The sequence below is a fragment of the Sneathiella chinensis genome, assembly GCF_012720115.1.
Lineage (GTDB): Bacteria > Pseudomonadota > Alphaproteobacteria > Sneathiellales > Sneathiellaceae > Sneathiella > Sneathiella chinensis.
The window spans coordinates 1255572-1313242 of record NZ_VNWN01000002.1; the positions used below are offsets into that span (position 1 = coordinate 1255572).

The following is a 57671-nucleotide window of genomic DNA, read 5'->3' on the forward strand; positions in this document are numbered from 1 at the left end:
CGGCGGTTCTTGGCGGTGTGGTTGGCGGCATTGCCATTGTGTCATTGTGGCTGGTGCCTGCCTTGATCGCCGGGGGGCCGGTATATCAGGAAGCGGTCCTCTGGAAACAGTCGGCGGGCCGGATTACCAACTCGTTTTCCCATGGTCGTCCGTTCTGGTTCTATCTGGCGCTGGTGCCGGTTTTTCTGTGGCCGTGGGGGTGGCGCCTGTCCAGTTGGCGAAAGGGGACTTTGGGGCCGGTTTTGCGCGAGCCGGGGGCGCAGGTCAGTCTTCTTTGGATTGGCGGCAGTTTCCTGATTTTCAGCCTGATCAGTGGCAAGCAGATCCATTACCTGATGCCGGAAATGCCCGCGCTGGCGTTTCTGTTGGCGCGCCTGTTTGACAGCAAGGCCGATGGCCGAATGCAGACGGTTGCCGGTATCGCACCGTTTATTCTGGTGTGGGCAGCGTTGATCCTTGCCATGGTTGGTGTGATACCACTGGATGGGCTGGAGGGGGCTCTGTCCCGCCCCGCCATGCTGGCGGCGATTGCGGGAACGACCCTCTATATTGTCGTGGTCTGGTTGTGTCGGCGCAGCCAGTTGATTGTGCTGGCATCAATGGCGCCTGCCTTGCTTGGGATCGTCTATCTGGTGGCGGCCTCGCCGCTCAGCCGGATGTATGACGCGAACGAGATTGCCGGGGAACTGGCCAAGGGGGACCCGCCAGCCATTTTGTATATTGCCGGGAAGTATCATGGGGAATTCACATTTGCCGGACGGCTGACCAGACCGGTCGATGTGCTGATCGGCGATGATGTGGCGGTGTGGATAAAAAATAATCCGGGAGGGGTCATCGTTGGACGCCTCGACAAGCCCACGCCGAATTTCCCCTATGACAGGAAATTTGTCTACAGGAAGCGGCCCTATGCCATCTGGCGGGTCCCGCGGGAGAAAAGTTGATGGGAGTTGATGTGGGGAACGAAAACAGGGTGTCTGTGGTCGTTCCGGTTTTGAACGAAGCGGAAAATGTGGGAACTCTGGTTCGTGAAATCGGTGCGGCAATGGATGGATGGGATTTCGAGATGATCTTCGTGGATGACGGGTCCACGGACCGCACGGTTGAGGTGCTGCGGGATTTGGCAAAAGAGTTTCCCACCTTGCGGTGCCTGCATCACCTGAAGCGGTGCGGACAATCGGCGGCAATCCGCACCGGGGTGAAACATGCCAGCGGCGGCGTGATTGTAACGCTGGATGGGGATGGTCAGAACCCGCCTTCTGAAATTCCCCGCTTGGCCCGTCACCTGATCGAGGCGGACGCGGGGGTTGGTCTTGTGCAGGGGCAGCGGGCCAAGCGGCAGGATACCCTGTGGAAGAAGGTCGGTTCCCGTCTTGCCAACAAAATCCGGCAGGGCCTGCTGCAAGACGGTGTGAAGGATAGTGGCTGCGGCCTCAAGGCGTTTTATCGCTCGGCCTATCTGGAGCTGGCATATTTTGATCATTTGCACCGGTTCATGCCGGTAATGATGATCCGCGAGGGATACAGGGTCGCGGTGCTGGACGTATCCCATCGGGAGCGGCAGGCCGGGACCTCCAAATATGGCAATCTGCAACGGGCTCTTGTGGGGATTTATGATCTTCTGGGGGTGGTCTGGCTTCGCAAGCGCCGCGCTCTCAGTGCGGTGGAGGAGGTGGCGTTCGGCGCAGAACCGCAACCGGCGGCGATGGCGTCTTCCCTGACAGGCGGAGCAGCAACAAAACCATAACATTCCGGTCATGAAACTGACGGTCACGAACCCTAGAAACCCTGAAAGGGCATGAGATCCTTTCCTGTGTTTCAGGTTCTTGGGAGGTGTCGGTTTTGCAGTGCCAGAGTGATTTATTATGAATGCGCCGGTGGTCAAGGAACACTACCGGTCCATCTGGATATCGGATATCCATCTGGGAACGCCGGGATGCAAGGCATCCTATCTTCTGGAATTTCTTCGTCATACCAAAAGCGACAACCTGTATCTGGTCGGGGATATCATCGACGGGTGGAGCCTGAAACAGGGCTGGTACTGGCCGCAGGAACATAACGATGTTGTCCAGAAACTGCTGCGCAAGGCGCGGCAGGGCACCAATGTTGTTTTCATTCCCGGCAACCACGATGAATTTGCCCGCCCCTATGTGGATCATGAGTTCGGAGCCATCAAGGTCGTGCACGAAACCATCCATGAAACGGCGGACGGGCGGCAGTTTCTTGTCCTGCATGGGGACGAGTTTGATGTGGTGGTCCGGTACGCCAAGTGGCTGGCCTATCTTGGGGACTGGGCCTACGGGTTGTGCCTGAAACTGAACGATGTCCTGAACGGCATTCGCGAGCGGCTGGGATACCCTTACTGGTCGCTGTCCGCCTATCTGAAGCTGAAGGTCAAGAACGCGGTCCAGTTTATCGCCGATTTCGAGGCCGCCCTTGCCGATGTGGCACGGCAGCGGGGGGTGGATGGCGTCATATGCGGGCATATCCATCACGCGGAAATCCGCGATATCGACGGCGTGACCTATTGCAATGACGGGGATTGGGTCGAAAGTTGCTCCGCCCTTGTGGAGCATCAGGACGGGCGCCTTGAAATCCTCTACTGGATGGAAAAAAGAGCCCTGAAAAATACCGGAAAGGAAGTGACATCATGCGCGTCATCGTCGTCTCGGACGCCTGGCACCCGCAAGTCAACGGCGTTGTTCGAACGCTTTCGACCCTCCGGGAAAAGCTGATTGCTGCAGGGGACGAGGTGATCATGATCACCCCGGACTGTTTTTCATCCATCCCCTGTCCCACCTATCCGGAAATTCGGCTGGCCCTGTTTGCGGGGCGCAAGATGAAACGCCTGATTGAGGAGGCACGGCCAGCGGCCCTTCATATCGCGACCGAAGGCCCGCTGGGGTTGGCGGCCCGCCGTTATTGCCTGCAGAAGAACATTCCCTTCACAACCGCCTTTCACACCCGCTTCGCGGAATATGTGAATGCCCGGATCAGGGTTCCGTTGCGGTGGGGATACGCGGCCTTGAAATGGTTTCACAGGCCATCTTCCGCCCTGATGGTGGCAACACAAAGTCTGGAGCAGGAGCTGTCCCGGCGCGGCTTTGGCAACATGGTTCGCTGGACACGGGGGATCGATACGGACCTGTTCCGTCCCGACCGGCGAAGCGTACCCTCAACGCGGGGGGAGGGGCCGGTGTTCCTGTATGTGGGGCGGGTGTCGGTGGAAAAGAATATCGAGGCCTTTTTGTCACTGGACCTGCCCGGTCGTAAGATCGTGGTTGGCGACGGTCCGGCGCGTCAGGCCTTAACCACGAAATATCCCGATGTGGTGTTCGCAGGCGTGAAGGGCGGCGAGGAATTGGCGACCCTTTATGCGGATGCAGATGTTTTTGTCTTTCCCAGCAAGACGGACACCTTTGGCCTTGTCCTTCTGGAGGCGCTGGCGAGCGGCGTACCTGTCGCGGCCTATCCCGTTACCGGGCCGCTGGATGTGATCGGCGACAGTCCGGCGGGGGTGCTTCGCGAGAACCTGCAGGAAGCCGCGCTGGCCGCACTGAAAGTGGACCGAAACCTGTGCCGGGACCATGCGTTGCGGTTTTCATGGGAAATCAGCGCGGCCCAGTTCCGCGAAAACCTGTTCCCCTTCGATCCCGCCCGGCATCAGAAAAGCAGCCAATAGAAGACAATAAAAAAAAAGGAAGGCCGAAGCCTTCCTTTGGGATGGGGATGCGAGACGGGTTAGCCGTTTCGGACCTGTGTGAGGAAGCGTTCCACTTCGGTATCCAGTTCCGAGACTTCGCGGGCCAGTTTGGAGGCGACATCCTGAACACCAGCGGCAGACTGGCCGGTGGCGTTGGCCTTGTCGTTCACCACATTGATGTTCTGTGAAACCTCGTTGGCACCGTTTGCGGCCTGTTGGACGTTCCGGTTGATCTCGCCGGTGGCGGCGCCCTGTTCCTCCACCGCTGCGGAAATGGTGGTGGCGATCTCGTTGATTTTCGTGATCGTGCTGCCAATACCGCCGATGGCGGTCACGGCGTGGCCGGTCTCCTCCTGAACGGACTTGATCTGCTCCGAAATTTCCTCGGTTGCCCGGGCGGTCTGTGTCGCCAGGTTCTTCACCTCGCTGGCCACCACGGCAAAGCCTTTCCCGGCCTCGCCAGCGCGGGCGGCCTCGATGGTGGCGTTCAGGGCCAACAGGTTGGTCTGACCGGCGATGTCATTGATCAGGTCTACAACGTCCCCGATCTTCGAGGCCGCGGCATCAAGGCTTGTGATCATCTGGTTTGACCGCTCTGCCTCGCGGACGGCGTCGCCCGCAATGCTGGCGGCCTGTCCGGCCTGACGGCTGATCTCGTTGATGGAGGCAGCCAGTTGTTCCGCCGCCGCCGCAACAGAATTGATGCTGTTGCTGGACAGGTCAGAGGCGGAGGCAACCGTACCGGTGAGGGCGGTGGTTTCCTGCGCGGTTTCGGACATGGAGCCGGAAATTTGCGTCATTTCTGCGGTTGCAGCAGCGAAGCTGTCCACCAGATGCTTGACGCTTCCTTCAAATTCATCGGCCAGCTTGCGCATTTCGGCGCGGCGGGTTTCTTCCGCTTCGGCGGCAAGGCGTTCCTTTTCTTCCTGTGCGGCCTGTTCTGCTTCCAGCCGTTCCCTGGTCTGGCGCTCTTTTTCCTCCTCGCGCTGCTGGCGTTGACGCTCGGCCTCGGTCCGGGCGTTTTCGGCCTCGCGGGCGGTATCCCGGAAGCGGACAAGCGCATGGCCAAGACGGCTGATTTCGTCATTGCCTTCGCGGTAGATGCTGGATTGAAGATCGCCTTCAGACAGTTTCTGGGCAGACCCCACCATCATCATCAAACGCCGGATTACGTTGCGGGCGATATAGAGCCAGCCAATGGCAACCGCGATGACCACGGCGGCAATGGCCGCAATCAGAAGGCCAAGTTTGGTCTGTTCGGCCTTGTCATGGTTTGCCTGTGCCGTGCTTTGGACGGTCTGTTCAATGTCGGCAACAAAGGCGTTTGTGCTTGTGGCCAGTTCTTCTGACAGGGCCAGCCCTTGCAGAAGAATGTTTTCAATCATGGCACTGGTTTCAAGTTCGGCCTTGCGAAGAGAGAAGATCAATTCTTCCTTGTTGCCGCGGGCGCCGATCTGAAGCAGCTCATCGAACATGCCTTGCAGGTTCTCCTTGACCTTGGCGTTGACGGACCCCTCGATCTCGGACAGGGGAGTTGCCATGCTGGTCAGGGAGGACAGGAATTCTGATTCTAGGTCGTTTACGTCCTGAATGCTGTCGGCGAGCGCCCCTTCCGCCAGCAGGCTCAGCATCTGGTAGCCGTTGCTCTGGAAGGCGAAGATATTTTCCTGAAACCGCAATACGTCCCGCGCAGACTGTGACAGGGGGCTGGTGTCGTATTCCGGTTTGATCCCCGTCATGGCCGTCTCGATGGCGGTGTCGATCAGTTCGTCATAGGCATCCGCATTGTCGAACATCTTGATCCGGAGCGGGATCAGAAGCGGGCCTGTCTTGTCTTTCAAATCCATCCGAAGCACTTCAAGGCGGCTCATCTTTTCCTTGCGCAGCTTGGCCAGTTCATGACGTTCCGCCACCAGTTTGTCGAGTTCCTGGATCAGCGGGGTAATGGCCTGCAATTCCACCTCGATATTCTGAAGATCGGCATTGCTTTCCATATAGCCATAGAGGTCTTTCAACCGGGCTTCTGCGGTTGCCATATCCTTGTTCAGGGTTTCCACACTGGCAATGCGTTCCTCGTCGGTGCGGGCAGAGCCAAGCTGCGGGCCAACGGCGGCAATCTTGGCGGTATCATTGGCCAGCTTCAGCGCGAGGGAAATGACGGGAACCTGTTCCTCGGTCAGTTCGGTCTGGGTTTCGCTCAAGGTATCAAGGCTGACCCAGCCAACGGTGCTGATGAAGATGGTCAGGGCGGTGGCGATGGAGAAGGCACCAATGATCCGGTATCCGATGCCGAATCTGGTATATTGCTGTTCTTTCTTGACGCCCTTGCCTGCAGGCCTGATTTTCTTTTTTATCTTGCTAATCATTTCACCACACCGCTCCCACGGCTCCCAAGGCTAATACCCAATTTGCGGACAGGCTAGAACAGGGCGGGTTAAGAATTTGTTTAAAATCAGTGTAAAGTTGTTCATCCGCAGGTTTAAGATCCGAAACAGGGGAGTGTGAGGCCAGATGTCAGTTGAAGAAGGGCCGCCTTGGCAGTATAGACAGGCATGACTTTGACCCTTGCACCCATGGAAGGCGTTGTGGACGCCTATATGCGGGATATCCTGACCCGAATAGGGGGGATTGACCTGTGTGTTTCCGAATTTGTCCGGGTCAGCAATCATGTTTATCCCGCGTCCAAGTTCCTGGGCTATTGCCCCGAGCTGGAGCAGAACGCCTGCACCCCGGCGGGCATCCCGGTTCATGTGCAACTGATGGGCGGTGACCCCTTGGTCATTGCGGATAATGCGGCCTTTGTGGCAACCCTTGGGGCGCCGGGAATTGATATCAATTTCGGCTGCCCGGCCAAGACGGTGAACCGGCGCGATGCAGGCGCGACCCTGTTGCAGTGGCCGGATCGCCTGCACGCCATCGTGGCCGAGGTACGGCGGGCTGTCCCATCCCATATTCCGGTAAGTGCCAAGATGCGGCTCGGCTTTTCCGACAAGAGCCTGTATCTGGATAATGCCCTTGCCATTGAGGCGGGGGGCGCGGAAAAGCTAACCGTTCATGCCCGGACCAAGCTGGAAGGGTACCGGGCGCCTGCCCATTGGGAATTTCTGGCTCCCATCCGGGAGGCCCTGAAAATCCCGGTTGTGGCAAATGGGGAAATCTGGACCGTTGACGATTATCGCGCCTGCCGAGACATCAGCGGGTGCGACCATTTCATGGTGGGGCGGGGGATTATTGCCCGGCCCGGATTGGCCCTTGAAATTGCTGCGATGCTGCGGGCAGACGATCCGCTGGCACTGCTGTCGTGGGGGGAAATCCTCGACCTTCTGGAAACCTATGACCGCCTTCTGGTGAGCATGGACAACCCCAACCGTCAGGCTGGCCGCTTGAAGCAATGGATCAAGCTGTTGGGGCGCACCTATGAACAGGCGACGGAGCTGTTTCAGGAAATCCGCCGGTTGAAGGAGCCGTGCGAGATTGTTGACGTGGTCCGCGCCAACCGGGATCGGCACGCCTGATCGGGAAAAACCTCAATTTTGGGGGGAAATTGCAATCTGTTCCCCTATCTCTTTAAGGCAGGAAGACTAACAGCCGGACACCACAAGGAGAGGGGGGCGGTATGCGACAGGTCTTTTGCCAATTCATTGCCCTGTTGGGCGCAATCCTTTTATCAGGGATCGGGGCGGAACCCGCGCTTGCAAAAATTCACCATGTCAATCCTGCCGGGGCCACAAGCGCAAAGCCTGATGGCAGCAGCGCCAAGCCGTGGCCGGACCTTTCGGCGCTGGTGTCAGGCGATGCGTTGCAGGGGGGCGATACGGTCCTTCTGGGTAGCGGCTTTTACGGGGCCCTCTATATCCGGGGCCTGAATTTGCCGCAGCCGGTTTTAATCCAGCCGGAAGCGGGGGCAACGGCCCGTTTCTCGAACGTTCGGGTTCATCGCAGTTCGAATCTGCATCTGAAAGGGCTGACGGTCAGCCCGTCCTTTGCCACACCCCATTCCAACAGAAAAATCGTCGAGATAGACCAGAATGCCCACAATATCACCATCGAAGGGTTCGAGATTTTTTCGGTGCCGGACAGCACAGGCTGGACCGGACAGGACTGGAACGCGAAGGCCGGATACGGGATTTTCGGACGCGGCCACGATTTTGTCATCCTGAACAATTCGATCCGTAATGTCAGTTTCGGGATTTCCATGCATTCCAGCCGCACGCAGGTGATCGGCAATTCCGTGGTCAATTTTTCAGGGGATGGATTGCGGGGACTGGGCGACGATTCCCTGTTCGAGGGGAATACGGTCAAGAACTGCTATCAGGTGAACGGCAATCATGCAGACGGGTTCCAGTCCTGGTCGGTGGGGCCAACGGGAAAAATCGGCACCGGCGTTATCAAGAACGTGATTTTACGGGGAAACCTGTTCCTGAATTACGAGGACCCCAATCAACCCTTTCGCTGCAAGATGCAGGGCATTGGCCTGTTTGGCGGGGTGTACCAGAACTGGGTGATTGAAAATAATATCGTTCTTGCAGACAACTGGCACGGCATCACGGTTATGGGGGCGCGGAATGTGCGGATCGTGAATAACACGGTGCTGGACCCCAATAACCAGAAGCCCGGCCCGGCCTGGATCAGGATTGCGGAACAGCATCAAAGGCAGGCCCTGTCCGGGAATGTGGTGGCCAACAATATTGCGTCGGCCCTGAACAGCAGCAAATGGGGCGTTGTGCAGAAGAATAACCTGATCTTCAGAAGCCCGCGGCAGGTTTTCATTGATCCGGGCAGGCTTGATTTCCGGTTGCCCGAGGGCAGCGAGGCTATTGATGCGGGGCTTGGCGGAATTGCGGCCAAGACGGATTTTTATGGGAACAGGCGTCCGCAGGGGGCGGGCATCGATGTGGGGGCCGTTGAAAAATTGCAGGGCGGTCAGGCCCTGCAATAATGGGTTGGTCCGTCAATCCCGTGGTGGGATACGAGAGATCACACCGGTTCTGAAGAAGGCCGGGCGTTCCTTCAGTTTTGGAACCCCGTGCGGGGCGTTCGCCACGGCGGTAGCCGCTGTCAGGATATCGTCAATATCCCGCGCCGGGTCCGTATCCCCGATGACATAACTCCATTTCCCGGGGGCGGAAAAGGCAATGGTGACCTCGCGGGTGCAGACCGCGAAACAGTCGACGGCCTGCGTCTTGATATGGGCATGGGGCTTTGCCGCTTTGGTCAGGCGATCCAGCAGGATTTCCCCGCGAGAAGCCGGGCCGTTCGGATCGTTGCTTGTTTTCCCGCAGCTTGTACAGACGAAAACCGTCACCGAAGGGAGAGTGTCGGTGACGGTTGTCTCTGGCGTGTCAGACGCAGACGTCATGCGTCCGACGGCGTGTTTCGCTGCCAGAGAAGACCAACGGACGCTCCGACGAGGGCCCAGGTGATGGCATGAACAACCAGTGCACTGGCCGCAAAATGCGCTGCGATCTCAGAGGGAACGCCGCTGCTAAGCTCATCCGGGTGAGGGGCGCCAATCAGGTGGGGCAGTGCCAGCAGGACAATCCCGGCCACAATGGACCAGCCCTTTGAAGTCTGGAAAATCAACCAGAGCCCGGCACCGGTCGCAACCGCCGTCATTCCCCACCAGAGCTGGCGGGCCATCAGGTCCGCCGCAGCAGAGCCGGGCAGTTCCGGGCTGAGGCCAAGGGCGGGCGCGAGGCCAGCGACAGTGAAACCGGCAATACCCCAGATCAATCCGGTGCGTGGTGTGATCCTGCTTTTTGCAAGGAACATGACCGCCAACAGCATCAGGGCATATCCAATGGTGGTCACGACCGTCGAGACCGAGGTGAAGAAGGTTCGCTCCCACCCGTTTTCCGGTGCCCAGACGCTATCGTGGCTGTGGTCCCCGCCCGCATGGGCAAGAAGGATACCCTTGCCAAGCTCTGTCTGGACGGACATGCCGTTCAAATGCAGGCCCGCATGGCTTTCAGCGGGGGCATCGCCTTCGTAATTCTCGGCGGCGATGATCAGTGGTGTGGTTGTAAAATGCTGGATCGCTGCTGCCGGCAGGCCAGCAAGGATCCCGGCCATAATTCCGACCCATAAAAAACGTACAATCATGTGAACCCCCTGTTAGTGGCAGGGAAAGGACATGGAATGGCGGGAGTCGTGGGCGGCGTTATGCAGCGTCGTTGAATGGGCAAAGCCTGTCAGGAAGACAATACCGGCACCCAGGATAAACATTGTCAGGGCCAGAACGCGCGGATTGACGCTTGTCGATACCTGACTGCTGCTGCTTGCGATTGTGTTCATTTCATACTCCTACGCTGCTCCTTCGGCAGCTTGTTGGACATGGAGCTTTCCGGCAGGTCTCCTGGCTTACGGGTTACGGCTTCTGTTCCCCTTCCCAGTATGAAACCAGTGGCTAATGAACAGTCGCTATCCGTTTACAGTCGCGAGGCGGCCCTGGCATTGGCGTAGAATTGTTACGCCGCACCAGTGTTCCCTTTTCATTTCAATCCTTGAGCAGACTGAAAACCGAAAAACCTTTTAACGAAAATCACTATAGCGGATACCAGCTATGGAAGTAAGTTGTTTCACAATAAAAATAACCGCGCCTTCTTTTACTTCCTGAAAACAGGCTGAAAATGATACATCTTTATCTGAACGGCGGGTCGATAGGGGCCGGAATCTTTGGGTGTTTGTCCTGATTGAGGGAAAAGATGCTGGATAGTCTGATAGGATTTCTTGATTTGCTGGGGGTGGCGGTTTTTGCGGCGACGGGCAGTCTGGTCGCCAGCCGGAAGGAAATGGATATCATCGGTTTTGGCCTGATGGCCACCTTTACCGGTATTGGCGGCGGGACCCTTCGGGATGTCATTCTGGATCGGCCCGTTTTTTGGATGACCGACCCGCTATATTTGGTTGTGTGTCTGACGGTTGCTGTTCTGGTCTTCGTTTTCGCCCACCGGATCCAGAAACGGTTTATCTGGCTTTTGTGGGGGGATGCGATCGGTCTGGTGGCCTTCAGCGTGATGGGGGCCGAAATCGCCCTGAAAAGCGGGGCCGGGCCGTTGCAGGCGGTGACCCTTGGTATTATCACCGCAACATTTGGCGGTCTTGCCCGCGATCTGGTCGCAGGCGAGGTGCCGCTGCCTCTCCGTCAGGAAATCTACGTGACGGCGGCCCTGCTGGGCGGCGGCCTTTATGTGTCGTTGGCGGCGCTCGGGTATCCCAAAGTCTATATCGCCCTGATCAGTATTGCCGCAGGCTTTGCCCTTCGGGGCGGGGCCATCGCCTTTGGCTGGGTGTTGCCCCGCTACAAGAACCGGGCCGGCCGCCCCTATTAGCGCAAAAGCCCATTGGTGGGGCGAGCCGGGGTTGGGTTTTATCTATTCCAGATCGTTGAACGAGCCGTGCCGTCCCTGACCGTCTGAAAAACGGGCGGCGCCTTGCTGGGCCTCGTGCTGGATGGCCTGTTGTGCGCCCCGCCATTCTTCGGCAAGGGCTTCTTTTTCGTCCCGTCCTTCCTGATAGTAGAGGGCATGCCTGTCCGACAGCATGGCCAGCGGCGGATATCCGGCGATTTGCAGGGCCAGTTCCTCGGCGACCTGACGGGCGGTCCCTGTGGGAACCACGCGGGTTGCCAATCCCATGGCAAGGGCCTCTTCTGCGGAAACGGGCTTGCCTGTGATCATCATGTCGAGGGCATTGCCCATACCGATAAGGCGGGGCAGGCGGGTCGGGGTGCCGTCACTCATGGGGACGCCCCAGCGGCGACAGAAGACGCCAAACACGGCATCCTGTTCGGCAATTCGAATATCGCACCACAAGGCAACACCAAGCCCGCCAGCAACCGCATGTCCGGCGACCGCGGCGATCACCGGTTTCTTGCAGGGAGCGTGAAGGGGGCCATCCACATGGCCCGCCCACGCCTTGTAATCGGTGCGTTTGGAGGTTTCCTTCAGGTCCGCGCCTGCGCAGAAAGCCCCGCCAGCACCGGTCAGAACCGCGACCTTTTGCCGGTCGTCCTGCTCGAAGGTGCGAATGGCGTCTGTCAGCAGGGCGGTCGTTTCCTGATCAAGGGCATTTCTGGCGTGGGGCCTGTTCAGGATGATGGTCGTGACCGGACCTTTTGTCTCGGTCAGGATTTTATCGGTGCTCATTGGGGGCATTCTCCTTTTTTGAAAAGAGTATGCCGGGAGCGGTCCGCCATCAACAGGAAAGGGGTCATCAGGTTCTTTCGCAACAGAGGGCCAAAGAACCTGAACCGGTGTTTTATCAGGCGCCGTTCAGCATATAGATTTTTTTGTCGGCAACCCAATCCTTGGTTTTCTTGCCGTATTCCTTCATGTGGGGGGCCACCGCATGGGCCATGAGGGCATCCTTGCTTTCCCATTTCTCGATAACCGCAAAGGCGTCCTCTCCCAGTTTTGTCTGGAACGGGCCCATATCCGGGGCGTCGATAACTGCGCCATATTCAATGCACCCGTCTTCGGCCAGAACTGCAGGCACATTGGCGTTGAAGGCTTCCAGAACCTGAGAACGCATGCCGGGTTTTGCGGTGATGATTGCAACGATGTTCAGCATCGGATGCTCCTTTTCTTTTTCTTGTTTTTATACCCCTTCAGATTACACGAAATCGTCTGTTGGCAAAGGATTTTTCCAGATCAACAGACGGGGGGATTGAAGTGAGGCCGGGAATACACCACTTTGATTTATATCAATGATTGAGTTTATGCGTGTTTTACCTTTGAACTGATTTCCCACGGGATGGCCGGAACGGGTCCGCAGAAAGAAAGTCACGATCATGCAGTCACTTGAAAAAATTAAGAAAGAACTGGAGCAACGGCAGGAATTTCTGAAAGGCCGTGTCGCGGAATGCGAGGAGGAGCTTCGGGCCAGCCACAGCCAGAATTTTTCGGAACAGGCCGTGGAGCGGGAAAAGGAAGAAGTGACGGAAAATCTTGAGAATGCCTATCTACAGGAAATCGCCCAGATTGATCGTGCCCTTGTCCGTTTTGAGAAGGGCGAATACGGGTCCTGCGTGAGTTGCGGTGAGGAAATCCCGCAGGCCCGGCTGGAAATCCTGCCTTATACGTCTTTTTGCATTACCTGCGAGCGCGAGAAGGAAAAGCGAGCCTGATCTGAACAGCAGGAAGGCGGGGTCAGAAGGGCCGCGTCAAATGTGAAAAGTTAACATATCCGCAACCTTTTATTTCTAGCATTTCTTCACAGAGAGGGCTGGAGGGCGCATAAGGCCTGCTTTTTACCTCCAATTTTTCAGGTGTTGGCGGTGGAAGTTGGGTATGATGCATCCATGAGCGGGTCGAATTTTATTTCGGCCCGGACCAATCCAATTCGTCATTCGAGCTGTATAAAACGGTTTCGATTTTAATTACCGGGTGCTGTTCTCATGATTTTTGGCGAGTTTGCCTTGTTCCTTTGCCTGGCGGGATGCTTGGTTCATATTCTGCGTCAAAAGCGGGAACTCTCTCGTATCAGGTCAGCCTATCGGCTTCTGTGTGCGGGGCTTGCCCTGACCAGCCTCAACGCCCTGAATGATATTCTGTTAATTGGTCCCAACCGTCTTGCCACTTTTTCCCTGTATGGGGCTGAGGGCGAGCGGTACTGGGATATCTTTGGCTATCTGCCCGGTTTGGCGCTGGTATTCCTTGGTGTGGCCCGTTTCCTGCCGGCTGTTGCGCAACTGAACCGGGAAATCGAGGGTCGTAAATCCAGCGAGGAAATGATCAAGCGGCAGACCGCCGACTTGCGGATTGCCAAACAGCATGCGGAAAAAGCCGAACGCCTGCTGATGGAGGCTATCGAATCCATTTCCGATGCGTTTATCATCTTTGACAATGAAGACCGGGTTGTTGCGTTCAATCGTCAATATGCCGGTCTGTTCGAGCATGTTGACGATATCCTTCGGCCTGGGGTGACCTTCGAGGAACTGATCCGCCATCAGGCGACCATGTCTGGATATTTTCAGGATGAGGAGGCGTCGGAAGAGTGGATTCAGAAGCGCCTTGAGGAGCATCGCCAGCCGGGCGAGCCGAGGGAGCAGGTTTTCCCCAATGGGCGGATTTACCGTCTTTCCGAATTCAAAACCGTGTCCGGCGGTGTGGTGGCGCTCCGGACGGATATCACGGAACTGCGAGAGCGGGAGCAGTCCATCCGCCAGATCAACCAGCGGCTGGAAGAAGCCCAAAGTGTCGCCCATATCGGCAACTGGATTCATGATTATCGGACCGGGACCTATGAATGGTCGCAAGAGACAAACCGGATCATGGGGTATGATGGGGACAATCTTGAGACGACCTATGAAGTCTATCTGTCGCGGGTTCACCCGGACGATATGGAACGTATGAAATCAGTCGTTTCATGGGCCGCCGAGAAGGGCGAGAACTATCAGGTGGAATACCGCATGATCAAGCCGTCGGGGGACGTCGTCCATGTTCTGGAAATCGGCCAGATCCATCTGGATGAGAACGGCAAGCCCGCCTTTGTGAACGGAACCATTCAGGATGTGACAGCACAGCATCAGGTGGAAGCTGAACTGCTGGATGCAAAGGTAAGGGCGGAAGAGGGGACCAAGGCAAAATCCTTGTTCCTCGCCAATATGAGCCATGAGTTGCGTACCCCGCTGAATGCTGTCATCGGGTTTGCCGAGGTGATCCAGCAGGAAATGTTCGGGCCTGTGGGCAGCCCGCGATACAAACAATATGCGGAGAATATTCATTCATCCGGTCAGCATCTTCTGTCCCTGATCAATGATGTGCTGGATTTCTCCCGTCTGGAAGCCGGGCAGGAGGAGATTCGCAAAGAGCCGATCAAGATAGAGGAAATCATTTCCTGGACCAGCATGATGCTGGCCTCGAAGGCGGAGGAGAAGAAGATTTCCCTTGATGTGGCCGTGGACAAACGGCTGGTGATTCAGGGGGATTTGCGAAAACTTCGGCAGGTGATGATCAATCTGGTGAATAACGCTCTGAAATTTACGGCGGAGGGCGGACGAATCTCGATCCGGACGAATACGGATTCAGATAATTATTTCAGCATTCTGGTGCGAGACAATGGGTGCGGTATTTCCGAGGCCGAAATCCGTCAGGTCATGCGGCCGTTCGGGCGTACCTCCAGTTCGGTTTCAAAATCCATCGAAGGCACGGGATTGGGCCTGCCGCTGTCCAAATCAATCGTGGAAATGCATGACGGAGAGATGCGGATCGAGAGCGAAGTGGGCAAAGGAACAACCGTTGAAATCCGTCTGCCGAGGCGGCTGACGGAGGCGCCGGAAAAAATGTTGAAAAAAACTTCTTGATTTTAATCCAGAAAAACCGCATTTGTCGTTTCAAGACGTTAAAGCGCACGTGCCACGACGCTTGTATCCTTTTTCCAGGGTAGTACGGGCAACGACGCAAATCGTCCTTTGTTGGTGTGCTGATTTATGTCAGCATGATTGATTGAGGGGTTTGCTGGCATGGTCCGATGCTCTTGGCAGAAAAATCTGCACAAAAGAGACATAACTCTCGCTGAAGAGGGGTCTCAGAACAGTCTTCCGCCCGATATGCGGGACTATTTTTCGGTATTGATGGAATTAATCCATATGCCCGCGCATAATTGAATTATGCGCGCATTGCCAGGTATTGACCGGCACCTGATTTCCCCATTTACGGTTTAAAACCGATTTTCTGTTCTGTTTTTCGAATCAGGATTACCGAAATGCAGCTTGTTAACTCTGTAAAAGCTCAGGATGTTGCCGTTCAGCGCGCTCTTGAGGATGTCCCACACTACGTCAACGAATGTGAAGCCCTGATCGCTGAGAATTGCAACGACAGCGTTCACTTCCTGTATGCTGACAAGATCCGGGAAAAAGCGAGCCTGTTCCTGAATAATTTTCGGGGCAGCAGCCTGTATGCCATCAAGGCGAACCCGCATCCGGCCATCATGAACCTGCTGTGGCATTATGGCGTGCGCAAGTTCGAAATGGCGTCCCTCAGGGAAATCGAATATGTGGTCAACATGTTCCCCGAGGCAGAGCTTTATTTCATGCATCCGGTCAAAAGCCGGCAGGCCATTCGCGGCGCCTATGCGCTGGGGGTGCGGACCTTTGCGTTCGATTGTCTGGACGAATTGCGCAAGATCGAAGAAGAAACCGATCACGCATCCGATCTGTCCCTGTTTCTGCGGGTGCGCGTGGATCAGGTGAATGCGGCCTATCCGCTTAGCGACAAGTTCGGCGTTCCGGTACAGGAAGCCCCGCTGCTGATCCAGCGGGCGCAGCAGAATGCTCAAAAGGTTGGCCTGACCTTCCATGTGGGATCGCAATGCATGGACCCTGCCGCCTACAGCGAGGCGCTCAGCCAGATTGCGAACATGTTGTCCTCTTCCGGGGTGTCCATCGACAAGCTGGATATCGGCGGTGGTTTCCCGGTTTACTATCCGGGGATGGAACCGGGCTTGCTGGAAGGTTATTTTGATACCATTCATCGTGCCCTTGACGAACATGGTCTGGACACACTTGAATTGTACTGTGAGCCGGGCCGGGCACTGGTTGCCGAAGCCGGGGCGGTGGCCGTCCGCGTTGAAATGCGCAAGGGGCAGGCCCTGTATATGAATGACGGAACTTATGGCGCCCTGTTTGATGCCGGTGTTCCGGGATGGACCTATCCGCTTGAACTGCGCAAGATGGACGGGGCCGAGGTGAGCGACGGCGCATTGCCGTTCCGCCTCTATGGGCCCACCTGCGACAGTTGCGACAAGATGGAAGGCCCGTTCGAATTGCCAGATAACATTGCCGAAGGGGACTGGGTTATCTTCCGTCACCTGGGGGCATACGGATATGCCATGCAGACCCGGTTCAACGGATTTTATTCCGAAACCATGGTCGCCATTGGCTGAAACAACAAATTTTTGAAATCGAGAAGACTATGACAGACTCCAAACGCAGCAACGAGAAAGCAGACCTGCTTTCCAAGAAAGTTGAGCATATCGACATCAAGTCCTTTGATGCCCGCCCGATCGTCGAGGCTATGGACAAGATGGCTTTCACCTCACGCGATCTTGCGCGGGCCACAAAGATTTTCAACATGGCGGTCGAGGAACCCGACTGCGCCATCTTCCTGACGCTGGCTGGCTCCACGTCTGCTGGTGGCTGTATGCATGTGTATCGCGATCTGGTCGAGGCAGGCATGGTGGATGCGATTGTTTCCACCGGTGCCTCCATTGTTGACATGGACTTCTTCGAAGCCCTTGGATACAGCCACTATCAGGGCGATCCGTTCATGGATGACGGCAAGCTGCGCGATCTGTATATCGACCGGATTTACGATACCTATATCGACGAGGAAGAACTGCAGGCCTGTGACGAAAGCATCAAGATCATCGCCGATGGTCTGGAGCGCCGCCCCTATTCCTCCCGTGAGTTCATCTGGGAAATGGGCCGCTGGCTGAAAGAAAATTCCGTCAAGAAAGGCTCCCTGATCGAGACCTGCTACGACCATAATGTGCCGATCTTTGTGCCGGCCTTCTCTGACTGTTCCGCAGGCTTTGGTCTGGTCAAGCATCAGGTCGAGAATCCGGGCAACTATCTCAGCATCGACAGCGTTGCGGACTTCCGCGAACTGACCGACATCAAGATTGCTTCCGGCTCTTCCGGGCTGCTGATGGTGGGCGGCGGTGTGCCCAAGAACTTCGTTCAGGATACCGTTGTCTGTGCTGAAATCCTCGGCAAGGATGTCGAGATGCACAAATATGCCGTTCAGATCACGGTTGCGGACGTGCGCGATGGCGCCTGTTCCTCTTCCACCCTGAAAGAGGCATCAAGCTGGGGCAAGGTTGATACCGTCTGGGAACAGATGGTCTATGCCGAGGCTTCTTCCGTTATTCCGCTGTTGGCGTCTGACGCCTATCACCGCGGTGCGTGGAAGAACCGTCCTCGCCGTAACTTTGCGAACCTGTTCAAGTAAGGAATAACGGATCCATGTCGAACCGTTTTGATATCCTGCCTCCCGAGGAAGGCTTTCTTGGCCTTGCGGATGAGGATGCCGTTTCGTATGAGCAGGCTCGTGCGGTTGTGATCCCCTACGGCCTTGAGGCTTCCGTCAGCTATGGGGGCGGAACCGCCCTCGGCCCGGCGGCCATGATCGAGGCAAGCCATCAGGTGGAACTGTTCGATGAGGAGTTCTGGAAAGAGGCTTTCCGTGATTACGGCGTTGTCACCCTGGCCGAGAAAACCGTGGATGGAACCAATATTCCGGCGGCGCTTGATGAACTGGAAGCGCACACCACGGCGGTCCTGCAAGATGGAAAATTCCCCCTCGTTTTTGGGGGGGAACATTCCATCACACCTGGGGCGATCCGGCCTTTCCTGAAAAATTATGATGATCTGATCATCCTGCATTTTGATGCCCATGCCGATCTTCGGGACGGCTACGAAGGGGAGCATTACTCTCATGCTGCGGCCATTCGCCGGGTTCTGGATCATCCGACGGTGCCAATTGTCTCCATCGGGATCCGCAACATCTCTGCCGAGGAAATTCCCTTCCTTGACGAGAACCGGGACCGGATCACTATTCACTGGGGCAAGGATCGTGACCAGTGGGATGTGGCTGAGATTGTCAAATCCCTGAAGGGACGGAATATCTATCTGACCTTTGATCTGGATGGATTTGACAGTTCCCTGATGCCGGCAACCGGCACACCTGAGCCGGGCGGCGTTTTCTGGAGCGATGCCATGGCCATCATTCGGGCGGCGTCTGAAATCGGCACCATTGTGGGGGCCGATATCAACGAACTGGCCCCGATTGAAGGATATCACGCCCCGAATTTCTTGGCCGCCAAACTGGCCTATAAAATCCTGAATTTCTCGTTGGCCAGCAAGGCTTAACAAGGCATTCTTCAATTGAAAACCCCTTTCGCAGAGGCCACTGTGGAAGGGGTTTTTTTGCCTGAAGACAGTGTCAGAGGCAGGAAATAAAGGGGATGAAAAAGCCCCGCTGGGCAGGGCGCCCTGTGACCGGTGCCACAAATTGACCTTTATATTGCCTTTTTGAGGTGAAAGATCTGCCCGAATTCATTGTCATTCTGCAGCCTGGTAAAAATCAGGATCAGCACGATGATGATGGCAATGAAAACACAAAAAAAATATAAAAACTCCGCCGATTGGTTGGAAGGGATTGCGCATTACTTCTCTTTGCGGAATGGCTTTTCCAGTCTTCTGAAGGTGCTGATTGTCTTTAATCTGGTTGGCTTGCTTCTGATCGGTGTCGGGATCGGTTCCGCCCGCGCCGCTGATGATTTTTCCGAACTGGTGATGGTTCCCATGGACCGCCTGTATGTGGAGCAAGGGCAGACCCCTGCCGTTCCCGTTCAGGCTGATATTCTCTCCACCCGCATCCAGTCTGTTGTGACCGGGCCGATTGTTCGGACCGTTGTGTCGCAATCCTTTTCCAATTCAGGTCAGGACTGGATGGAGGGAATATACTATTTCCCGCTGCCGGATGGGGCGGCGGTTGATCGGATGGTCCTGCGGATCGGGGAGCGGATCATACAGTCGGAAATTCAGGAACGGGCCGAAGCCAAAAGAACCTATGAGAAGGCGGCCGCCGAAGGGCGTGTCGCCAGCCTGCTGACCCAGTATCGCCCCAACATGTTTTCAACGCGGGTGGCGAATATCGAGCCGGGCGCGACGATCAATGTGGAAATCGCCTTTCAGACATTGGCCGAACAGGACGGCGCCACGCTTTCATGGCGGATGCCACAGGCCATTACCCCGCGTTATCAGCCGGCAACCGCGCGCAGCTTCGAGGCAACGACCGTTTCAACTTCTGCCGAGGGCAGCCGTGTGGATGAGGCCGGGGCCATCAGCCGCGAGGAGAATTACAGCCGGGAAGGCGGCACAAACCCCACGGCCTTTTCGATCATTGTCAATGGCGGCAACCGCCTCGCCAGTCTGGGCAGCCCAACCCACCAGATTGTGGTGAAGGATGTGGACGGGGCCCGGAAACAGGTCACCCTGAAGGAAGGGGCCCTGCCTGCCGATCGGGATTTTGTCCTTAAATGGCGGTTGCCGGTGGGGAATGATCTGTCCTCTTTCCTGTTTCAGGAAGAGCAGGATGGTGTGTTCTATACGCTGGGATTGGTCGCGCCGCCGCAACTTGATGCCAGCCAGACAGTCTCTCCCCGGGATGTGACATTTGTTATGGATGTGTCCGGTTCCATGCACGGGCCTGCCATTGAACAGGGGAAAACCGCGCTTCTGAAAGCGCTGGACCTTCTGACGCCGCAGGATCGCTTCGAGATTATCGCGTTTGACAGTAATTTTTACCCCTTGTTCGGCAAGGTGCAATCGGCCACGCCTGAGGCATTGCAGGCGGGGCGGGATTTCGTCAGTGGTCTTGAAGCCGACAGCGGAACGGAAATGTATCCCGCCCTTGAGGCCGCGCTTGGATATGGTGCCGATCCGGCATTCAATCGCCAGATCATGTTCCTGACCGATGGCGCCGTTGGCAACGAGGAAGAGATGTTTTCCTTGGTCGAAAGGAAACTCGGTGATGCCCGCCTGTTTACGGTTGGCCTTGGCAGTGCACCCAATAGCTGGTTCATGCGAAAGGCCGCGGAGTTTGGCCGGGGCATCCATGTGCATATCGACAATATCGAAGCGGCTGGTATCACGCTTGAAAAACTGTTCGAGGACATGACCCGGCCCGGTTACCGGAATGTGGGGCTGGACGGAGCGGGTGAGGCCGCCGTCTATCCGCAGGCCTTGTCCGACATGTTTGGGGAACGGCCGTTGATTTTTGTGGCTGCCAGCGAGCAAGGGCCTTTGGCGCCGACACTGGTGGCAGAGGATGCAGATGGGCGCGCCGTCAGTTTTCCAATGAAGGATGCCGAGGCAACCCCGCAGGCCGGGATCGCCAAATACTGGGCCCGCAAGAAGATTGAGGGCCTGATGGATGCCCGGGCGCGGGGAATGGACCCGGCAATCGTCCGGGAGGCCGTTCTTGATGTGGCATTGAAGCATGAGATCATGAGTGAATTCACCAGTTTTGTCGCCGTTGACAAGACACCGGCACGGGTGCAGCAGGACTTTCTGAAGAAGGTCCGGCAATCCATGAATATGCCAGCAGGAACCAGCTGGGACAAAATTCATGGTCTGCAAACGGCGACGACAATGGAACTGAATTTGCTGGCAGGGTTGCTTGCCCTCGGCATGGCCGGAATTGGTATGTTTATGTATCGGCGGAGTAGGAAGACGACATGGTAAAAAGAGTACTGTTCTGTTTCTCGATTGTTGTGATGCTGGCCCTTGCGGCATGGCAGCTTGGACAGGCCGGATTGCTGGCCGCAAAGGCTTGGGCCGCCCCGATCCTGATCGAGCAGGCCTGGACACAGGGACAGTTGAGCGGACAGGCAGTAAAACCCTGGCGGTGGGGCGATAGCGCCCCCATTGCCCGGCTGGAGGAGCCGGGGCAGGGAGTGACCCGTTTCGTGATGGATGGCGGTAACATGCGGAACCTCGCGTTCGGACCGGTCCTGAGTGAGGACAAGGGGCGGACCATCCTGTACGGTCACCGGGACACCCATTTCCGTTTTTTGAAATCCGTTGAGGCGGGCGATGTGTTTTCCTTCCAGAAGCTGGGGGAAGAGGCGGAAAGCTGGACGGTATCGAAGCGTTTTATCGCCGATGCGGACAACCTTTACTTGCCCGTCGGACAAACGGATGGGTCTTTATTCCTGATTACCTGTTACCCCTTTGACAGCCTTGATCCGGATACGGATCAGCGTCTTGTGGTTGAACTGGTTCGCGAGGGGCCGGCGCCTGCAAGTCTTTCGCTGGCCGATCTTTAAGGTTCTTTTTGCCGCACAAGGGCCTTGGCAGGCGGTGTGCGCCGCTCTAGTTTCCTCATGACTTGTAAACATTTGCCCTGATGTTTCAAACCACGCTGGATTGGATAAACAAAGCCATGGTAGAAGCAGGGAATGAGTGAACAACCTGCGTGTTTGACTGTCTCTTTTCTGTAAGGCGCCTATGCCTGTGAAAGGGGCATTCGGCCCGCTCCAACAAGATGCCTGATCGGCAGGGGCTAGCCCTGTTTTACGCGGCGAACCAAGAAGAAGGGCCTTCAGTGCTTTTATTGCAGATTATCGTGTTGGCGGTTGTCCAGGGCGTGACAGAATTCCTCCCGATTTCCTCCAGTGGGCATCTGCTGCTGGTTCCCCTTCTGACAGACTGGCCCGATCAGGGGCTGGAGCTGGATATCGCAACCCATGTGGGCACCTTGCTGGCGGTTCTTCTGTTTTTCCGGTCGGACCTTTGGGGGATGACGCAAGCCCTGTTCAATCGGGGGGACAGTCCTGAACTCGGGCGGCGATTGATTGGCCATCTGATTTTGGGGTCCATCCCCGCAGTCATTGCAGGCGGGCTTCTGTTCTATCTGTTCATGATTGATTTCAGATCGCTTCTGGTGATCGCGGCCACGACCATTCTTTTCGGGGTCCTGCTGGGATTTGCGGACTGGCGCTTCAAGGGGACCAGAACGCTGGACCAGATGACCCGGTTTGATGCCCTGTTTATCGGTTTTTTTCAGGTTTTTGCCCTTATTCCGGGGTCCAGCCGGTCCGGTGTGACCATGACGGCGGCCCTGCTGAGCGGTTTTGAGCGCAAGGAAGCCGCCCGGTTTTCCATGCTGCTGTCCATTCCGGTCATTGTCGGGGCGGGGCTGGTGGCGGGGATCAAGCTGTATAGCCAGCAAAACCTGCAGATGGAGACAGATGCCCTTATTGTTGGCGGCATATCCTTTGCTGTCGCTTTTTGCGTGATCAGCCTGTTGATGCGCTGGATCCAGACGGTGGGGTTCATGCCGTTTGTGATCTATCGGTTGTTGTTGGGCGCGTATCTGCTGGCGGTCTATTTCGCCTGACATTGAAAAGCCTTCTTTCGCGCTCATATTAGAGACTATGTCAGTCGTTTTCAAAAACGCGGGAGGGGGAAAGACAATGCGCAAAGCCACTGGTGCCATCGTCATGATCGCTGGCGGTCTTCTTTTGGCAGCCATGCCGGTGCGGGCGGATGTGCCCGTTTCCCTGTCCCATTCGGTGTATCTTGGCGGCATTTATCTTGGCAGTGTGGATACGGAAATCCAAAGCACACAGGATGAATACCGGATTGAAAGCCATGCCATCACCAACCGCAAACTGGAATGGATGCTGGACTGGGTGGCCGAGGGGCGCACCGAGGGTGTGGTTGAGAAGGGGGGGCGATTGAAGCCGGTCGGGCATTTCCATGAAAGCGCATGGCGGGGCAAGAAGCGGGGGAACCTGATCTCCTATCAGGCAGATGGACAGGTTTCGGTAACACCGCTTGGAAAGCAGCCCGCCGACAAGACAAAGTATACGGCCCTGAACCCTGAAGATATTCATCACAGTATCGACCCCCTGTCGATGGTTCTGGAGGTTTCAAGACGGCTGGACCGGGGGGAGGAATGCCGGGGTAGCTATCCCGTTTTCGATGGCCGCCGCCGGTATGATGTTTCCCTGTCAGAAGTAAAGCCGCGCAGTTTCCCGCCTTCAAGCTATTCCGTGTTTCAGGGGCAGGCCCGGGGCTGCAAGCTGGAGATCGACAAGCGCGGCGGCTTTCGGAAAAACGCAGATTATAACCTGACGGAACAGGGGGACCTGATCGTCTGGGTCAGCGCCCCGGCCCAAGGGGCAAGAATGGTGCCCGTGCGCCTGCAGGTTGATACGCCGCTGGGGGGCATGGAAATGCATCTGGATAGATACCGGGAAGGGCCCACGGAACTGGTGATCGACCGAAACCGTTAGTGCGTTTCCGGGGGCGAGGCGGCGATCCCCTTTAGCGGCAACAACTGGGTGGACTTGATGTCCTTCAGGATAATGTTGGATCGGACATGGGCGATGCCCGGCAATCTGAACAGGAAATTGTCCAGAAAATCGTTATATTCGCCAATATCCCCGACAACGACCCGAAGATGATAATCCGCATCCCCCGTGGTGGCGAAGCAATCCAGAATTTCAGGCCGTTGCTCGACCGCGTGGACAAAGGCCTGAACCGTATTCTCAACCTGTCGGGACAGGCTGACATGCAGAATGGCGGAAAAGGAAAAGCCTGCCTTGCCCCGATCCAGTATGGCGCCATAGCCCTTGATCAGGCCGATAGTCTCAAGACTTTTGACACGACGCCAGCAGGACGAGGGGGAGATACCGGCTTCCGCCGCGATCTGGCTGTTGGTCAAGCGGCTGTCCCGCTGCAGAAGCGACAGGATGACAGTATCTGTTTCATCAATCATTTCTCCATACTCCCTGCAGCGAAATGTTGTTTCATATTTTTATAATTTATCGGTAATTTTATCCAAAAAACAAGCGTTTTCCGGGCTGCATTGAAAAGATCGTCCGGGTGGAAGTTGCTACACTATCTTTAATAATGTGTTTCTAATGTGGGGTGAGGCATATGGGTAGGGATGCAATAACGATCGGACCGGAGCTGGCGTCCTATAAGTTGGCGGACCGATACCTCAAAAGCACCGGACGGGTATTCCTGACCGGGACACAGGCATTGGTTCGGGTTGCCCTGCAGCAGAGCCTGCGAGATCAGGCCGCCGGGCTGGAAACCGCCGGTTTTATCAGCGGCTATCGCGGATCACCGCTTGGGGCGGTCGATCAGGAACTGTGGCGGATCAAGGACCTTCTTGCGGACAGGAAAATCGAGTTCGTTCCCGCCGTGAACGAGGAACTGGCCGCGACCGCCGTGCTGGGATCACAGCAGGTGGAAACGGATCCGCACCGGACCGTGGATGGGGTGTTCGGTCTTTGGTACGGGAAGGGACCGGGTGTGGACCGCGCCGGGGATGCCCTCAAACATGGGAATGCCTATGGTTCGTCTCCCCATGGGGGGGTACTTGTGGTGGCGGGGGATGATCATGGCAGCGTTTCCTCCTCCATGCCGTATCAGTCGGATGTGGCTTTTATCACCTTTTTCATGCCCATTTTGAACCCGTCCAACGTGGCGGAATATCTGTCCTTCGGGGAATACGGATATGCCCTGTCCCGCTATAGCGGCATGTGGGTCGGCTTCAAGGCGACGACAGAAACGGTTGAAAGCGGCATGAGCGTGGACCTGCCCGCCCCGCGCCAGTTCAAGGAGCCGGTTTTCACCATGCCCGAAACCGGGCTGCATTATCGCTGGCCGGACTTTCCGGGGCCACAGATCGAAGAACGGCTGGAGGCCAAGAAACACGCCGTCTTTGCCTTTGCCGAGGCCAACCCGATTGACCGTCATATCTATGATATTCCCCACGCCACCTATGGCATTGTCACCACAGGCAAGGCGCATCTGGACCTGATGGAGGCGTTGCGCCTTCTGGGGATCGGGGAGGAGGAAGCCCGCAGGATCGGGATTGATATTTACAAGATCGGTCTGGTCTGGCCGCTGGCCAAGGGGGCGGCCCTAGATTTCGTGCGCGGCAAGCGAGAAGTGCTGGTGATCGAGGAAAAACGCGCCATCATCGAAAGCCAATTCAAGGAATATTTCTATGATACGCCGGGGTCCAAACCCGCCTGCATGGTGGGCAAGCATGACGAGGCCGGTAACCGCCTGATCCCGTGGACGGGCGAGTTGTCACCGCGCCAGTTGGCCGGGATCGTCGCCCGGCGGCTGGATGGGGTCTTCCCGGACCTGAACATGACGGCCCGGGCCAAACAGTTGGAGCGGGAGGTTCCTGTTCCGATCACCGTGGCAGGGGCGACCCGAACGCCTTATTTCTGTTCCGGCTGCCCCCATAACCGGTCAACCCGTGTGCCAACGGGATCGCAGGCACTGGCCGGGATTGGCTGTCACTTCATGGCCAGTTGGATGAACCGGGAAACCGGGTTCCTGATCCAGATGGGCGGCGAGGGTGTGAACTGGATCGCCAAGTCCCGGTTCAATGGCAACCGGCATATTTTCCAGAACCTTGGGGATGGAACCTATTACCATTCGGGCCTTCTGGCCATTCGTCAGGCGGTCGCAGCCAAGGCGAATATCACCTACAAGATCCTGTACAATGATGCGACGGCCATGACCGGGGGGCAGCCGTTTGACGGACCGCTGAGTGTGCCGTCCATTACCCAGTCTCTGCGGGCGGAAGGGATAAGCCGGATTGCCGTGGTCTCGGATCATATCGAGAAATTCCGCAAATCCGATTTTCCGGAAGGGGTTACCTTCGATGATCGGGGGCGGCTGGATGCCGTCCAGCGGGAACTCAGGGACATTCCCGGCGTCACCGCCCTTGTGTATGAGCAGACCTGCGCCACCGAGAAGCGCCGTCGTCGCAAGCGCGGCAAGATGGAGGACCCGGCGCGGTTCGCCTATATCAACGCGGCGGTGTGCGAGGGGTGCGGTGATTGTTCGGTTGCCTCGAACTGCCTGTCGGTGGAACCGCGGGAAACGCCCCTTGGGCGCAAGCGGCAAATCAACCTGAATAGCTGTAACAAGGACTTTTCCTGTCTGGATGGATTTTGCCCCAGTTTCGTAACGATTGAAGGGGGCCGCCGCAGAAAGCCTGAGGGCAAAGAGGGGGCGGGCGAGGGGGAGGATGATTATCATCGCTTCCTGTCCCGGTTGCCATCGCCGCAGCCCCTGTCGTTGCAACAACCGTTCAACCTGATCATCACCGGGGTCGGGGGGACCGGCGTGATCACCGTGGGGCAGCTTGTCACCATGGCCGCCCATCTGGAAGGCAAGGGCGCGTCGGTTCTGGATTTTATGGGCTTTGCCCAGAAATTCGGGCCGGTGATCAGTTATGTGCGCCTTGGTGCCACACCGCAGCAGATCAATCAGGTCCGTATTGACCAGACAGAGGCTGACGCGTTGATCGGGTGTGATCTTGTGGTCAGTACCTCGCCAAAGGCATCGGTCACCTATGGGCGGGGGCGAACACGGGCCGCCCTTAATACGGCGATCATGCCGACGGGGGATTTTACGCTCAACCCCGATGCGGACCTGAAGGCCGGGCAGCGGCAGGGTATCCTGAAAGACCTGCTGGGCGCGGCCGAGGTTGGCATGGTGGATGCCAATTTCCTGTCGGAAAAGCTGTTGGGGGACAGCGTCTATGCCAATGTGTTGTTGCTGGGGTTTGCGTGGCAACGGGGATTGGTGCCGGTCACCGTCGAGGCCCTGATGCGGGCCATCGAACTGAATGGTGTGGCGGTGGACGCCAACAAGCGGGCTTTTAACTGGGGCCGTATCCTTGCCCATGACCCGGATATGGAAAACCGGCTGGAAGCCGGGGAGCATCCGGCGGGGCCGCAAGGTCTTGATGAATGGGTTGATTATTACGCTGCCTTCCTGACCGATTATCAGGATAAGGGCTGGGCCAACCGCTATCGTGCCTTCGTGCAGCAGGTTCGGGACCGGGAAAAGGCACTGGGCGGTGCGGGGGAGGAACTGACCCTTCGCACCGCGAAAAGCCTGTTCCGCCTGATGAGTTACAAGGATGAGTATGAGGTGGCGCGGCTGCATATGGGGGCGGCCTTTCAGGAAGAGATCAGGGCACATTTCGAGGGGGATTACCGGATCGTTCATCATCTGGCCCCGCCATTTCTGCCAAAGCGCCCGGATGAACGCGGACATCCCGGAAAACGCCGGTTCGGGCCGTGGATTCGGGGGCTGTTCCCCGGTCTTGCCGCGTTGAAAGGACTTCGTGGGACGCCTTTTGATCCGTTCGGCTATACGGCGGAACGCCGCATGGAACGGGGGCTGATTGACTGGTACCGGCAGGCAATGGAAACCGTACTGGATACCGTGACGCGGGAGACGGTGGATCAGGCGTGCAGCATTGCCAACATTCCCCTGTCCATCCGGGGGTTTGGCCCGGTGAAGGAAAAGAATGTTCAGGCGGCAAAAGCGCGGATGAAGGCTGAATTGGCTGCCTTTCTCAACCCACCGGAGGGGCGCGGGGAATAACATCCGGCTGCAATGCCCCTGAATTATTCTTGGTATAGACAGCCATAGATAATATATCTTCTGGCAACCGAGGGGAATTTGCCGTCTGCGGCACAGAGAACAGAAACCGGGAGGGACAATGACAGAAGCTTCGCTATCGGGAGCCCGGGAGAAAGTCCGTATCTTCGATGAAGAGGATATTCAGGGAAACCGCTTTCTGGATGCCGCCCTTGAGGAGAACAAGCGCGAGGGATTGTTTCTGGCCATCAAGGCCCGGACCGTGACGATGGTTGTCGTCGGGTTTTTCCTTGTCTATCTGATGCCGGACTGGTCGGTTCTTTATTACGAGGTTTTGCTGGGGGGCTTCATTGTAAACGGGTTCGCACAGTTGAAGGTGGGGCGCGTCGGGCGGTCAAAACTTGAACTGGCCCTGATGTTTCTGGATCTGGCGTTGCTGACCCTGATCATTGTGGTGCCCAACCCCTTCAAGGACGAAGTCTGGTCTGTGGCCCTGATGTATAAATATGGCAATTTTCCCTATTTTTTCATCTTTCTGGCGGCGGCGACGCTGGCCTATTCGTGGAAAACCCTGTTCGCCGTTGCGGGATACACGACAATATTGTGGCTGGGAGCCTTCTTCTGGGCGGCGTCCGTGGAGGACCCTATCCCCGAATTGACCGCAAAAGTTCGTCAGGTGCTTGATGGATATCCTGAAATCCTGCCCTTTGTGGACCTGAATTATATCGTGCCGGAAATCCGCTATCAGGAAGCGCTGGTATTCGTTCTGGTGGCGGGCATTCTGGCGTTGAACAGTTGGCGGTCCAAGCGCCTTCTGGTCCGGCAGGCCTCCGCCGCCCGTGAGCGGGCCAACCTTGCCCGTCACTTCGCCCCGACAATTGTGGACCATCTGGCCGAGCGCGACCAGCCCCTTGGCGAGGTGCGGGAGCAGGATGTGGTGGTCATGTTCGTGGATATTGTCGGCTTTACCAAAATGGCGGAAAATCAGGACCCGGAGCGTGTGGTAACCCTGCTGCGTCAGTTTCATGCCCGCATGGAAACCGCGGTCTTTGAATTTCACGGTACGCTGGACAAATTCCTTGGGGATGGGCTTATGGCGACCTTCGGCACCCCCGACCCATCACCGGAGGATGCAGACAATGCCATTGCCTGCGCCGTGCGGATGCAGACGTTAATGGATGAGTGGAATGCGGAACGGGCCGCCCGGGGCGAACAACCTGTTATCCTGTCCATCGGGCTGCATGCCGGGGTGGCAATCCTTGGGGATATCGGATCGGAACGGCGGCTGGAATATGCGGTGCTGGGGGATGTGGTCAATGTGGCCAGCCGTCTGGAAAGCCTGACACGCCAACTGGGGGCCTCGGTGGTGGTCAGTGACGACGTGATCCAAAAGGTCTCGCAGCCGGATATGCTGAAGACCTCCGGTTTGCAAAATCAGGGGGCGATGCCCCTCAGAGGGCGGGAAGAGCCGGTCTCCGTCTGGATGCGGCCCCGCCCGTGACGGGCGGGACAGGGACCCGTTAGCCGAAATTGAGGTCCGCGACAAAGGGGTTGGTCTGGCGTTCATGCCCAAAGGTGGACATGTTGCCGTGTCCCGGAATGAAATGAATGTCATCCCCCAGCGGCCAGAGCTTTTCCCGGATGGAATTGATCAGGTCGTCATGGTTCCCCATGGGGAAGTCCGTCCGACCGATGGAGCCCTGGAACAGCACATCGCCGACGATGGCAAGTTTGTGTTTCTTGCTGACAAAAACCACATGTCCCGGTGTGTGGCCGGGGCAATGGACAACGTCCAGCGTCTCGTTCCCGACGGTCACCACATCCCCGTCCTTCAGCCAGCGGTCGGGCGTAAAGGCGAAAGAGGGCGGAAAGCCGTAGCGGGCGCATTGTTCCGGTAACTGGTCGATCCAGAATTTATCCGCTTCGTGCGGGCCTTCGATGGGGACATCCAGCTTTTCCTGAAGCTGGACCGTGCCGCCCGCATGATCCAGATGCCCGTGGGTGATCAGGATTTTCTCGATGGTGACGCCCTGCTTTTCGGCGACATCAAGAATATGCGGCAGGTCTCCGCCGGGATCGACGACCGCGCCTTTCATGGTTTCCTCGCACCAGATGAGAGAGCAATTCTGGGCGAACGGGGTGACCGGAATAATGATGGCTTTCATGCATCTTCAGAAGAATTGGTTCTTCTGTCCTCAAACTGTTTGTTTGTTGCTTTGTTTGCTTTTCTGCCGGGCTACATATCAGAAATTTGTCGTGGGCGCTACTGTGATGCCCGGTTGGACTTTTCCCCTTCTGCCACCAGCCACGCCCGCAAGGCCCGCACAGTCGGGTCGTTGGCCGACCGGGCCGGGGAGACCAGCTGGAACGGAAAACGGGACCGGCGCGACACATCGAACAGGCGCACAAGATGGCCGGACCGAACCTCGCTTTGGACAAGGGCATCAATGGCAATGGCGACCCCAAGCCCCTCGCGGGCGGCATGCAGGGCCATGTCATTGCTTTCGAAATTGAGGCCCTGATTGGGGTTCAGGGTGGTGATGCCGGCTGTTTTCAGCCACCGGGGCCAGTCTGTCGGGCGCGGGCTTTCATGCAGCAGGGTCACGGCCTCAAGGTCCTGTGGTCCGCTAACCCTGTCCGCCAGTTCCGGGCTGCATACGGGATAGGTGATCACATCCAGCAGCTTGTCGATCACAAACCCTTTCTTGGTTTCGCCGTCCGGCAGAACCTGAATGGAAATGTCAAACCCGGCCTGTTCAAAATCCGCCGGGTTGAGCGAGGTGGTAAGCTGGATATCAAGGCCGGGGAAGGCCTTGTACAGGGCAGGCCAGTGCGGGATCAGCCAGCGGATAGCAAAGGTCGGATAGGCGCAGATGGAAATCTTGTCGCGCCTCGGCTCACTGCGAATGCGGTTGGAGGCGGCGGCGATTTTTTCAAGTGAGGTGGAAATCTCCGCGTAATATTGCCGCCCGACGGCCGTCAGTTCGATGCGCTTGTGATGCCGGTGGAACAAAGGCTTTCCCAGATAATGCTCAAGGCTTTGAATTTGGCGGCTGACCGCGCCCGGCGTAACGTTCAGTTCCTCCGCTGCTTGATTGAAGCTCAAATATCGGCAGGCCGCCTCAAAGGCCTTTAAGCCAGACATTGAAGGAATTTTAAGCATCTTGGAAGCTCACTTGATTGAGTTTTTCTCAATCATAAATGATCTATTATTCGTTTGTCCAGCGGGCCTGTCAGCGGCACACTCGTCTCATAATTTGGGAGGCGTGTATGGGCGCCAGCCCCGATCGGCGTTGAAGCCGACCCAGAAACGACGCACAGGTAATCAGGTAAAGGAAAACGAAACCGCTATGTTTATCTCCAATCAGTTGAAAAACCGGGAAGATCGCCAACTGGAAGACTGGATTGCTCCGGACTGCCACGGGCTGAACTTTTTCGATATTGATATCAACCTTCAGTCTTTGCTGGATGTTTATCTTCCAGATGCCCTGAAAAACCACATGACACCGGTTTATCGTGAGTTGGGCGAGGTTGCCGGGAACCGTCTTGATGATCTGTCCCGCACCTGCGACCGGCATATTCCGGTGTTGCATCCGCGGGATGCGCGGGGCCGGAACCGGGAATGGGTGGAATATCACCCGGCCTATCACGAGATGGAGAAAATCGCCTATGGGGACTTTGGCATTCATTGCATGTCCCACAAGGCAGGGGTTCACGGATGGCCTGAAAAAATGCCACCCATGGCGAAATATGTTTTCACCTATCTGTTCTGTCAGTCAGAATTCGGCATGATGTGCCCCATCTCGCTGACCGATACTTCTTACGGACTGCTGGCAAAACATGGCCCGAAAGAGGCGATGGACAAGTTCGGCTGGCAAATGCTGAGCCAGGACATGGACGAAATCCATATGGGCGCCCAGTTCATGACGGAAAAGGTTGGTGGGTCCGAGGTTGCCAATCTGGAAGTAACAGCCCGTCAGGAAGACGGCGTCTGGAAACTGTACGGGGATAAGTGGTTCTGTTCCTGCGCCGGTGCCGAGGTGGCGCTGGTTCTGGCCCGTCCGGAAGGCGCTCCAGCCGGAAACAAGGGGCTGGCGATTTTTGCTGTTCCCCGTCATCTGGAAGATGGCAGCCGCAACGGCTATCGCATCGTTCGCCTGAAGGACAAGCTGGGCACCAAGTCCATGCCGTCCGGCGAAATCATTTTTGAAGGGGCCGTTGGCTATGCGTTTGGCGATGTAGGGGCGAAACCGAACCCGGGCCTTCGCCAGATGATGGATCAGGTGATCATGTCCCGGCTGTCCCACGGTGTTCGCGCGGCGGGCATGATGCGTCGCTGTCTGAACGAGGCCCTTGTGGCCGCCCAGAACCGTGAAGTGTTCGGCGAAACCATTATGCAGAAACCCCTGTTGCGTCGTCAGCTTATGAAACTGATGGTCCCGACAGAGCAATCCCTGTCCATGTTCATGCATGTGGCGAGCCAGCTTTACGCGGCTGACAATGGGGATGCGGCCGCGGAACGTCAGAACCGTATCCTGACACCGCTTCTGAAATACCGCGCTTGCCGTGACAATATCGAGGTTGCCGGTGGCTCCCTTGAAATTCGCGGTGGTAACGGCTTTATCGAGGATTGGGTGAACCCGAAACTGGTCCGGGATGCCTATACCGGCCTGCTGTGGGAGGGGACATCCAACATCAACGCGCTGGATATCACCAACCGGGCCATCGCCAAGGCAGGTGCGCACAAGGACCTTGCCGAGGATCTGAAGGCGCGGCTGAAAAATACTTCTGACCTGCCGGGGCAGTATGCAGGTGAGTTGACCGGTCTTGTGGACCGTGCGACCGCCTTTGCTGAAGAGGTTGCGACCTCTGGCAATGAAACTTTGGCCCGTCAGGCGTCCAACGCGCTCTATCATGCAACCACAGCCACATTGATGGCCACAGAAGGGGCGACCCTTGGCGCCGAGGGCAAGGATGCCCGCCGTCTGCTGCTGTCCCGGATGGTTGTGGATACACGCCTGCGCCCCTCCGATCCGTTGAAGGTCTCGGATACGGCGTTCGAGGTCGAGGCTGGCAATCTTCTGTTGTCTGATAAGCCGGTCTCCCTGAATCAGGCGCGGGACGTTCTCGCTCTCTGATCGGATACCTGATTGCACACGCTCCGTTTTTGTTCCCGCAAGGGCTGAAACGGGGCGTGTGGCAAATTGTCGCGATCGAATTGGTTGCTCGATAAAACTATCTATAAAATATTGAAATATATAGAATATTTGTAATTGCTGCAGCGCAGCGAAAAGGGGTGCGCAGCCCTGCGACATCCGACCGCATTGCGATTGTAACCTTCCCGATCAATGATCCCGCCAGAAATTCATAGGAGCGGGGAAAAACCATGAGTCTGGACGCTTTGGTTACCAGTCAAAATCTTGTCCAACCGGGCGACGATATCATTGATGGAAGTCAATCTGCGAGGCGGAAGTTTTTTTGCGGCCGCGGTAACCGGCAGGCAACAGACTTCTGTTCATCCTGTGATGCACACGAAAAGGCGATTTGTTCCGAACTGGAAGGGGATGAGCTTCTGGAATTCGGCAAGTTCGTCACCCACAAGAAATTCAGCGCCGGGCAGAGCCTGTTCGCGGAATTCGATGATGCGAAGTATTTTTACACGGTTGTGTCCGGGGATGTCCGCCTGTCCCGCTTCATGGATGATGGACGTCGCCAGATTTTGGGTTTCAAGAGCACCGGTGATTTTATCGGCTTGAGCGCCAGCGGACATTATACCTGCGATGCCGAAGCCATCAGCGATACCCTGATCTGTCAGTTCAGTGTGGCCAATTTGGAAGCAACACTGGAAGAAAGCCACGCCATCAAGTCCCGCCTGCTGCAGATGATGGAAACCGAGGTTATCGCCCTTCAGAACCACATGCTGCTGTTGGGTCGCAAGACACCGCTTGAAAAAATCTCCAACTTCCTGATCGGCCGCATCGCGAAGGCCGAAGGGGAAGGCGAGGTGGATTACACAAAGCCGGTTGATCTTTCCCTGCCCATGAGCCGGACGGATATCGCCGATTATCTGGGCCTGACCATCGAGACCGTCAGCCGGACCTTCACCAAGCTTCGCAAGCAGGACGTGATTGCGCTGGAAACGGCGCAGAATGTAAGGGTTCTGGACTATTATCAGCTTGAGGCGCTGGCCAACGGCGAGAACTGATCCTTCTCACATGGGGATTGGAAAGGGGTGAGACATGACTGTCAGTCTTGCAAACAGACTGGAAGCTGCGGTTCCAAGATATACAAGCTATCCAACTGCGCCGCATTTCTCTGCGTTTCTTGACAAGGAAATCTATGGGGCATGGCTGCAGGAACTGGACCCGTCCGTGCCGGTGTCCCTGTACCTGCATGTGCCGTTTTGCCGGTCCATGTGCTGGTATTGCGGTTGCCATACCAAGATCAGCCAGAAATATGAGCCGATTGCCGGGTATGCGAGCGCGCTTCGCGCTGAAATTCGGCTTCTGGTGAAGGCGCTGCCCGCCCGGTTCAAGGTATCACATGTGCATTGGGGCGGGGGAACGCCTTCCATCCTGTCTTCTGATGATTTTGCCTCCGTCATGGAGCTGATCGGTTCTCATTTCGATTACACAGAAGGGGCCGAGCGGGCGATCGAGATTGACCCGCGGACGGCAGATGCCCCGAAAATAGCCGCGCTGGCCACCGCCGGTATCAACCGGGCCAGTCTGGGGGTTCAGGATTTCAACCCGTGTGTTCAGGAAGCCATCAATCGGGTCCAGAGTTTCGAGGTGACCCGCGATGCGGTGGAGGCGCTGCGCGCAAACGGGATTGAGGGCATCAATTTCGACCTGATGTATGGCCTGCCGCACCAAACCGTTGATCATGTGAAGGAAACCGTGCGGCTGTCCCATTCCCTGTCGCCGGATCGGGTGGCCCTGTTCGGCTATGCCCATGTGCCGTGGATGAAGACCCATATGAAGATGATCCGGGACGAGGACCTGCCGGGCACCGCAGAGCGGGTGGCACAGGCAGAGGCCGCCGCAGCCGAACTGTCCCGCCTTGGATATGTCCAGATCGGCCTTGATCACTTTGCGAAACCCGATGATGACATGGCGATGGCCCTGAAGGAAGGAACGCTGCAGCGGAACTTTCAGGGCTACACAACGGATGATGCGGAAACCCTGCTGGGGATTGGCGCGTCTTCCATTGGCCGGTTGCCGCAAGGGTATGTGCAGAACGCCGTTGGCATTCATGACTATGAGCGGTCGGTCCTGAATAACGGCTTCGCGACGGCAAAGGGCGTTGCCGTGACAACCGATGACCGGATGCGCCGCATGGTGATTGAGCGGTTGATGTGTGATCTGGTTGTCGATCTGGCCGAGATTGCAGGCACCTTCGGCCAGAAGACCGAGATATTCGATCCCGAACTTGAGGCGCTGCAAGAGTTCCGGGACGAAGGGCTGGTCACGCTTGAGGGGAAGAAGGTAACGGTGACCGAGACAGGCCGCCATCTGGTGCGAACAGTGTGCGCTGTCTTTGATGCCTATCTTGGAAATGGAAAAGGACGACATTCACGCGCCGTATAGCAAACTTATTCTCTTGATGTTTGTGTGACCGGTCAAAGTGAATTACCATAGAGACTGATACTGAACGGTTTTTTTTGACTGAAATCAATGAAGCTGCTCAGGTCACGGGAAATAGTCACCCTCGGGGTAATCCGGCTTGCTGACCAACAGTTTAGCTGGCTGGCGACGTTCCCGTATAATTGAAACTTATAATTAAACGGATGATGGGTATGTATCTGTTATGGATAGCCTTCGCGATCATCGGTTCCGTAGTTGGCGTTCTGGTGTCCGCCAAGGCGCAGGACCAGGGAATGATGATCCACGGCATGATATTCTTGGGGGCATCTGTCCTTGCTGCGTTCGCGCTCATTTCCCGGCACTATAGCTCACGGCCTGCCGTGGTCGTGGAGCCGGGTGGGGTCAACTACAACGTCGATATCGTCAAAGCCGGTGTTATTGCATCGACCTTATGGGGGGTTATCGGTTTTGTTGCTGGTCTTTTTATCGCCTTGCAACTTGCTTTTCCTGTATTGAACTTTGATCTTCCCTGGACAAGTTTCGGACGTCTGCGTCCGCTTCACACGTCTGCGGTGATCTTTGCCTTTGGTGGTAACGTCCTTCTGGCCACGTCTTTCCATGTGGTGCAGCGGACTTGCCGGACACGCCTTGCCGGTCACTATGCACCGTGGTTCGTGTTCTGGGGTTATCAGCTCTTTATCGTTCTGGCCGCAACCGGTTATGTTCTGGGGATCACCCAGTCCAAGGAATATGCAGAGCCGGAATGGTATGTGGATCTGTGGCTGGCGATTGTCTGGGTCACGTATCTGCTGGTCTTCCTGGCCACCTTGTGGAAGCGTCAGGAAAAGCACATCTATGTTGCCAACTGGTTCTATCTGGCCTTTATCGTAACGATTGCCATGCTGCATATCGTCAACAACCTGTCCATGCCGGTCAGCCTGACCGGGGCGAAGAGCTATTCTCTCTTCTCCGGTGTTCAGGATGCCCTGACACAGTGGTGGTACGGTCATAATGCTGTTGGCTTCTTCCTGACAGCCGGTTTCCTTGGCATCATGTATTACTTCATTCCGAAGCGTGCCAACCGTCCGGTTTACTCATACCGTCTGTCCATCATTCACTTCTGGGCCCTGATCTTCCTGTATATCTGGGCAGGTCCGCACCATCTGCACTATACGGCGCTGCCGGACTGGTCGCAGACACTGGGCATGACCTTCTCCATCATGCTGTGGATGCCGTCCTGGGGTGGCATGATCAACGGCCTGATGACCCTGTCCGGTGCCTGGGACAAGCTGCGGACCGATCCGGTCATCCGCTTCCTGGTAACCTCCGTTGCGTTCTATGGCATGAGCACCTTTGAAGGTCCGCTGATGTCCATCAAGGCTGTGAACTCTCTCAGCCACTATACGGACTGGACTGTTGGTCACGTGCATTCCGGTGCGCTTGGCTGGGTGGCTTATGTCAGCTTCGGTGCCCTGTACTTCCTGGTACCGGTCCTGTGGAACCGTAAATCACTCTATTCCGACAAGCTGGTGAACCTGCACTTCTGGATCTCAACACTGGGTATCCTGCTGTACATCACCTCCATGTGGGTGTCCGGTATCCTGCAGGGTCTGATGTGGCGCGCCTATGACTCTCTCGGTTTCCTTGAATATTCCTTCAGTGAAACTGTGGAAGCCATGCACCCGTTCTATGTCATCCGTGCGTTGGGTGGTGTGCTGTTCGTGATCGGCTCCCTCATCATGGCTTACAACATCTGGCGGACCATCCGCGGTGATGTTCGTCAGTCAGAGGCCGACAGTCTTGTTGTCAACGCCGAATATGCGATGGGGAAATAAGCCATGTTCAGTCATAAAGTCATTGAAAAGAACTCCATCCTCATGCTGGTCCTGACCTTGCTGACCGTGTCTATTGGTGGAATCGTGGAAATCGCGCCGCTTTTCTACCTTGAAAGCACGATCGAAAAGGTCAAGGGCATGCGCCCCTATACGCCGCTGGAGCTTGCGGGGCGGAATATCTACATCCGCGAGGGCTGTTACAACTGCCATAGCCAGATGATCCGTCCGCTTCGGGACGAGGCAGAACGCTATGGTCATTACAGCCTTGCTGCGGAAAGCATGTATGACCATCCGTTCCAGTGGGGCTCCAAGCGGACCGGGCCGGACCTGGCCCGCGTCGGTGGCCGTTATTCCGATGAATGGCATGTGACCCACATGCGCAATCCTCGGGAAGTGGTGCCGGAATCCGTTATGCCCGGTTATCCGTTCCTTGCGGAAACCGAACTTCGGGTGGCCGATATTGCCGCTGACCTGAAGGCCAACCGGGCCGTCGGTGTTCCCTATACGGACGAGATGATTGAGAAGGCAGCGGAAGACATGCTGACCCAGCTCAATCCCGATGCGGATGGTGTTGATGAGTTCATGGAACGCTATCCAAAGGCCATGGTCCGGGATTTCGACCTGAACCCAGACAAGGTGTCCGAGCTGGATGCGCTGATCGCGTATCTGCAGATGCTGGGAACCTTGGTGGACTTCACGTCTTATGACCCGGAAACCAGTAAACGGTAGGAGGAATTCATGAGTTATCAAGAAGTTTCCGCCTTCGCACAAACTTACGGTCTGCTCTATCTGTTTGGGTTGTTTGTGATCGTTGTAGCCTATGCCTTGTGGCCAAGAAACAAGGACAAGTTCAACGACGCAGCCAATATCCCGTTTGAAAAGGAGACAAACAATGGCCAACATTGAGAAAGATGAAGTATCGGGTGTCGATACGACCGGCCACGAATGGGATGGTATCAAGGAACTGGATACACCCATGCCCCGCTGGTGGCTGTGGACCTTCTATGCCACGATCGTCTGGGCGATCGGCTACTGGGTTCTGATGCCGGCGTGGCCGCTGGTCAGCGAGCACACAAAAGGCATGCTGGGATATTCCTCTCGCGGGAATCTGGAGCAGGAACTGAGTGCCGCGGAAGCGGCGCAGGCTGACAAGGTTGCCGCCCTGCTGGCAACTGAAATCACCGAGGTCAAGGACAATGCGGACCTGTATCAGTTCGCACTGGCCGGTGGCCGTTCCAACTTTGCGGTCAACTGCTCCCAGTGTCATGGTTCCGGTGCACAGGGCGGCCCCGGTTTCCCGAACCTGAACGATGACGACTGGCTGTGGGGTGGGTCCATTGAACAGATTTACCAGACTGTCCAGTTTGGTATCCGTTCTGACCATGAAGACACCCGGATCGGCAACATGCCTGCCTTCCAGACAGATGAAATTCTGGAACGTGGCCAGATCCTTGATGTGGCTGAATATGTCCTGTCCCTGTCTCAGGAAGGACGCGACATGGATGCTGCAGGCCGCGGCAAGGAAGTCTTTGCGGCGGAATGTTCATCCTGTCATGGCGATGATGCCAAAGGAAACACCGAGCTTGGTGCCCCGAACCTGACCGATGCCATCTGGTTCTACGGCGGGGACAAGGACACCATCGTTCGGACAATCTCAAAAGGCCGGGCCAATGTTATGCCGGCCTGGACCGACAGGCTTGACGATGCGGTAATCCGCCAGATCAGCCTCTATGTCCACTCTCTGGGCGGCGGTGAATAACACCGCCCTTTGAGGCCAAAACCCTTGTCTGAGTTTAACAGGCGGTGTGCCGCTTTGGGCCCACCGCCTGCGGAGAAAAGTCGTGAACCAGTCTTCCGTGGAAACAGTTGATGTAAAAGCCGTCAACAAGAAAGAAAACCGGAACCTTTTCGAGAAAAGAGAAAAGATTCAGCCCAAGCGGGCAACGGGAACCTTTCGGCGACTCAAATGGATCATCATGGGGATCACCCTTGCCATTTATTACGTGACGCCATGGATACGCTGGGATCGCGGCGCCGGCGCCCCCGATCAGGCGGTTCTGCTGGATATTGAACACAGACGCTTTTATTTCTTCTTCATCGAAATCTGGCCCCAGGAAGTCTATTATGTGACGGGCATCCTGATCGTGGCCGCCATTTCCCTGTTCCTTGTTACCGCCCTGTTCGGTCGTGCCTGGTGCGGATATTCCTGCCCGCAGACCGTCTGGACCGACCTGTTCATCTTTGTGGAACGGGCCGTGGAAGGGGACCGGAATGCGCGTTTGAAGCTGGACAAGGCCCCCATGAGCGTGGGCAAGTTCTCCAAACGCCTTGTAAAACACGTGATCTGGATTGTCATCGGACTGCTGACCGGTGGTGCCTGGGTCTTCTATTTCGCCGATGCGCCGACCCTGTTGCAGGATCTTCTGACCGCAGATGCCCGGCCCATCGCCTACAGCACCATCGCTGTTCTGACCGCGACCACCTATACCTTCGGTGGGTTCATGCGCGAGCAGGTCTGCACCTATATGTGTCCGTGGCCCCGTATTCAGGGCGCCATGGTGGACGAGGAAACCCTGACCGTGACCTATCACGGAAATCGGGGTGAGCCGCGCGGCCCGCACAAGAAAAACGAAAGCTGGGAAGGGCGCGGTCATTGTATCGACTGTAAGCAGTGCGTTGCTGTCTGCCCCATGGGGATTGATATTCGCGATGGCCTGCAGCTGGAATGTATCACCTGCGCCCTGTGTATCGATGCCTGTGACAGTGTGATGGATAAAATCGACCTGCCGCGGGGCCTGATCAGCTATGACACCCATGAGGGATCTCTGGAAAAAGCGGCCAACAAGAAGCTGAAGGTCAAGTTCATCCGTCCTCGGACGCTGGCCTATGTGGGGCTTCTGGCGCTGGTGGGCGGTATCATGCTCTATGCGCTGCTGACCCGTTCTGTTCTGGATGTGAACGTGATCCGCGACCGGAACCCGCTGTTCGTGACCCTGTCCGATGGTCATATCCGCAATGGGTATACGGTGAAAATTCTCAACAAAATTCATGAAACACGGCGTTTCGTTGTGACGGTTGAGGGACTGGAAGGGTCCGAGGCATGGCTTCAGATCGAAGGTCCCCGGCATCGTCAGATGATTGTGCCTGTACCGGGGGATAGCCTGTCCAGTGTCAAGCTGTTCGTCTCTGCCCCTGCAGAGGCGGTGGAAGATGGCAGCACGGATATCGTCATTGTCGTCAAGGATCTCTTCAACGGAGAAACGGAGCGGCAGGAAACCTCCTTCAAGGGACCGAAGTAATGTTTGGAAGTTTTAAGGTCAGGGAACTGACCGGCCGTCATGTGTTGTATATCCTGATCGCCTTTTTTGGTCTGATGTTTGTTGTAAACGGCGTGTTTGTGTATTTCGCCCTCAACAGCTTTTCCGGTCTGTCGGTCTCCGACTCCTATAACCGGGGACTGCACTACAACGAGGAAATCGCCCGTCTGGAGGACCAGCGGCGGCGCGACTGGCACGCCGGGTTTGTCTTTGAAAGCAAGGAGGGGGCTGTTGGAACATTCACCTTCAATGTTCTGAACAGTTCCGGCAGGCCCGTGACCTTTACCCGGGTTGATCTTGCCATCAGCCGTCCCGCACGGGAGGATCTGGATGTGTCCTTGCCTGTCGAACGCGTGAACGGGACCTATATTGTTGAGTATACCTTCCCGGCTGCAGGGCAGTGGGATGTGACCCTGATTGCTGAGGGCGGCGGATATGATACGCCTTATCGGCTGGAGAAACGGATATGGGTGAAATAGCTGGCCGGGACCAGCAGATTGCGAACCAGATGGATACCGGGGCATGGTCCCGTGACATGATGAGCAACTGTTGTGCTGGTGGGGCTGTTGCGCTGGCCCGGTCGCAAGGACCGGAAGCCGACTTTCAGACATTTGTGGCCGCCGATCCCGAAGCCTTTGTGTTTCAGGACGAGGAAGGAAACAACCTGCTGCATATGCTTGTGGAAAACATGCATTGCGCCAATTGTATCCGCTCTATCGAAAAGGCCCTTAAAAGTCTGGACGGAGTTCTGGATGCACGGGTCAACTTCTCGACCCGGCGCCTGCTGGTTCGCTGGCAGGCCGGAAGCGGGGCCGCGGCTGATCTTGTGCGCCCGGTGATTGATCTTGGATATTTCCTGACCCCGTATAATCCGGAAATGATGCGCTCTGCTGCCGCAGAAGAGGAGAAAAAACTCCTGCGTGCGCTGGGGGTCGCCGGTTTTGCCGCCACCAACGTCATGCTGCTGTCCGTTGCCGTTTGGGCCGGACTGTTCTCGGAGGATATGGGGCCGGCAACACGGGATTTGATGCACTGGTTCTCTGCCCTGATTGCGCTGCCGGCGGTGGCCTATGCGGGGCAACCGTTCTTCCGGTCTGCGCTGGCGGCCTTGAAAAACGGGCGTCTGAACATGGATGTCCCCATTTCGCTGGCGGTGGTTCTGGCATCGGGCATGAGCCTGTCCGAAACCATCCAAAGCGGTGAATATGCCTATTTTGATGCGTCGGTAACGCTGCTGTTCTTCCTGTTGATCGGGCGGTATCTGGACATGCGGGCACGGGGCAAGGCCCGCTCGGCGGCGGAACGCCTTCTGCTGCTGAAGGCCGTTGCCGCCACCGTTGTCCTGCCCGATGGGTCGCACAAGTCCATCCCGGTGGAAGCGGTCACACCTGGCACCATCGTGCATGTCCCGGCCGGGGAGCGTATCCCCGTGGACGGCGAGATCATCGAGGGCCGGACAGCGGTGGATAACAGTCTGGTCACGGGTGAAAGCCTGCCGGTCGAGGCTGCCAAGGGCGACGCGGTCTTTGCGGGGACACTGAACCTGAACGGTGCGGTGCGCTTGCGGGCAATCAAGACCGGTGACAATACCTTGCTGAGCGACATTGTCCGCCTGATGGAAAATGCCGAGCAGGGCCGGGCAAAATATGTGCGCATTGCCGACCGGGTCGCGGAATATTATGCCCCGGCCGTTCATCTTCTGGCGGCGGTGACCTTCGTTGGCTGGTGGATTTTGGGATTTGACTGGCAGGTCGCGCTGATCCAGGCTGTGGCCGTTCTGATCATCACTTGTCCTTGTGCGCTGGGGCTGGCCGTGCCGGTCGTGCAGGTGGTGGCCAGTGGCCGGCTACTGCAGCGGGGCGTGCTGGTGAAGGCCGCCGATGGTCTTGAGCGTCTTGCCAAGGTTGACACGGTGGTCTTTGACAAGACCGGAACCCTGACCGAGGGACGTTTGGACCTGATCAACGAGGAAAGCATTGACCGGGCCGATCTTGATTTTGCCGCCAGCATTGCCAGAAACAGCAAGCATCCTTTGGCCTTGGCGGTGGCGCGGCGGGGCCGTGCCGTCCATGCCATGGCGGATGTGACGGAACATCCGGGGCGGGGCCTGTCTGTGGTCCTGAAAGACGGCGAGGTCCGCCTTGGCAGCCGCGAATGGTGCGGGGTTCCCGCCGACTTCAAGGATGCCAATGACCCCCAAGAGGGGCCGGAGCTGTGGTTCGCCCAACCGGGGCGGCAACCGATCCGCTTCCTGTTCGAGGATTGCCTTCGCCATGATGCGGTGGAAACCATTGCGGCCCTGAAAAAAGCGGGTCTTCAGGTGGAACTGTTGTCCGGTGACCGGGCACCCGTGGCGGAAAAAGTGGCTGCCACCATCGGCATTGACGATTGGCAGGCCGGGGTGAAACCGGAACAGAAAACCGCCCGGCTTGAGGAACTGAAAGCCGCCGGACGAACCGTATTGATGGTCGGTGATGGCCTGAACGATGCCCCGGCGCTGGCCATGGCACATGTGTCCATGTCGCCGTCAACGGCAGCGGATGTCAGCCAGACAGCAGCGGATTTCGTCTTTCAGGGGCGGGGCCTTGGCGCCGTTCTGGAGGCGGTCCGGGTGGCCCGTTTCTCACATCGGCTGGTGATCCAGAATTTTGGATTGGCCTTTTTGTACAACGCCATTGCAGTGCCACTGGCCATCGCAGGCTTTGTCACCCCGCTGTTCGCAGCAATTGCCATGTCGGCGTCGTCTCTGGTGGTGTGTTTCAACTCCATGCGCCTGATCGAGCGTCGCAAGGGAGAGACCCAATGAGTGTCCTTGTTTTTCTGATCCCCATCGCCCTTTTTCTGGGTGCGCTTGGCCTTGCCGCCTTTTTGTGGAGCCTGCGGTCGGGTCAGTATGATGATCTGGACGGGGCGGCAAACCGTATCCTGATTGATGATGATGATTGAGCGGGACTGACGATAAGAAATAAAAAAGGGGGCAAGGCCCCCTTTTTTTGTTATGCGGCCCGGTTTATGCCGCCGGTTTGGCCAGCGTGTCATCTTCCGGGAAGGTCGGTCCCTTGACGGTTTCATTGCCGGGCTCGGGATGGCGGGGGATGTTGAAGGAACAGATCAGCGAACAGGCGGCCATGGCCGCCCCGGCCAGAAACACACTGGCGGGAGAGACCAGCCAGAGCAGGCCGAAGGTTACGGGGATCACTACCGCGGCAATGTGGTTGATGGTGAAACTGACGCTGGCGGTGGAGGCCATGTCCTTCGGATTGGCGATTTTCTGGAAATAGCTTTTGATGCCGATGGCAAAGGCAAAGAACAGATGGTCGATCACATACAGGGCCGCGGCCATCTCAGCGTTCTGGACGAAAGCGTAGCCCGTAAAGACGAAAATCAGCCCCACATATTCAAAGACAAGGGCCTTGCGCTCCCCCCAATGGGAAATCAGGCGGCCAATGCGCGGGGCAAGGAAGATATTGATGGCATGGTTCACAAGATACAGCGCCGTAATGGTGGACACCGCATACCCGAATTTTTCCACCATCATGAAACCGGCAAAGACCATGAAAATCTGGCGCCGCGCCCCGGACAGGAAAGTCAGGGCGTAATACAGCCAATAGCGTTTCCGCAGCACAATGGATTTGGTTTGCGCCACCTCGGTCTTGAACCGGGGGTAGGCCGCCCAGCAGACCAGTGCGGTAAAGATGGAAACCGCCCCGCCCGCCGCATAGATTGTGGCATATTCCATCCCGGCGAATTTTGTCGCCCCGTAAATCAGGCCATATACCACCAGCGAGGCGAAGGCCTGTGCCGACAGTTGCTGGCCCATCACATGGGGGGTGCGGTCTTTGGAAACCAGTTGCAGGGTCAGGGACTGGCGCAAGGTCTCGTGATAGTGAAAGCCGACGGACATCAGGATGGTGGTCAAGTAAAAACCGATTTCTGACGGGAACAGGCCGGTAATGGCAACGCCGATCCCGAACACCAGCAGGGAAATCATCAGAAGGCGCTGTTCCGAAATCAGCAACAGAACGAAAACTACGGTGAAGGCAAGCAGCCCCGGCACTTCACGTAAGGATTGCAGGATGCCGATCTCGCGGCCGGTGAACTGCACGGCATCGACCGCAAAGTTGTTCAGAAGGGCAAGCCAGGTGGCGAAACCGGCGCCCCATCCGGCAGCGGTAAGCATTAACAGGAATTCAGGTTGCTGCCATTTGCGGACATTCATCGGAAATACCTCTGACCAAATAAAGAAGAGGGACTGGTTGGTTGGATATGATACGAGGGCTATTCTCGGCAATCTCTCGCAGAAATGTCAAAATATATCGGAAAAGTGACAAAAGCCTTGTCCCGCCAATCCGGGAAATGGGGTGATTTGTCACAGCGATGAAGTCTGGTCGTTTCTGAAAGGCCCTGTTAGTATGACCGGAATATCTGTGAAAAAGAGAAGCTGTATGGCGATTTGGGGTAAAATTTTTGGGGGTGCGGCCGGGTTGATACTGGGCGGACCACTGGGTGCTTTGGTTGGGGGACTGGCCGGTCATGTGGTGGACAAGTACCGTCAGGATAACGAAGACACCACGGTCAATCCCGAGGATACAACCGGCCTGAAACAGGTCGCCTTTACCATTGCCGTCATTGCGCTTGGGGCCAAGCTGGCAAAGGCGGACGGCGTTGTGACGCGGGACGAGATCACCGCCTTCAAGCGGGTTTTCCGTATTCCCCCCAACGAGGAAAAGAATGTGGGGCGCGTGTTTAACATGGCGCGCCAGAACACCGCCGGTTACGAGGAATATGCCCGTCAGGTAGAGCGGATGTTTCGCGGCAGCCCCGAGGTTATGGAAGACCTGCTGCATGGCCTGTTCACCATTGCCATGGCGGATGGTGTCCTGCACCCGGATGAGGATATCTATCTGCAGAATATCGCCAGTATCTTCGGGTTCAATGAAAGCGACTTTGATCGGATCCGCAGTTATCACAGCGGCGAGGATGCGCGGGACCCGTACCGGATTTTGGGGGTTGAGAGAGGCATTTCCGATCAGGACCTGAAGAAAGCCTATCGGACCCTGATCCGTGAAAACCACCCCGACAAGGTTATTGCCGAAGGACTGCCGCAGGAATTTGTAGATGTGGCAAATGAAAAGCTGGCCAAAATCAATGCCGCCTATGACCAGATCGCCCGTCAAAGGGAAATTTGAGATCGGATACGGAGCAGATCATGATTGAATGGGACAGCCGTTTCAGGTCGCCAAACTTCAACGAAAGGCGGGACGGAAAGATCGCTTCCATGCTGGTGTTGCATTACACGGGCATGAAAACGATGGATCAGGCCCTGAAACGCTTGTGTGATCCCGCATCAGAGGTCAGTTCCCATTATCTGGTGGATGAAGCCGGTCATATTTATCAGCTTGTCCCGGAAACCTTTCGGGCATGGCATGCGGGGGTTGGCTTCTGGCGGGGCGAGCGGGATGTGAATTCCGCCTCCATCGGGATTGAAATTGTCAATCCGGGGCATGAATTTGGCTATACCCCTTTTCCTGAACAACAGATGGCCGCCGTCGAAAGACTGGCGGCGGATGTGGTGGACCGCCACGACATCAGGCCGGAAAATGTGATCGGTCATTCCGATCTGGCCCCGGACAGGAAACAGGATCCGGGCGAGCTTTTTGACTGGAAGCGTCTGGCCGCCAAGGGGGTCGGGCTGTGGCCGGACCGAAAGACGGGCGGTCTCTATCCGGTTTTGTCCCCGGGAGATCAGGGCAGTCATGTTGCGACCTTGTCTGCGGCCCTTGCCACCATTGGATATGATCTTCCGAAAACCGATCAGTATGATGAAAGCGTGCGGTCCGTTGTGATTGCGTTTCAGCGGCACTGGCGGCCGGGTGATCTTTCTGGGATCGCGGACAACGAAACCCAAAGACTGGTTTATGCGCTCCGCGACCACTTGACCTGACAGGCCGCGAGGCGTAAAGGAAGGGCTGTCAGATGGCTGGATGACCGCTGCGTGGCCTTTAGGGGCCGGGGAGAGGAAAGTCCGGGCTCCACGGAAATACGGTGCCGGTTAATGGCCGGCGGGGGCGACCCCAGGGAAAGTGCCACAGAGAGCAAACCGCCCGGCCTTCGAGCCGGGTAAGGGTGAAAGGGTGCGGTAAGAGCGCACCGCGCGTCTGGCAACAGAAGCGGCATGGTAAACCCCACCGGGAGCAAAACCAAATAGGGATGGCCGGTGCAGGCCCTTGGGTGCTGTACAGGCTGGTTTTCCGAGCCGCCGTCCGGGTTGGTTGCTTGAGGCGTCTGGTAACAGGCGTCCTAGACGAATGGTCATCCATCGAGTAATCGAGGACAGAACCCGGCTTACAGGCCATCTGGCACTTTCTCCGCAGAAAGCTCTTCTTCGTACCGAGGTCAGGTGCCTGTTGCGTTATGCGGTGGGGGGTGTGTATATGGCGAAGCTGCCATTAGCCTTGGCCACCAGTTTGCCGCCTGCCTGTATTTCCGATTCAATATTGGCAATGGATCGTCCCCGATTGACAATGCGGGAGTGGCAGGTCACTTCCCCTTCCAGAACGGGGCGGAAATAATTGATTTTGATTTCAATCGTTGCGCAGATTTGTCCGTCCGGTAGGGTCGGGTAGAGGGCGCTTCCCATGCCGGTATCCGCCATTGTAAACAGAACCCCACCGTGAACAACCTTATGTGGGTTGAAATGAGCCTCTGTCAGGCGCAGTTTGCAAAGGCTTTCTCCCGGATTGGCGGGGATGAATTCAAGGCCCACCTGATCGGAAAACGGGTTAAATGACATTGTTTTTCTCCTTTTTGTTGCCAAGTCTGCCCGAAATTTCAGGCGTTTCAAGGCTGAATATGGCGAAAAGGTTAAATTCATCCGCCATCCGATCCGGGGTTGTGGACAAATGGGATTGGGGCGCGTATCACTTTCCTAATGCATCAGAAAGGATGAACCGGCGTGTATGTCATTGGAAAAAATATTGTTCTTCAAATGATCCTGTGGGTGGGCCTGACAGGAAACGCCGCTGCTGCCGGGGGGGAATTGCCACCGCTGGTGTATGATATCGGTGTCAGCCTGTTCGCGGCCAGTATTCTCGCCATCCTTTTTGTGAAGATCAAAATTCCCAGTATCGCAGCCTTTCTGCTTGCCGGTATTCTGGTCGGCCCCGTTGGTTTTGGCCTGATTACGGAGCCGGATAATATTGATACCATCGCCGAGTTGGGCTTTTTGCTGCTTTTGTTCATGATCGGGCTGGAAATCGATATCCGCAAGACCTTCAAGAGCGGGCGGATGATCGTGATTTCCGGGATCCTGCAATATCCGCTCAGCGTTCTGTTCGGGTTTGCCTTTGTAAAGCTGTTGGTCTGGGGGGGATTGACCGTCACCCTGACCGGCCCGTTTGATGCCCTGTATTTCGGGATTTTCATTGCCGGCTCCTCGACCCTGTTGGTGATCAATCTTTTCCAGCAGAATTATGAACTGGATACGGAGCCGGGCCGGATCGCGCTGGGCATTTTGGTGTTTCAGGATATCTGGGCGATCATTGTGATCGTGATCCAGCCGAACTTCCAGTCGCCCGAAGTGCTGCCGATCTTTATCTCAATCGCCGGAATTATCGTGCTGTCCGCGATTTCCTACGGACTGGCAAAGCATCTGGTAGTCCATGCGTTCCGCTGGCTGTCGAAAGAGCCGCAACTGGTCTTTGTGGGGGCCATTGGCTGGTGTTTCAGCATCGTCTTTATCGGCAGTAGTCTCGATTATCTGGGCAGCATGGTTTTCGATTTTCCGACGCCCCTGTCCGTAGGGTCGGGGATGAGTGCCCTGATTGCCGGGATGACCATTGCGACCCTGCCATATAGCCGCGAAATCGTGGGCAAGGTCGGCGTGGTGCGGGACTTCTTCATCATCCTGTTCTTTGTCGGGCTTGGCATGAGTATTCCGCCCGTAACCGATTTCAGCGTCATCAAGATCGCGGTTGTTCTGGCCTTTATTGCCCTGCTGACCCGGCAGTTGATCTTTTTCCCGCTGTTTTACTTCACCGGGGGGGATCAGCGCCATTCACAGGTGGCGTCCATCCGTCTTGCCCAGATTTCCGAATTTGGTCTGGTGATCGCCTATCTGGGGGCGCAGAAGGGGCATTTGTCGGTCGAATTTTCAAGCGCCATCATTTTCGCCTTTGTGATTACCGCCCTGTTGACGCAGCCCCTGTATCGACATGCCTATAAAATTCATGCCCGCATGGCGCCGTGGTTGCAACGGCTGGGCTTTCGGGAGCCGTCCGCGCAAGGAGATGAGCGCGAAGGGACCTATGATATCGTGTTGCTGGGCTTCCATCGGGTGGCGTCGTCGCTGCTGCATGAGATTGCCATCAACCGGCCGGAAATCCTGCCGCGGGTTCTGGTGATTGATTTCAATGTCCAACTGCATCCGGCCATTCGCAAGACCGGTGTTACGGTGCGGTATGGGGATTTGTCCAATGAGGAAACGCTGCTGCATGCCGGTATTTCCAACGCCAAGATCATTATCGCCACCATTCCCGATGACATCCTGCGGGGAACCTCAAACCTGAAACTGGTGCAGACGGTGAAAAGGCTGAACACGGAGGCAATCGTGATCGCCAATGCGGAAAACCCCGCGACAGCGCGCGAGATTTACAGTTCCGGGGCGGATTATGTCTATATGGGGCGGGTCAGTACGGCGCGGGCGCTGGATGAACTGGTGGGGCAGGCCCTTGAGGGGGCTCTGCAGGACTTCCGCAAGGAACAGGAAGAAGTGCATGGTCATCACCATGACCGAAAGGAAATCCTGAGCTAAACCTTAGGCCCGGGATCGTGCGAGCGCGGTCTTGCAGGTGGGGCCGGGAAAGGCGGCAGCCGAAGCATATCGGCTGCCGGGTCTGTTTATACGAGAGAGCGCAGCATCCAGGCTGTTTTTTCATGAATGCGCATCCGGTCAGAGACAAGCGCAGCCGTTGACTCGTCATCCGCGCCTTGCGCGACGGACAGGACCTTGCGGCATGTCTTGACAACCTGTTCGTGGCCCTGTGTCAGGATTTTGATCATGTCGGTTGCAGCCGGAACGCCTTCCGCTTCCTTGATGGAGCTAAGCTCGTTGAATGCCTTGTAGGTGCCGGGGGCAGCAACGCCCAGTGTGCGAATGCGTTCGGCAATTTCGTCCACGGCGGTGGCAAGCTCGGTGTAATGCTCTTCAAACATCAGGTGCAATTCACGGAACTGCGGCCCGGTCACGTTCCAGTGAAAGTTATGGGTCTGAAGATAAAGGGTGTAGGAATCCGCAAGCAGGTTCTTGAGGCCTTCCGCAATGGTTTTCATGTCATCTGATCCGATGCCGATATCGATGCTGCTCATGATCTTTTCTCCTTTGAGTTGGTTGTTCCGCGCATGCCCTGCTCGAAATTGGAAGCATTAAAATATCTACTCTTTCCCGTTTGTCTTTTAAAGGGGCGGCATCAAAAAAGTGGTCCCGGCTCTTATCCTTGTGGCGACGGGGGTTTTCATCTTCGTTTTTTTAAAAAGAACAAATCAAGAACAAAGTAAAGGAGAAGGGGTTCAGGGGCGGTCTTTTCGACGGGAAATAGCCGAAAATAATGGTTAAGAAATCATGAAGAATAGAGGGTTGTTTTTCTATTAGGGACTACTTCAAAACCAAGGAAATCAGCTGTTTTTCCATTGACTCCCATAGAATTCCATGATATCCCAGAATATCCCATTTTTCTCCGGAGATAGCCAAAATCGGCTCCGGTTGGAGGGGGTGGGGATGACCATTTCTAGGGGGTTCGGGCTTTTATGGCTCTGTTTCTGTCAAAATTTGAAAACAAGGTGGACAAGAAGGGACGGGTCTCGGTACCGGCGCGCTTTCGGTCTGTCCTGGCAGAAAAGGGGTATGGGTCCGTCGTTCTGTTTCCGACTGTTGAAGGTGATGCCATCAATGCGTGTGGTATGGATGTGATGGAAGGGCTGCTGGAGCGTATCGGCGGCTTTGATCCTTTTTCCGAAGAACGGGATTCCGATGCGGATGTTCTGATGGCCGAGGCGGTCGAGCTTCCCATTGATGGGGATGGTCGGATCATGATCCCCCAGGAATTGCTGGATCAGGCCGGTATTGACGGGGCCTGTCTTTTTGCCGGGCGTGGCGACAGTTTTCAGATCTGGCGCCCCGAGGCTTTCGAGGAGCGGATGAAGCAGGCCAAGGAACGGGCGCGGGCGAAGCGGGCCCGGTCTGTCAAGGTGGGGGCAGAGTGATGGCAGTTGACAAGCCTCATGTCTCGGTCCTGCTGGCGGAAGTTCTGGATGTTCTTGCCCCGCAGGCAGGTGAAATTTTTGTGGATGGGACCTTCGGGGCCGGTGGGTATAGTCGGGCCTTGCTGGAAGCTGCGGATTGCCGGGTGTATGGCATTGATCGCGATCCGCGGGCCATTGCGTTCGGGCGTGAGATGGAAAAGGAATTCCCCGGTCGCCTGAAGGTGCTTGAAGGGTGCTATGCGGACATGGAGGGTCTGCTGGCGGCTGAGGGTGTTTCCCATGTGGATGGGGTGACGCTGGATATCGGTGTTTCCTCCATGCAGATTGACGAGGCGGACAGGGGGTTTTCGTTCATGCAGGACGGGCCGCTTGATATGCGCATGTCCGGCAGCGGGCCAACGGCGGCGGATGTGGTCAATGAAGAGGGTGAGGTTGAGCTTGCCCGGATTATCTTTGAATATGGCGAGGAGCGCCGGTCCCGTGCCGTTGCGCGCGCCATTGTCGAAAGGCGGTCGGTAAAGCCTTTCACGCGTACCCTTGAGTTGGCGGAAGTGGTGGCGTCGGTTGTTCGGACAAATGGTAAGGGTATCCATCCGGCGACGCGTACATTTCAGGCGTTGCGTATCTTTGTAAATGATGAGTTGGGACAGTTGACGGCGGGGTTGGCCGCGTCCGAACGGTTGCTTTCTCCCGGTGGCCGTTTGGCAGTTGTATCATTTCACAGTCTTGAAGACCGGCGCGTAAAGAATTTCCTGTCCAAAAGGTCGGCGGCGCGCGCCAATCCATCCCGTCATGTTCCTCTGGTTGAAGATCAGAAACCGGCTTCCTTCTCGCTGCTCAAGCGGGGGGCGATCAAGGCACGTGAGGATGAGATTGCGATCAATCCGCGGTCCCGTTCGGCGCGTCTGCGCGGCGGTATCCGAACCGATGCCCCGGCATGGGAGGAAGCGGAATGAGGTGGAACCTGACGGTCTTCTTTCTGGCCCTGTTCGCCTGTGTTTCCTATGGTCTTTACCAGTTGTCCTACGAGGTTCAGCAGCTTGAGGATGATCTGGCCGGTTTGCGGCGCGGTATTGAGAATAATCACGAGGCGGTGAAGGTATTGGAGGCCGAGTGGGCCTACCAGAACCGTCCGGATGTGCTGCAGGCGCTGGCAGCCCGGCACTTGCCGCTTCTGCTGATTGCGCCCTATCAGGTGGCAGCCCTTGATGACATTCCGGTTCGCGGCGCTGGCGGCGGGGCCCCTGAAATGCGTGTTCCTGTCCCAAGGTCTCGACCGGGCCGGGGTCTTCGGGATCGGCAGGCGCCGCCCGGTAGTCTCCATCTGGCTTCATTCTCGCATGGCACTGAAAGAGATGAGGGCGTGCAGTGACAGGGTGGAGCGGACAGAAAAGTGGTCAGGTGGACAGCGGGCTTGCAAATGGCAGGGTCGCTGTTTCGCAGTTTCGGGTGAAAGGCTCTGCCATCAAGCTTGAAGGGGTGGGCAAGGAAACCCTGGAGCAGGGCCGCAACCGGTTGGTGGTCGCGGGTGTCCTGTTTGCTTTCTGTTTCGTGGTTCTGGCGGGCCGTCTTGTTGGCTTGGCGCTGAGCGGTGACGGGTCCGTGGAAACATCGGGCGAGCATCTTCAGGCCTCCCGTCCGGCTTTGGAAAAAGACGTGGGTAGCCGCGGCGGAATTTATGATCGCAACGGGCAGCTGCTGGCCGTGACGCTGGATACGGTTTCCCTGTTTGCGGACCCGCGCAAGGTGCCGGATGCGGACGCTGCGGCGAAGAAAATAGTCCGGGTTCTGCCGGACCTGAGCGAGGCAACAGTGCGTTCGCTTCTGTCCGGTGACCGCAGTTTCGTCTGGTTGAAGCGGCACCTGACGCCGAAGCAACAGTATGACGTGAATGCGCTGGGTATTCCCGGCTTGTTTTTCCGCGACGAGGAGCGGCGCTTCTATCCGTTCGGGCCGCTGATTTCCCATATCACCGGCTATACGGATGTGGACAATAACGGGATCGCCGGCGTCGAGAAATACTTCGATGACCAGCTTTCCGGGCGGGACCGCGGGCAGGCGGAGCCTGTGGCCCTGTCGCTTGATGTGCGGGTCCAGCATGCCCTGCGCGATGAATTGTCCCGCTATATGTCAATTTTTCAGGCGATTGGCGCATCCGGCATGGTGATGGATGTGAAAACCGGTGAAATTCTGGGGATGGTTTCCCTGCCGGATTTCGATCCCAACCGGCCGTCTGATTTTTCCAGTGACAGCAAGTTCAATAAGGCGACCCTTGGTGTGTATGAAATGGGGTCAACCTTCAAGGTCTTTACCACGGCCATGGCGCTGGACATGCGATCTGTTGCCCTCAGCGACGGGTATGACGCGACGGAGCCGATCCGCATTGCCGGGTTCCGTATCCGCGATGACCACCCGAAAAAACGGTGGCTGTCCGTGCCGGAAATCTTTATGTATTCGTCCAATATCGGAACCGCCAAGATGGCCGATGCCATTGGCCCGAAAAAGCACAAGGCCTTTCTGGCAAAGCTGGGCCTGTTGGAGCGTCCGGCCATTGAATTGCCTGAGGTCGGCGCCCCAATTTTGCCACCGCGGTGGAATACGCTGGAAACCATGACGATTTCCTTCGGTCACGGTCTGTCGGTCAGTCCCTTGCAGCTGAGCACCGCAGTCGGGTCGATGGTCAATGGCGGAGTATATGTGAACCCGACGATTTTGAAGAAGACCGGCGAGACCGAAGTTGAAGGCAAGCGCGTTATCAGTACCAAAACATCCGGCGTTGTGCGCCGTCTGATGCGTCTTGTGGTGGACAAGGGAACCGGGCGCAAGGCTGCCGCCGAGGGATATCTGGTGGGCGGTAAGACCGGTACGGCGGAAAAGGCCGTAAACGGACGCTACAAGCGCAATGCCCTGATTACCTCCTTCGTCAGTGCCTTCCCCATGGATAACCCGCGCTATGTGGTTTTTGCCATGCTGGACGAGCCGAAAGGCAACGCCTCGACCCACGGGTTCCGGAGCGCCGGTTGGACCACAGCCCCTATTGTCAGCCGTCTGGTGTCCCGTATCGGTCCCATTCTGGGCATTGCCCCGAAGGATGAGCAGAGCGAGTCTGTACAGAAGGCCTTGCATATTCCCGTGTATTCGAGGGAGAAGAATGTTGCGTCTTTCTGATTTGACAGGACGGGAATTCGCCGGAGATAACCCGGAAGTCACAGGTCTGACCGCCGATAGCCGGGACGTAAAACCGGGCTTCATTTTTGCGGCTTTGCCGGGAACACTGACCGATGGGCGCAAGTTCATTGACGCCGCCCTTGAAAAAGGGGCGGTGGCCGTGATTGCAGACAACACACCCCTGCCTGCCGCATTGGCGGTACCCTGCCTGCAGGTAGAGGATCCCCGTCTCGAACTGGCAACCCTGTCGGCCCGGTTTTTCGGACGCCAGCCCGAGGTCATCGTGGCGGTGACAGGTACCAACGGTAAAACCTCCGTCGCGCATTTTACCCGGTCCCTGTGGCAGAATATGGGGCTTGAGGCGGCCAGCCTTGGGACCCTCGGGATTGTCACACGTCAGGGAACCGAGGATCTGGGATATACAACGCCCGAGCCGGTTCTGCTGCATCGCTGTCTTGCGGATATGGCGACGTCTGGCATTACCCATGTGGCGATTGAGGCGTCCAGCCATGGTCTGGACCAGCGGCGCCTTGATGCGGTCGAGGTTTGTGCGGGCGGTTTTACCAACCTGACGCGGGATCATCTGGATTATCACGCCACCGGCGATGTCTATCTTGAGGCCAAGCTGGGCTTGGTCAAGCGGGTGGTGAAACCCGGCGGTACAGCGGTTTTGAATGCTGATTCCGATGCCTTTGGCGCCTTTGCGGAAGCTGCCCGAAAGCGGGACCTGAAAGTTCTGACCTATGGCCGGGGGGAGTGCGATTTCCGCATTCTGGGGCTGGAAACCCGTCCGTCAGGGCAGATCATCGATGTTTCCCTTTTTGGCAAGCCACATGCCATTGCCCTTCCGCTGGTTGGGGAGTTTCAGGCCTATAACGCCCTTTGTGCGCTTGGATTGGTGGTCACGGCGGGCGGCGATCTGGAGGCGGCGGTCAAGGCACTGGAAGCTGTGGAAAATGTTCCCGGCCGGATGGAGCATATTGCCTCTCTCGCCAATGGGGCGGCGGCCTATGTGGATTATGCCCATACACCGGATGCCCTTGAAACGGTGCTGGTGGCTTTGCGCCCCCACACGGCAGGCCGGATCATTGCCGTAATTGGTTGCGGCGGGAACCGGGATACGGGCAAGCGCCCGCAAATGGGGCAAATCGCCGCCGATCATGCGGACCATGTGATTGTTACCGACGACAACCCCCGGAACGAAGACCCGGCCCTGATCCGTCAGGCCATCATGGCCGCCTGCCCGGATGCAACGGAAATCGGCGATCGCAAGGAAGCCATTCACGCGGCCCTGTCAATGGCAGGCCCCGGCGATATTGTTTTGGTCGCAGGCAAAGGGCACGAGACCGGGCAAGTCGTCGGGGGCCGTACCATTCCGTTCGATGACCGTCAGGTGGTTGCTGACAGAGTTGCCGTAATGACCGGGGAGGGCAGCCATGACTGATCATCCTTTGTGGCATGCCCGCGAAATTATTGAGGCCACCGGCGGGACTTGTGCCCAATCCGACTGGTTTGCGACAGGTGTGTCCATTGACAGTCGCACCGTTCAGGCCGGTGAGTTGTTTGTTGCCATTGCAGGGCCGAATTTTGACGGTCATGCCTTTGCCGGACGGGCACTTGAGGCAGGGGCCGCTGCGGTTCTTGTCAGTCATGTGCCGGAAGGAATGCCGGCCGGGGCAAATGTGGTACTGGTGGATGATCCGCTGAAAGCGCTGGAGCGTCTTGGCCGTGCGGCCCGGGATCGCTGCCGGGGGCGGATCATTGCGGTAACCGGCAGTGTTGGCAAAACCGGCACCAAAGAGGCGCTGGCCCATATCCTGAAAGAGCAGGGCAAGACCCATTACAGCATTGGCAGCTTCAACAATCACTGGGGTGTGCCGCTGTCCCTGTCGCGGATGCCGCGGGATACGGAATTTGGCATTTTCGAACTGGGGATGAACCATCCCGGCGAACTGGGGCCGTTGTCCCGCATGGTCCGGCCCCATGTGGCCATTGTGACAACCGTCGCCGCCGCGCATCTGGAATTTTTCACCAGTGTTGAGGAAATCGCCGAGGCCAAGGCCGAAATTTTCGAGGGATTGGTGCCAGACGGCATGGCCATCATCAACGGGGATAATGACCATGCCCCGGTTTTGAAACGTCAGGCCGAGGCTCATAAAATTGCAAATATCTGCACTTTCGGCGAGGCCGGTGATGCCGATTTTCGCCTTGAAAAGGCTGCATTAAATCCTGATTCCAGCGATATTGTTGCCGTCATTGGCGGGCATAGACTTGATTTTACCCTTGCCGTTGCCGGGCGTCACTGGGTCCAGAATATTCTGGCTGTCCTAGGCGCTGTTCAGGCGGTTGGCACCGATCTGGAAAAAGCGGCGGACAGTCTGTCCCGCATGGTCGCGCCATCAGGGCGGGGGGTACGGTTGGACCTGAACTGTAAGGCTGGCCGGTATCAGGTGATTGATGAAAGCTATAACGCCAGCCCGGTTGCCATGCGGGCGGCCTTTCAGGTGTTGGGGGCCATGACACCGCAGGGCGGCGGGCGAAAAATTGCGGTTCTGGGCGATATGCGGGAAATGGGGGAACAGTCCCCGGAAATCCATGCCGCCCTTGCAAATGATATTTCCGAATGCGGGATCGATATGGTATATGCCTGCGGCCCTAATATGCGGTATCTCGCAAATGCGCTGCCGCAAGGCGGGACAACTGTTTGGGCGGAGCAGTCCGAAGGACTGGTCCAGCCGTTGATCGGCGCACTTCACGCCGGGGATCTGGTCCTGATCAAGGGATCGCTCGGTAGTAAAATGAAAGTAGTTTTGGAAGCTCTTGTCGCTCAGTCCGCACAGGTGGAGAGTGAGAGGCAGGGCGGAGGTCAGTAATGTTATATAATCTTCTGTTCCCATTGGCGGATGATTACACGATTTTCAATCTTTTTCGGTATCTGACCTTCCGGACAGGCGGTGCCATCATGACGGCGCTGCTGATCAGTTTTGTGTTCGGCCCGCATGTGATCCGCTGGCTGAAAAGCAAGCAGCATCGGGGACAACCGATCCGCGATGACGGCCCGCAAAGTCATATCGTCAGCAAACAGGGAACCCCCACCATGGGCGGCTTCCTGATCCTGCTGGCACTGGGGATTGCGACCCTTCTGTGGGCCGACCTGACGAACCAGTTCGTCTGGGCGGTTCTTCTGGTGACGCTGGGCTTTGGCGGTATCGGGTTCGCCGATGACTATCTGAAAGTCAGTCGCCACAACACGCGGGGCGTTCCCGGCAAGCTGAAATTGTTGATGGAGGTTGTTGTGGCCTTGAGCGCAACCCTCTGGATTGTTTCCGTGACCAGCCCTGAAATTGCCACCGGCCTGACCATTCCCTTCCTGAAAAATGTACTGATTGATCTTGGCTGGTTCTATATCCCGTTTGGCATGCTGGTGATGATTGGCGCCGGCAACGCGGTGAACCTGACAGACGGTCTGGACGGGCTCGCCATTGTTCCGGTGATGATCGCAGGGGCATCTTTTGGCCTGATTGCCTATCTGGTCGGGAACACGGTTTTTTCTGAATATCTGCAAATCCAGGCGGTTCCGGGTTCCGGTGAACTGATGGTTTTCTGCGGTGCCCTGATCGGTGCCAGCCTTGGTTTTCTCTGGTTCAATGCACCGCCTGCCATGGTGTTCATGGGGGATACGGGATCGCTGGCCATGGGCGGCGCGCTTGGCTCCATCAGTGTGGTCACCCGGCATGAAATCGTTCTGGCTGTTATCGGCGGTCTGTTCGTGCTGGAAACCGTGTCCGTGATCGTTCAGGTGGCGTCATTCAAGCTGACCGGCAAGCGGGTCTTCCGCATGGCCCCCCTGCATCACCATTA

The 57671-nt window shown here is 56.8% G+C and carries 51 protein-coding genes, 1 other RNA gene and 1 riboswitch (2 of these 53 cut by a window edge); of the genes, 40 read left to right on the plus strand and 12 right to left on the minus strand.

Annotation, left to right across the window (positions count from 1 at the left end; translation table 11 throughout):
• The 4 genes from FQB27_RS05915 to FQB27_RS05930 form a co-directional block, all read left to right on the plus strand.
• Window positions 1–941, plus strand: partial view of an ArnT family glycosyltransferase gene (locus FQB27_RS05915; RefSeq protein ID WP_169559907.1) — the 3' portion only. Its footprint begins 661 nt before the window's first position; the window shows 941 of its 1602 coding nt (coding positions 662–1602); its start codon lies beyond the left edge, outside the window; the stop codon is at window positions 939–941.
• Window positions 941–1744, plus strand: a complete 804-nt coding sequence (locus tag FQB27_RS05920) for a glycosyltransferase family 2 protein (RefSeq protein WP_169559908.1) — start codon at window positions 941–943, stop codon at window positions 1742–1744. The genes FQB27_RS05915 and FQB27_RS05920 overlap by 1 nt, the downstream gene beginning before the upstream one ends.
• Before the next feature lie 118 nt (window positions 1745–1862).
• A complete protein-coding gene (locus tag FQB27_RS05925; protein WP_169559909.1) occupies window positions 1863–2732 on the plus strand; it encodes a UDP-2,3-diacylglucosamine diphosphatase in 870 nt (289 codons plus the stop codon).
• Window positions 2648–3679, plus strand: a complete 1032-nt coding sequence (locus FQB27_RS05930; protein ID WP_169559910.1) for a glycosyltransferase family 4 protein — start codon at window positions 2648–2650, stop codon at window positions 3677–3679. The genes FQB27_RS05925 and FQB27_RS05930 overlap by 85 nt, the downstream gene beginning before the upstream one ends.
• Before the next feature lie 59 nt (window positions 3680–3738).
• On the opposite strand, the gene FQB27_RS05935 is transcribed toward FQB27_RS05930, so the two are convergent.
• Complete coding sequence (locus FQB27_RS05935) at window positions 3739–6066, minus strand: methyl-accepting chemotaxis protein (RefSeq protein WP_169559911.1); 2328 nt, start codon at window positions 6064–6066, stop codon at window positions 3739–3741.
• A gap of 186 nt (window positions 6067–6252) precedes the next feature.
• On the opposite strand from FQB27_RS05935, the gene FQB27_RS05940 reads away from it, so the two are divergent.
• The gene (locus tag FQB27_RS05940; protein ID WP_169559912.1) at window positions 6253–7215 is read left to right on the plus strand and encodes a tRNA dihydrouridine synthase; all 963 of its coding nucleotides are present in this window, start codon (window positions 6253–6255) and stop codon (window positions 7213–7215) included.
• Between the two features lie 101 nt (window positions 7216–7316).
• Window positions 7317–8639 (plus strand): choice-of-anchor Q domain-containing protein, encoded by a 1323-nt coding sequence (locus FQB27_RS05945; RefSeq protein WP_169559913.1) that lies wholly within the window; start codon window positions 7317–7319, stop codon window positions 8637–8639.
• 12 nt (window positions 8640–8651) lie between these two features.
• Here the strand turns inward: FQB27_RS05945 and FQB27_RS05950 are convergent, their stop codons facing one another.
• The 3 genes from FQB27_RS05950 to FQB27_RS05960 are packed head-to-tail and all read right to left on the minus strand — an operon-like array spanning window position 8652 to window position 9994.
• A complete protein-coding gene (locus FQB27_RS05950) occupies window positions 8652–9059 on the minus strand; it encodes a DUF1636 family protein (RefSeq protein WP_169559914.1) in 408 nt (135 codons plus the stop codon).
• The gene (locus FQB27_RS05955; RefSeq protein ID WP_169559915.1) at window positions 9056–9802 is read right to left on the minus strand and encodes a CbtA family protein; all 747 of its coding nucleotides are present in this window, start codon (window positions 9800–9802) and stop codon (window positions 9056–9058) included. The genes FQB27_RS05950 and FQB27_RS05955 overlap by 4 nt, the downstream gene beginning before the upstream one ends.
• Window positions 9803–9814: 12 nt before the next feature.
• Window positions 9815–9994: a CbtB domain-containing protein gene (locus tag FQB27_RS05960; RefSeq protein WP_169559916.1), complete on the minus strand. Its 180-nt coding sequence runs from the start codon at window positions 9992–9994 to the stop codon at window positions 9815–9817.
• A gap of 34 nt (window positions 9995–10028) precedes the next feature.
• A riboswitch (cobalamin riboswitch) is annotated at window positions 10029–10239 on the minus strand.
• 165 nt (window positions 10240–10404) lie between these two features.
• Between FQB27_RS05960 and FQB27_RS05965 the strand changes: the two genes are divergently transcribed.
• A complete protein-coding gene (locus FQB27_RS05965) occupies window positions 10405–11031 on the plus strand; it encodes a trimeric intracellular cation channel family protein (RefSeq protein WP_169559917.1) in 627 nt (208 codons plus the stop codon).
• A 42-nt stretch (window positions 11032–11073) separates the two neighbouring features.
• Here the strand turns inward: FQB27_RS05965 and FQB27_RS05970 are convergent, their stop codons facing one another.
• Complete coding sequence (locus FQB27_RS05970) at window positions 11074–11847, minus strand: crotonase/enoyl-CoA hydratase family protein (RefSeq protein ID WP_169559918.1); 774 nt, start codon at window positions 11845–11847, stop codon at window positions 11074–11076.
• Between the two features lie 115 nt (window positions 11848–11962).
• On the minus strand, window positions 11963–12271 hold the full coding sequence (locus FQB27_RS05975; RefSeq protein ID WP_169559919.1) for a putative quinol monooxygenase: 309 nt from the start codon (window positions 12269–12271) through the stop codon (window positions 11963–11965).
• Window positions 12272–12491: 220 nt separating this feature from the next.
• Here FQB27_RS05975 and FQB27_RS05980 point away from each other — a divergent pair, with 220 nt between their 5' ends.
• The 9 genes from FQB27_RS05980 (at window position 12492) to FQB27_RS06020 (ending at window position 23509) form a co-directional block, all read left to right on the plus strand.
• Window positions 12492–12827 (plus strand): TraR/DksA family transcriptional regulator, encoded by a 336-nt coding sequence (locus FQB27_RS05980; RefSeq protein ID WP_169559920.1) that lies wholly within the window; start codon window positions 12492–12494, stop codon window positions 12825–12827.
• 315 nt (window positions 12828–13142) lie between these two features.
• Window positions 13143–15005, plus strand: a complete 1863-nt coding sequence (locus FQB27_RS05985; RefSeq protein ID WP_169559921.1) for a PAS domain-containing sensor histidine kinase — start codon at window positions 13143–13145, stop codon at window positions 15003–15005.
• A gap of 401 nt (window positions 15006–15406) precedes the next feature.
• Window positions 15407–16585, plus strand: a complete 1179-nt coding sequence (locus FQB27_RS05990; RefSeq protein WP_169559922.1) for a type III PLP-dependent enzyme — start codon at window positions 15407–15409, stop codon at window positions 16583–16585.
• A gap of 29 nt (window positions 16586–16614) precedes the next feature.
• Window positions 16615–17652: a 1,9-bis(guanidino)-5-aza-nonane synthase gene (locus FQB27_RS05995; RefSeq protein WP_169559923.1), complete on the plus strand. Its 1038-nt coding sequence runs from the start codon at window positions 16615–16617 to the stop codon at window positions 17650–17652.
• A 14-nt stretch (window positions 17653–17666) separates the two neighbouring features.
• Window positions 17667–18572 carry an agmatinase gene (speB, locus tag FQB27_RS06000; protein WP_169559924.1) on the plus strand — a complete coding sequence of 302 codons (906 nt, stop codon included), beginning with the start codon at window positions 17667–17669 and terminating at the stop codon, window positions 18570–18572.
• A gap of 240 nt (window positions 18573–18812) precedes the next feature.
• Window positions 18813–20951, plus strand: a complete 2139-nt coding sequence (locus FQB27_RS06005) for a marine proteobacterial sortase target protein (RefSeq protein ID WP_169559925.1) — start codon at window positions 18813–18815, stop codon at window positions 20949–20951.
• Entirely contained in the window at window positions 20945–21535 is a 591-nt protein-coding gene (locus tag FQB27_RS06010; RefSeq protein ID WP_169559926.1) for a sortase domain-containing protein, read from the plus strand. Before FQB27_RS06005 ends, FQB27_RS06010 begins: the two co-directional genes overlap by 7 nt.
• Before the next feature lie 278 nt (window positions 21536–21813).
• A complete protein-coding gene (locus FQB27_RS06015; protein WP_169559927.1) occupies window positions 21814–22608 on the plus strand; it encodes an undecaprenyl-diphosphate phosphatase in 795 nt (264 codons plus the stop codon).
• Between the two features lie 76 nt (window positions 22609–22684).
• Window positions 22685–23509: a DUF3108 domain-containing protein gene (locus tag FQB27_RS06020; protein ID WP_169559928.1), complete on the plus strand. Its 825-nt coding sequence runs from the start codon at window positions 22685–22687 to the stop codon at window positions 23507–23509.
• Here FQB27_RS06020 and FQB27_RS06025 read toward each other — a convergent pair.
• The gene (locus FQB27_RS06025; RefSeq protein ID WP_169559929.1) at window positions 23506–23994 is read right to left on the minus strand and encodes an Lrp/AsnC family transcriptional regulator; all 489 of its coding nucleotides are present in this window, start codon (window positions 23992–23994) and stop codon (window positions 23506–23508) included. The two genes, FQB27_RS06020 and FQB27_RS06025, sit on opposite strands and share 4 nt — an antisense overlap.
• A 161-nt stretch (window positions 23995–24155) precedes the next feature.
• Between FQB27_RS06025 and FQB27_RS06030 the strand changes: the two genes are divergently transcribed.
• Both FQB27_RS06030 and FQB27_RS06035 read left to right on the plus strand, forming a co-directional pair.
• Window positions 24156–27647, plus strand: a complete 3492-nt coding sequence (locus tag FQB27_RS06030) for an indolepyruvate ferredoxin oxidoreductase family protein (RefSeq protein WP_169559930.1) — start codon at window positions 24156–24158, stop codon at window positions 27645–27647.
• Window positions 27648–27765: 118 nt separating this feature from the next.
• A complete protein-coding gene (locus FQB27_RS06035) occupies window positions 27766–29145 on the plus strand; it encodes an adenylate/guanylate cyclase domain-containing protein (RefSeq protein ID WP_169559931.1) in 1380 nt (459 codons plus the stop codon).
• A 19-nt stretch (window positions 29146–29164) separates the two neighbouring features.
• On the opposite strand, the gene FQB27_RS06040 is transcribed toward FQB27_RS06035, so the two are convergent.
• Both FQB27_RS06040 and FQB27_RS06045 read right to left on the minus strand, forming a co-directional pair.
• Entirely contained in the window at window positions 29165–29809 is a 645-nt protein-coding gene (locus FQB27_RS06040) for an MBL fold metallo-hydrolase (protein ID WP_169559932.1), read from the minus strand.
• A 98-nt stretch (window positions 29810–29907) separates the two neighbouring features.
• The gene (locus FQB27_RS06045; protein ID WP_169559933.1) at window positions 29908–30789 is read right to left on the minus strand and encodes a LysR substrate-binding domain-containing protein; all 882 of its coding nucleotides are present in this window, start codon (window positions 30787–30789) and stop codon (window positions 29908–29910) included.
• A gap of 205 nt (window positions 30790–30994) precedes the next feature.
• Here FQB27_RS06045 and FQB27_RS06050 point away from each other — a divergent pair, with 205 nt between their 5' ends.
• The 11 genes from FQB27_RS06050 (at window position 30995) to ccoS (ending at window position 43328) form a co-directional block, all read left to right on the plus strand.
• Window positions 30995–32782, plus strand: a complete 1788-nt coding sequence (locus tag FQB27_RS06050; RefSeq protein WP_169559934.1) for an acyl-CoA dehydrogenase family protein — start codon at window positions 30995–30997, stop codon at window positions 32780–32782.
• 248 nt (window positions 32783–33030) lie between these two features.
• Complete coding sequence (locus FQB27_RS06055) at window positions 33031–33849, plus strand: cyclic nucleotide-binding domain-containing protein (RefSeq protein WP_169559935.1); 819 nt, start codon at window positions 33031–33033, stop codon at window positions 33847–33849.
• 34 nt (window positions 33850–33883) lie between these two features.
• Window positions 33884–35233, plus strand: a complete 1350-nt coding sequence (gene hemN / locus FQB27_RS06060) for an oxygen-independent coproporphyrinogen III oxidase (RefSeq protein ID WP_169559936.1) — start codon at window positions 33884–33886, stop codon at window positions 35231–35233.
• 209 nt (window positions 35234–35442) lie between these two features.
• On the plus strand, window positions 35443–37065 hold the full coding sequence (gene ccoN / locus FQB27_RS06065; RefSeq protein ID WP_240953341.1) for a cytochrome-c oxidase, cbb3-type subunit I: 1623 nt from the start codon (window positions 35443–35445) through the stop codon (window positions 37063–37065).
• A 3-nt stretch (window positions 37066–37068) separates the two neighbouring features.
• Window positions 37069–37794: a cytochrome-c oxidase, cbb3-type subunit II gene (gene ccoO, locus FQB27_RS06070; protein WP_169559938.1), complete on the plus strand. Its 726-nt coding sequence runs from the start codon at window positions 37069–37071 to the stop codon at window positions 37792–37794.
• Window positions 37795–37803: 9 nt separating this feature from the next.
• On the plus strand, window positions 37804–37971 hold the full coding sequence (locus tag FQB27_RS06075) for a cbb3-type cytochrome c oxidase subunit 3 (protein ID WP_169559939.1): 168 nt from the start codon (window positions 37804–37806) through the stop codon (window positions 37969–37971).
• Entirely contained in the window at window positions 37958–38824 is an 867-nt protein-coding gene (gene ccoP, locus FQB27_RS06080; RefSeq protein WP_169559940.1) for a cytochrome-c oxidase, cbb3-type subunit III, read from the plus strand. The genes FQB27_RS06075 and ccoP overlap by 14 nt, the downstream gene beginning before the upstream one ends.
• A gap of 82 nt (window positions 38825–38906) precedes the next feature.
• Window positions 38907–40364 (plus strand): cytochrome c oxidase accessory protein CcoG, encoded by a 1458-nt coding sequence (gene ccoG / locus FQB27_RS06085; protein WP_169559941.1) that lies wholly within the window; start codon window positions 38907–38909, stop codon window positions 40362–40364.
• Entirely contained in the window at window positions 40364–40861 is a 498-nt protein-coding gene (locus tag FQB27_RS06090) for a FixH family protein (RefSeq protein WP_169559942.1), read from the plus strand. The genes ccoG and FQB27_RS06090 overlap by 1 nt, the downstream gene beginning before the upstream one ends.
• Window positions 40849–43188, plus strand: a complete 2340-nt coding sequence (locus FQB27_RS06095; protein WP_206374352.1) for a cation-translocating P-type ATPase — start codon at window positions 40849–40851, stop codon at window positions 43186–43188. Before FQB27_RS06090 ends, FQB27_RS06095 begins: the two co-directional genes overlap by 13 nt.
• A complete protein-coding gene (gene ccoS, locus FQB27_RS06100; protein WP_169559943.1) occupies window positions 43185–43328 on the plus strand; it encodes a cbb3-type cytochrome oxidase assembly protein CcoS in 144 nt (47 codons plus the stop codon). The genes FQB27_RS06095 and ccoS overlap by 4 nt, the downstream gene beginning before the upstream one ends.
• Before the next feature lie 64 nt (window positions 43329–43392).
• On the opposite strand, the gene FQB27_RS06105 is transcribed toward ccoS, so the two are convergent.
• Entirely contained in the window at window positions 43393–44601 is a 1209-nt protein-coding gene (locus tag FQB27_RS06105) for an MFS transporter (RefSeq protein ID WP_169559944.1), read from the minus strand.
• A gap of 226 nt (window positions 44602–44827) precedes the next feature.
• On the opposite strand from FQB27_RS06105, the gene FQB27_RS06110 reads away from it, so the two are divergent.
• The 3 genes from FQB27_RS06110 to rnpB all read left to right on the plus strand — a co-directional run bounded on the left by FQB27_RS06110 (window position 44828) and on the right by rnpB (window position 46746).
• On the plus strand, window positions 44828–45571 hold the full coding sequence (locus FQB27_RS06110; RefSeq protein WP_169559945.1) for a TerB family tellurite resistance protein: 744 nt from the start codon (window positions 44828–44830) through the stop codon (window positions 45569–45571).
• Window positions 45572–45591: 20 nt separating this feature from the next.
• Window positions 45592–46326, plus strand: coding sequence for an N-acetylmuramoyl-L-alanine amidase (locus FQB27_RS06115; protein ID WP_169559946.1), 735 nt, complete (start codon window positions 45592–45594; stop codon window positions 46324–46326).
• 28 nt (window positions 46327–46354) lie between these two features.
• Window positions 46355–46746: RNase P RNA component class A (gene rnpB, locus FQB27_RS06120), an RNA gene on the plus strand.
• Window positions 46747–46794: 48 nt separating this feature from the next.
• Here rnpB and FQB27_RS06125 read toward each other — a convergent pair.
• On the minus strand, window positions 46795–47175 hold the full coding sequence (locus FQB27_RS06125; protein WP_169559947.1) for a PaaI family thioesterase: 381 nt from the start codon (window positions 47173–47175) through the stop codon (window positions 46795–46797).
• 195 nt (window positions 47176–47370) lie between these two features.
• On the opposite strand from FQB27_RS06125, the gene FQB27_RS06130 reads away from it, so the two are divergent.
• Complete coding sequence (locus FQB27_RS06130; RefSeq protein WP_169559948.1) at window positions 47371–49194, plus strand: cation:proton antiporter; 1824 nt, start codon at window positions 47371–47373, stop codon at window positions 49192–49194.
• Window positions 49195–49280: 86 nt separating this feature from the next.
• On the opposite strand, the gene FQB27_RS06135 is transcribed toward FQB27_RS06130, so the two are convergent.
• Window positions 49281–49748, minus strand: a complete 468-nt coding sequence (locus FQB27_RS06135) for a Dps family protein (protein ID WP_169559949.1) — start codon at window positions 49746–49748, stop codon at window positions 49281–49283.
• Window positions 49749–50186: 438 nt separating this feature from the next.
• On the opposite strand from FQB27_RS06135, the gene FQB27_RS06140 reads away from it, so the two are divergent.
• The 7 genes in view from FQB27_RS06140 to mraY are tightly spaced (each overlapping or abutting the next) and all read left to right on the plus strand, a layout consistent with a single transcriptional unit that may run on beyond the window.
• Complete coding sequence (locus FQB27_RS06140) at window positions 50187–50642, plus strand: division/cell wall cluster transcriptional repressor MraZ (protein WP_169559950.1); 456 nt, start codon at window positions 50187–50189, stop codon at window positions 50640–50642.
• Entirely contained in the window at window positions 50642–51598 is a 957-nt protein-coding gene (gene rsmH, locus FQB27_RS06145) for a 16S rRNA (cytosine(1402)-N(4))-methyltransferase RsmH (RefSeq protein WP_169560091.1), read from the plus strand. The genes FQB27_RS06140 and rsmH overlap by 1 nt, the downstream gene beginning before the upstream one ends.
• Window positions 51595–52014, plus strand: coding sequence for a cell division protein FtsL (gene ftsL / locus FQB27_RS06150; RefSeq protein WP_169559951.1), 420 nt, complete (start codon window positions 51595–51597; stop codon window positions 52012–52014). The genes rsmH and ftsL overlap by 4 nt, the downstream gene beginning before the upstream one ends.
• Complete coding sequence (locus FQB27_RS06155) at window positions 52011–53810, plus strand: peptidoglycan D,D-transpeptidase FtsI family protein (RefSeq protein ID WP_206374356.1); 1800 nt, start codon at window positions 52011–52013, stop codon at window positions 53808–53810. The genes ftsL and FQB27_RS06155 overlap by 4 nt, the downstream gene beginning before the upstream one ends.
• Entirely contained in the window at window positions 53794–55254 is a 1461-nt protein-coding gene (locus tag FQB27_RS06160) for a UDP-N-acetylmuramoyl-L-alanyl-D-glutamate--2,6-diaminopimelate ligase (protein WP_169559952.1), read from the plus strand. Before FQB27_RS06155 ends, FQB27_RS06160 begins: the two co-directional genes overlap by 17 nt.
• The gene (locus FQB27_RS06165) at window positions 55247–56683 is read left to right on the plus strand and encodes a UDP-N-acetylmuramoylalanyl-D-glutamyl-2,6-diaminopimelate--D-alanyl-D-alanine ligase (protein WP_169559953.1); all 1437 of its coding nucleotides are present in this window, start codon (window positions 55247–55249) and stop codon (window positions 56681–56683) included. The genes FQB27_RS06160 and FQB27_RS06165 overlap by 8 nt, the downstream gene beginning before the upstream one ends.
• Window positions 56683–57671, plus strand: the 5' portion of a protein-coding gene (gene mraY, locus FQB27_RS06170; RefSeq protein WP_169559954.1) for a phospho-N-acetylmuramoyl-pentapeptide-transferase. Its footprint extends 100 nt past the window's final position; only the first 989 of its 1089 coding nucleotides appear in the window; its start codon is at window positions 56683–56685; its stop codon lies beyond the right edge, outside the window. The genes FQB27_RS06165 and mraY overlap by 1 nt, the downstream gene beginning before the upstream one ends.

Bases quoted from the DNA above. Each gene is read 5' to 3' on its own strand.
- FQB27_RS05960 (WP_169559916.1), bottom strand. From the start codon at position 9,994: ATGAACACAATCGCAAGCAGCAGCAGTCAGGTATCGACAAGCGTCAAT.
- FQB27_RS06050 (WP_169559934.1), top strand. From the start codon at position 30,995: ATGTTTATCTCCAATCAGTTGAAAAACCGGGAAGATCGCCAACTGGAA.
- rsmH (WP_169560091.1), top strand. From the start codon at position 50,642: ATGGCAGTTGACAAGCCTCATGTCTCGGTCCTGCTGGCGGAAGTTCTG.
- FQB27_RS05995 (WP_169559923.1), top strand. From the start codon at position 16,615: ATGACAGACTCCAAACGCAGCAACGAGAAAGCAGACCTGCTTTCCAAG.
- FQB27_RS05925 (WP_169559909.1), top strand. From the start codon at position 1,863: ATGAATGCGCCGGTGGTCAAGGAACACTACCGGTCCATCTGGATATCG.
- FQB27_RS06045 (WP_169559933.1), bottom strand. From the start codon at position 30,789: ATGTCTGGCTTAAAGGCCTTTGAGGCGGCCTGCCGATATTTGAGCTTC.
- ccoO (WP_169559938.1), top strand. From the start codon at position 37,069: ATGTTCAGTCATAAAGTCATTGAAAAGAACTCCATCCTCATGCTGGTC.
- FQB27_RS05950 (WP_169559914.1), bottom strand. From the start codon at position 9,059: ATGACGTCTGCGTCTGACACGCCAGAGACAACCGTCACCGACACTCTC.
- ccoN (WP_240953341.1), top strand. From the start codon at position 35,443: ATGTATCTGTTATGGATAGCCTTCGCGATCATCGGTTCCGTAGTTGGC.
- FQB27_RS06110 (WP_169559945.1), top strand. From the start codon at position 44,828: ATGGCGATTTGGGGTAAAATTTTTGGGGGTGCGGCCGGGTTGATACTG.
- FQB27_RS05955 (WP_169559915.1), bottom strand. From the start codon at position 9,802: ATGATTGTACGTTTTTTATGGGTCGGAATTATGGCCGGGATCCTTGCT.
- FQB27_RS06130 (WP_169559948.1), top strand. From the start codon at position 47,371: ATGATCCTGTGGGTGGGCCTGACAGGAAACGCCGCTGCTGCCGGGGGG.
- FQB27_RS05930 (WP_169559910.1), top strand. From the start codon at position 2,648: ATGCGCGTCATCGTCGTCTCGGACGCCTGGCACCCGCAAGTCAACGGC.
- FQB27_RS06135 (WP_169559949.1), bottom strand. From the start codon at position 49,748: ATGAGCAGCATCGATATCGGCATCGGATCAGATGACATGAAAACCATT.
- FQB27_RS06020 (WP_169559928.1), top strand. From the start codon at position 22,685: ATGCGCAAAGCCACTGGTGCCATCGTCATGATCGCTGGCGGTCTTCTT.
- hemN (WP_169559936.1), top strand. From the start codon at position 33,884: ATGACTGTCAGTCTTGCAAACAGACTGGAAGCTGCGGTTCCAAGATAT.
- FQB27_RS06055 (WP_169559935.1), top strand. From the start codon at position 33,031: ATGAGTCTGGACGCTTTGGTTACCAGTCAAAATCTTGTCCAACCGGGC.
- FQB27_RS05935 (WP_169559911.1), bottom strand. From the start codon at position 6,066: ATGATTAGCAAGATAAAAAAGAAAATCAGGCCTGCAGGCAAGGGCGTC.
- ccoS (WP_169559943.1), top strand. From the start codon at position 43,185: ATGAGTGTCCTTGTTTTTCTGATCCCCATCGCCCTTTTTCTGGGTGCG.
- FQB27_RS06095 (WP_206374352.1), top strand. From the start codon at position 40,849: ATGGGTGAAATAGCTGGCCGGGACCAGCAGATTGCGAACCAGATGGAT.
- FQB27_RS06125 (WP_169559947.1), bottom strand. From the start codon at position 47,175: ATGTCATTTAACCCGTTTTCCGATCAGGTGGGCCTTGAATTCATCCCC.
- FQB27_RS05920 (WP_169559908.1), top strand. From the start codon at position 941: ATGGGAGTTGATGTGGGGAACGAAAACAGGGTGTCTGTGGTCGTTCCG.
- FQB27_RS06165 (WP_169559953.1), top strand. From the start codon at position 55,247: ATGACTGATCATCCTTTGTGGCATGCCCGCGAAATTATTGAGGCCACC.
- FQB27_RS06090 (WP_169559942.1), top strand. From the start codon at position 40,364: ATGTTTGGAAGTTTTAAGGTCAGGGAACTGACCGGCCGTCATGTGTTG.
- FQB27_RS05940 (WP_169559912.1), top strand. From the start codon at position 6,253: ATGACTTTGACCCTTGCACCCATGGAAGGCGTTGTGGACGCCTATATG.
- ftsL (WP_169559951.1), top strand. From the start codon at position 51,595: ATGAGGTGGAACCTGACGGTCTTCTTTCTGGCCCTGTTCGCCTGTGTT.
- speB (WP_169559924.1), top strand. From the start codon at position 17,667: ATGTCGAACCGTTTTGATATCCTGCCTCCCGAGGAAGGCTTTCTTGGC.
- FQB27_RS05970 (WP_169559918.1), bottom strand. From the start codon at position 11,847: ATGAGCACCGATAAAATCCTGACCGAGACAAAAGGTCCGGTCACGACC.
- FQB27_RS06035 (WP_169559931.1), top strand. From the start codon at position 27,766: ATGACAGAAGCTTCGCTATCGGGAGCCCGGGAGAAAGTCCGTATCTTC.
- FQB27_RS06105 (WP_169559944.1), bottom strand. From the start codon at position 44,601: ATGAATGTCCGCAAATGGCAGCAACCTGAATTCCTGTTAATGCTTACC.
- FQB27_RS05980 (WP_169559920.1), top strand. From the start codon at position 12,492: ATGCAGTCACTTGAAAAAATTAAGAAAGAACTGGAGCAACGGCAGGAA.
- FQB27_RS05965 (WP_169559917.1), top strand. From the start codon at position 10,405: ATGCTGGATAGTCTGATAGGATTTCTTGATTTGCTGGGGGTGGCGGTT.
- FQB27_RS06160 (WP_169559952.1), top strand. From the start codon at position 53,794: ATGTTGCGTCTTTCTGATTTGACAGGACGGGAATTCGCCGGAGATAAC.
- FQB27_RS06115 (WP_169559946.1), top strand. From the start codon at position 45,592: ATGATTGAATGGGACAGCCGTTTCAGGTCGCCAAACTTCAACGAAAGG.
- FQB27_RS06025 (WP_169559929.1), bottom strand. From the start codon at position 23,994: ATGATTGATGAAACAGATACTGTCATCCTGTCGCTTCTGCAGCGGGAC.
- FQB27_RS06075 (WP_169559939.1), top strand. From the start codon at position 37,804: ATGAGTTATCAAGAAGTTTCCGCCTTCGCACAAACTTACGGTCTGCTC.
- FQB27_RS05945 (WP_169559913.1), top strand. From the start codon at position 7,317: ATGCGACAGGTCTTTTGCCAATTCATTGCCCTGTTGGGCGCAATCCTT.
- FQB27_RS05975 (WP_169559919.1), bottom strand. From the start codon at position 12,271: ATGCTGAACATCGTTGCAATCATCACCGCAAAACCCGGCATGCGTTCT.
- FQB27_RS05990 (WP_169559922.1), top strand. From the start codon at position 15,407: ATGCAGCTTGTTAACTCTGTAAAAGCTCAGGATGTTGCCGTTCAGCGC.
- FQB27_RS06140 (WP_169559950.1), top strand. From the start codon at position 50,187: ATGGCTCTGTTTCTGTCAAAATTTGAAAACAAGGTGGACAAGAAGGGA.
- FQB27_RS06005 (WP_169559925.1), top strand. From the start codon at position 18,813: ATGAAAACACAAAAAAAATATAAAAACTCCGCCGATTGGTTGGAAGGG.
- ccoP (WP_169559940.1), top strand. From the start codon at position 37,958: ATGGCCAACATTGAGAAAGATGAAGTATCGGGTGTCGATACGACCGGC.
- FQB27_RS06040 (WP_169559932.1), bottom strand. From the start codon at position 29,809: ATGAAAGCCATCATTATTCCGGTCACCCCGTTCGCCCAGAATTGCTCT.
- FQB27_RS06030 (WP_169559930.1), top strand. From the start codon at position 24,156: ATGGGTAGGGATGCAATAACGATCGGACCGGAGCTGGCGTCCTATAAG.
- FQB27_RS06010 (WP_169559926.1), top strand. From the start codon at position 20,945: ATGGTAAAAAGAGTACTGTTCTGTTTCTCGATTGTTGTGATGCTGGCC.